Below are 56,198 nucleotides of genomic sequence, written 5' to 3'. Positions count from 1 at the left end.
GCCGCGAATTGTTCGCGCCGCTCGGCATGCGACACGTCACGCTCCAGCTCGACGGCGCCGGCACGATCAAGGGGTCGAGCGAGATGCTCGCATCCGCGCGCGACTGGGCGCGCTTCGGCCAGCTCTATCTCAACGATGGCGTCGCCGGCGGCCGGCGCATCCTGCCCGAGGGTTGGGTGAATTACTCGGCGTCGGCGACGCCCAATGCATGGGTCGGCATCGGCGCCGGCTTCTGGACCAACCACGGCGACAGCTTTGGCGCGACCTTTCGCGTCGAGCACGGCTGGCCGCGCGATGCCTTCTTCGCCAAGGGCACGATCGGGCAATACACGATCGTGGTTCCGTCGGAGCGTCTGGTGATCGTGCGGTTAGGACGTTCGCCGAACTGGCCGCCGGAAGCGGACGGTGTGTTCGATCTGGTGCGGGATGTGATTGCAGCAACGCGCGAGAAGGGAAAGGTGGCGGGGGTAAATTGAGGTGCTCTCTTCCCTTCTCCCCTTGTGGGAGAAGGTGGCGCGAAGCGCCGGATGAGGGGTATGCTTCTGCGAATGCAATTGTGAGAGGTGTGCTCGCGGAGAGAACCCCTCACCCGTCTCGCCGCTGCGCGGCGAGCCACCCTCTCCCACAAGGGGCGAGGGTGCAGCATTCGTGTGGCGAGAGCTACTACCTCCCCAGCTCCGTCGCCTTCGCCACGCGGTCGAACCGCTCCAGCGTCATGATCGCGTCCGCGAATTTCTCCGCGCGCGCATTCAACACCGGGCGGGCGAGCGTCAAGAACTTCTGCTGCATCGCCTGCGCATCCGGGAACGAGGTCGGCTCTCCCGATGGATCGGCATAGAGCCGCTCATGCACGCCGTCGTCCGTCGTGATGCTCACGCGCGCGCCGAACGGATGGGTGCGGCCGATCTCGAGGCGATCGTCCTGCACCACGTCGAACTTGTCGGCGAGCGCGTCGATGGCGGCGTCCCCAAGGCGGGTGTAGTCGTCCCAGCCAAATGAGCCCTGGTCGAGCGCGAGCGCGCCGGTGAAGAACATCGAGAACTGGCCGCCGACGATCGAGGTCGGGTGGCGCTTGGTCGCGGCGTCGCCGGTGAGCGTGATGCCGTTGCGATGCAGGCCGATCTCGACGCGCTTGACCTGGTCGGGCGTCAGATTGTGCTCGCGCCGCATCGCGATCAGGGCGTCGATCGCGGCGTGGGTATAGCGGCAGCTCGGATACGGTTTGACGCCGATCTTCATGGTCTCGTAGGTCTTGCCGAGCTCGGCGACCGCCTTGTCGGGATGCGCATCGTCGGTGTAGCCGGCGAGCAGGCCGTGCTTGCCCTCGACCGATTCCGTCGCGCCGACGAAGTCGTTGCGCGCCAGCGTCGCGGCGATCACCCCGTTCATCGCGGCGGCGCCGACCTGGTAGCGCTTGTTCCAGGCGCCGTTGACCAGGAATTGCAGCGAGCCCGCGGCCTGGCTGCCGGCGACGCCGAAGGCGGCGATGAGCTGTTGCTCGGAGAGGCCGAACAGTTTGCCAGCGGCCGCGGCTGCGCCATAGGTGCCGGCGGTGGCGGTCGGATGAAAGCCGCGGGCATAATGCGAGGTCGGGTCGAGTGCGTTGCCAAGCCGGCAGCAGACCTCATAGCCCGCAACGATCGCGGTCAGCACGTCGCGCCCGGAGGCGCCGACCATCTCGCCGATGGCGAAGGCGGCCGGAACCACCGGCGCGCTCGGGTGCAGCGAGGAGTCCGCATGGGTGTCGTCGAAGTCGAGGGAATGGCCGAGCGCGCCGTTGAGCAGTGCCGCGACCGCCGGGGTCCAGGTCTTGGTGTCGCCGAACACGGTGGATTCGCCCTTGGTGTCGAGCGCAAGGGCCTCCAGCATCTTCAGGATCGAGGGGGTCGATTCCGCTTCGCTGCGGGCCCGGATGGCGCTGCCGAGGAAGTCCAGCGTCAGCACTTTGGCCCGATCCAGCACTTCCGCCGGAATATCCTGGAATTTCAGGTTGGCGACATAGGCGGCGAGCGTTGCGGTTTCGTGAGCCATCGTGTTTCCTCGTTTTGGCGCGCAAGTTAGGCGGGCTGATTTGGCCTTTCAAGCGGCCTCGGGGCCGCGGGCATCAGCTATGCTTTTGGCTGGCTTTGCGAGGATCGGACCGGGATACGCGACCATGGCATTCGCAGGAAAGCTGTTCGACCGGGTCTGGTCGCGAAAGACCCAATTGGGGTTGGCGATCCGGGTCACGGTGGCGGCCACCGGCGCCTACGCGCTCGCCACTGCGCTGCATCTGTTGTTGCCGCTCTGGGCCGTCCTCACCTCCATCATCGTGACCCAGATGAGCGTCGGGCGCTCGCTGAAGGCGACACGCGACTACATGCTCGGCACCATCGGCGGCGCGGTCTATGGCGGCGCCATCGCGATCCTGATCCCCTATTCCGGCGAACTGGGGCTGCTGGGTCTGCTGGTGCTGGCCGTGGCGCCGCTTGCCTTTGTCGCATCGATCTATCCGAATCTGAGCTCTGCAACGGTGACGGCCGTGATCGTGCTCGTGCTTCCGTCGATGCATCATGCCGATCCCATGGCCTCGGCGATCGATCGCGTCAGCGAAGTCGCGGTCGGCGCGGTGACGGGGCTGCTGGTCTCGTTCCTGGTGCTGCCATCGCGCGCTGTGCGGCAAATCCGCGCCAGCGCGGCAAAACTGCTCGAACTGATCGCGGAGGCCTTCACCGAATTGCTCGCGGGCCTGACGCGCGGCCGGGACAACGACGCGCTGCATCGGATTCAGGACGGTATCGGCACCGCAATGGTCGGCATGAATACCATTGGCGCCGAAGCCGAGCGCGAGCGCTCTGCGCGATTGTCGAGCGGGCCGGACACCGGCCCGTTGTTGCGCACGATCTTGCGGCTGCGCCATGACGTCGTGATGATCGGCCGCTCGACCGTGGTGCCGCTGCCGGCTGAGGTGCAGACGCGGCTTGCCGCGCCGCTGACGGAAGTCTCGACCGTGATCGCGCGCTTCCTGCGTTCGGCGGCCGCGGCGTTGCGCGAAGGCGCCGGCGCGCCGCCGATCCACCCCGTGCATGTCGCGCTCCAGCATTATGCCGAGGCGGTCGCGGCTGTGCGCCAGGACGGCCTGATCCGTGGCCAGCCCAGCGACACCGCGGAGCGCTTCTTCGCACTCGGCTTTTCGCTGGAGCAGATGCACCAGAATCTCTGCGACCTCGATCGCGTCGTCGGCGAATGGTCGGAGGCCGCGACCGACAAGCCCGCGCGCTTGGCGGAGTGAGCTAGCGCCGCGTCAGGCCCTTGCCTTGCATGCGCCAGACCAGCAAATCGATGCGGTCCTGGCCGAAGAACGGCTCGTTCTCGAACACGAAGGTCGGCACGCCCCAATGGCCGGAGGCGGCGTGGTCCTTCTCGTTCTCGGTGATCACCTGCTCGTAGCGATCCGGGTCGGCTTTGATTGCGGCATCCATTGCGGCGAGATCGAAGCCGGCCTTGTCGGCCGCGCGCGCGAGATGATCGCCTTCGTTCCAGCCCGCCACCGAGCCGTCCCACAGCACGCGGGCGATCGCGTCGGTGAATGCGAGCGAGCGTCCCTCGAGCTGCGCCATGGCACCCAGCCGGGTCAGGCGGTGGATGTAGGGCTGCTCGGCCGCGACGTCGAATGTCGTCTTGTCCTGCACGATCGGGTCGGGCCTCGGAAAGCGGAACGGAATGCCCTCGTGCTGCGCCACGCGCGTGCTGTCGAGCACCACATAGCGAATGAAGTTCGGGCTCGCCTTCTTGAAAAATCCGGGCACACGGACGGCAAGCGGATAGACCGGCCGCAAATTCACCGCCAGATCGTAGATTTCGACGAGCTTCAGCGTCTTGGGTAGCGCCAAATAGCTGAACGGGCTGCGAAAGGAATAGAAGAGGTCGACGGAAAGCGTCATCCCGCCAGTCTGCGCGTCAGCATCCGGAAGCGCAAGATCAGAAGTCCGGCATAGACGAACGATCCGATCGACAATCCGATCCAGACACCGACCGCGCCGAGATCGGCGTGAAAAGCGAGCCACCAGGCGATCGGAAAGCCCACGCACCAATAGCCGATCGCGGCGAATGCCAATGTCATCCTGGTGTCGTTGATGCCGCGCAGCGCGCCGCCCATGATGGTCTGGATGGCATCGGCGATGAAGAAGGTCGCGCCGACCAGCAGCAGCGTTGCGGTCAGCTGGACGGTCGCCATGCTCGCCTCGCCGCTGCCGAAGAACAGCCGTCCGAGCTGATAGCGGCCGAGAATGATCGCAACGGTCAGCGCCGAGACGAACGCGATCCCGATCACGGCTGCGACGAGACCCGCGCGCTTCACCGCGAGCGGCTCACCGCGGCCGAAGGCGTGGCCGACCCGCACGGTGGCCGCCATGCCGATGCCGAGCGGGACCATGAACAGCACGGCGGTGACCTGGAGCGCGATCTGATGCGCCGCGAGCGCCGTGGTCGAGATCAACCCCATCAGCAGCGCCGCCGAAGAGAACAGGCCGTATTCCAGCAGCAGCGAGAATGAGATCGGGGCGCCGATCGCGATGAGCTTGCGCATCAGGGGCCAGTCGATCCGCCAGAGATGGGCAAGCGGATGATAGTCCGCGAACGGTTGGCGCAGCCCGGCAATGGCGAGCGTGGCGACGAACGTGCCGAGATTGACGATGGTGGTCGCAAGCCCCGCGCCGAACAGGCCGAGCTCCGGCAGGCCGAACAGACCGTGGATCAGGACGTAGACCAGCGCGGCATTGACGGGGATCGCCGCGAGCGTGATCCACAGCGGGGCCTGCGGCCGGTTCACCGCGCTCATCATGCTGCGTAGCGCGATGAAGCCGAGCGCCGGCGCGATGCCCCAGGCGAGGCCATTCAGATAGCGCTGGGCGAGCGCGGCCGAGTGCGGCGCCTGACCGAGTGCAACCAGGATGTGCTCGCCATAGAGCGGCGAGGCCATCATCGGCAGCGAGATCAGCAACGCGACCCACAAGCCGACCCGCAACGAGCGGCGGATGCGCCTGATATCGCTAGCTCCAAAGGCCTGCGCGACCAGCGGCGACACCGCCGCCATCAATCCGAGCCCGAACGTGAAGCTGACGAAATAGACCGTATGCGCCAGCGCTGCCGCTGCGACCGCGCTCTCGCCGAGCCGGCCGATCAGCGCGAGATCGGTCGTGATCATCGCGATCTGCCCGAGCTGCGTCAGCATCATCGGCACGGCCAGCCGCAGCGTCTCGACGAATTCGTCGGCGAGAAGATTTGGCGGCGCGCCGGCTTGCGGCTGCGAACGAGGCTGGACGGTGTCGAGCATGGCCGGGTCAATAGCACAGCCGGGCGACGAAAACATGGCCTCGGCTTCTTCCCCTCTCCCCTTGTGGGAGAGGGTGGCTCGCCGCGAAGCGGCGAGACGGGTGAGGGGTTCTCTCGGCGAATCCAGCTCTCATTTGGATTCGCGGAGAGAACCCCTCATCCGGCGCTTCGCGCCACCTTCTCCCACAAGGGGAGAAGGGAAGAAAACTCTCACCCCTTCCGTTCCGGCACGCGCCTGATCTTCGCGCCGAGCGCATTCAGCCGTTCGTCGATGCGCTCGTAGCCGCGCTCGATCTGGTCGGCGTTGTTGATCGTGGAGGTGCCCTCGGCGCAGACGGCCGCGAGCAACATGGCCATTCCGGCGCGAATGTCGGGTGAGGTCATCGTCGCGCCGTGCAGCCGGCTTGGACCGGCGATGATGGCGCGATGCGGGTCGCACAGCACGATGCGCGCGCCCATCGCGATCAGCTTGTCGACGAAGAACATCCGCGATTCGAACATCTTCTCGAACATCAGGATCACGCCCTCGCATTGCGTGGCGGTGACGATCGCGATCGACATCAGATCGGCCGGGAAGGCCGGCCAGGGCTGGTCTTCCAGCTTCGGCACGTGGCCGCCAAAATCGTCCTGGATCTTCAGCGTCTGGTTCGAGGGCACGATGAGATCGTCGCCCTCGATGCGGCAGACGATGCCGAGCCGCTCGAATCCCATGCGGATCGAGCGCAGGTGCTCGACGCCGGCGCGCACGATGCGAAGCGGCGAACGCGTGACGGCAGCAAGTCCGATCAGCGAGCCGACCTCGATATGGTCGGGCTGGATCCGGTAGGTCGCCCCGCCCAGCGTCGCCGGACCGTGCACGATCATGGTGTTGGTGCCGATGCCCTCGATGCCTGCGCCGAGCGCGACCAGGAAGTTGGCGAGGTCCTGCACATGCGGCTCGGACGCGGCGTTGCGCAAATAGGTGGTGCCTTCGGCGGCGACGGCTGCGACCAGCGCGTTCTCGGTCGCGGTCACGCTGGGCTCGTCCAGGAACACGTCGGCGCCGGTCAGTTTCGAAGCGCGGAATTCGAGCCGGTCGGTCGCCGTGACCTTGGCTCCCAATTGCTCGAGCGCAAGCACATGCGTGTCGAGCCTGCGGCGGCCGATGACGTCGCCGCCGGGCGGCGGCAGCATCACTTCGCCGCAGCGGGCGAGCAGGGGGCCCGCGAGCAGGATCGAGGCGCGGATGCGCACGCATAGCTCAGGATCGAGATCGGCGGCGCGGATGCTCTTGGCGTGAATATGAAGCGTGTTGCGGGCGGTCCATTCGGCCGCAGCACCAACCGAGCGGATCAGCTCGACCAGCGTCTCGGTGTCGCGGATCCGCGGCACGTTTTCCAGCGTCACCGGATGCTCGGTGAGCAGGGCTGCCGCGATGATCGGCAGGGCCGCATTCTTGTTGCCGGACGGCTCGATCGAGCCCGAGAGCCGGTGACCGCCCTCGACGATGTACTGGATGGGCGCCACGGGGTCTCTCGCTGTCGTGTTGGGTGAGGGGCGGGTTTTCGAGGCGGAAGCTACCGAGAATTGAGCGCGGGAGCAATTCTGCACTTGTTGCGAGGACGGGAGGGGGAGGTTCAGCCGAGGTGTCTCCACGTCATGGCCGGGCCTGTCCCGGCCATCCACGCCTTGCCTCGTCGCACGAAGAACGTGGATGCCCGGGCCTTCGCCTCGCCGAAGCGGCTTCGGTCGCGCAGGCGGGACAAGCCCGGGCATGACGACCGTACAAGCCGCTCGATCTCAGATATCGATCGTCGCGCTCAGCGAATGTTCCTGGATGAAGTCGCGGCGCGGCTCGACCACGTCGCCCATCAGCTTGGTGAAGATGTCGTCGGCCTCGTCGACCTCCTTGACCTTCACCTGGAGCAGTGATCGCGCATTGATATCCAGCGTCGTCTGCCAGAGCTGCTCCGGATTCATCTCGCCCAGCCCTTTGTAGCGCTGCAGCGAGACGCCCTTGCGGCCGGCGTCGGTGACCGCCTCGAACAGATCGACCGGGCCATAGACCATGTGCTCGGTGTCCTTGCGCCGCAGCTTGCCGGGGCGGGCATAAACGTCCTGGAGCTTGAGTGTGTACTCGTCGAGCTTGCGGGCTTCGACCGAGCCCAGGAACGCGGCATCGATGAGGGCGACGTCCTTGACGCCGCGCACGGTGCGCTCGAACTGGAAACCATGGCCTTCGACGTATTGACCGATCCAGCCGCGCTCGACCTCGTCGGCGAGCGTGTCGAGGCGGGCGGCGATGTATTGCGCGGCCGCGGCGGCCTTCTCCGGATCGCCGTAGATCGCCTTGTTGAGCACGCCGGTGATGGCGGCCTGCTCGATCACCTTACGATTGTAGCGGGTGTGCAGGCTGCGCAGGATGCCGCGGACGGCGCGGGCGTCGTCGACCAGCGAGCGCAGGTCGCGGCCGGTGCGATCGCCGCCGGTGCCGGGGATATAGACGCAATCGTCCAGCCCGGTGTCGATCAGATAATCTTCCAGCGCCCGCTCGTCCTTCAGATATTGCTCGGACTTGCCGCGGTTGACCTTATAGAGCGGCGGCTGGGCGATGTAGAGATAGCCGCCGTCGATGATCTCGCGCATCTGCCGGTAGAAGAACGTGAGCAGCAGCGTGCGGATGTGGGCGCCGTCGACATCGGCGTCCGTCATCACGATGATCTTGTGATAGCGCAGCTTCTCGATCGAGAATTCGTCGCCGATGCTCGTTCCGAGCGCGGTGATCAGCGTGCCGATCTGCTCGCTGCCCAGCATCTTGTCGGGACGCACGCGTTCGACATTGAGGATCTTGCCGCGCAGCGGCAGCACGGCCTGGAATTCGCGGTTGCGGCCCTGCTTGGCACTGCCGCCTGCCGAGTCACCCTCGACGATGAAGAGCTCGGATTTCGCCGGGTCCTTTTCCTGGCAGTCGGCGAGCTTGCCGGGCAGCGAGGAGACCGAGAGCGGGCTCTTGCGCGTCAGCTCGCGCGCCTTTCGCGCGGCTTCGCGGGCCGCTGCCGCCTGGATCACCTTGCCGACGATCATCTTGGCTTCGGAGGGATGCTCCTCGAACCAGGCTTGCAGCGCCTCGTTGAGCACGTTCTCGACCACGGGACGCACTTCCGAGGACACCAGCTTGTCCTTGGTCTGCGACGAGAATTTTGGGTCCGGCACCTTCACCGACAGCACGGCGGTGAGGCCTTCGCGGCAATCGTCGCCGGTGAGCGCGATCTTTTCCTTTTTCGCATTGGCCTCGGCATAGCCGTTGACCTGGCGCGTCAGCGCGCCGCGGAAACCGGCGAGATGGGTGCCGCCGTCGCGCTGCGGGATGTTGTTGGTGAAGCACAGCACGTTCTCGTGGTAGCTGTCGTTCCACCACAATGCGGCCTCGACACCGATGCCGTTGGCTTCCGCGCGCACCATGATCGGCGCCGGCACGATCGCCTTCTTGTTGCGGTCGAGATATTTGACGAATTCCTCGACGCCGCCGGAATAGTGCATCTCCTCGCGCTTCTCGACGGCGTGACGCATGTCGGAGAGAGCGATGTTGACGCCGGAGTTGAGGAAGGCGAGCTCGCGCAGTCGGTGCTCCAGCGTGGCGAAGTCATACTCGATGTTCTTGAAGGTCTCTGTCGAGGCCTGGAACGTCACCTCGGTGCCGCGCCTGCCGGGCGCGTCGCCGACCACCTTGAGCGGCGCGACCGCATCGCCATGGGCGAATTCGATGTAGTGTTCCTTGTTGTCGCGCCAGATGCGCAAGCCGAGCTTGCTCGACAGCGCGTTGACGACGGAGACGCCGACGCCGTGCAGGCCGCCGGAAACCTTGTAGGAATTCTGGTCGAACTTACCGCCGGCGTGGAGCTGGGTCATGATGACCTCGGCTGCCGAGATGCCTTCGCCCTTGTGGATGTCGACGGGAATGCCGCGGCCGTCGTCGCGCACGGTGACGGAATTGTCGGCGTTGAGGATCACGTCCACGCGCGTGGCGTGGCCCGCGAGCGCCTCGTCGATCGCGTTGTCGACGACCTCGTAGACCATGTGATGCAGGCCCGAGCCGTCATCGGTGTCGCCGATATACATGCCGGGGCGCTTGCGGACGGCGTCGAGACCCTTGAGCACGCGGATCGATTCCGCCCCGTAATCGCTCGGATTTGAGGGTTCGTTTTCGGCAGGCGTCTGCCGAGCAGGTTCTGTCATGAGAGGCCTTCGAGATGTCGCCCGAATCAGCGGCGCAAAAGGCGCTGATATGCGGGCTATTTGTGCCACGAAAGACGGATTGCGCCTAGCGCAAAGTATCTCCCGGCAAGTCTTTGATTAAATGGGATTTTTCGGCCGATTTTCAAGGCCTTCGAAGGCCGATTCGGCGGCTTGGAAAAAGCGCGATTCGAGACGCCGTTTCGGGCTCTGGAAGACGTGGATTTTTCGCGGAGGAGGGGCGTTCCGAGGCGCGTGGAACGCCCCGGAACGGCCTTGCAGCTCAATACATCTGAAGCGGCAGCACATCTCCGCTTGGTCCCACCAGGAGGCCCCAGGCATCGCCGGCGGCCACGGTGAGGGTCTCGGTGCGAGCAGGGCGTCCCGGCAGACGCAGCGCGTACTGGTACTTGCCGGGCGGCAGATCGAGCATCGGACCTTTCGGCGATTGCGGACCGCCGGCGCCGGCCGCGATCTTCACGGTTTGATTGTTGATCGTCAGCGATGCTTCCTTCGGCCCCATATTGCCGAGCATCAGCCTCGCCTGTCCCGCCTTCGGCATGATGTCGGCCTTGGCCGCGGCCTGCGGATTCCGCTGCATCAGGCTGACCGTGGTCTCGTCCCTGGCGCGGCCGAGCTTCAGCACGGCCGGTCCCTCCGGCGAGGTGAACGCGAGCTCCGCCCGCTCGGCGGTCACGGTTGCGCCGTCGGCCTTCTCCTGCCAGCCGCGCTTGGTCAGCTCCGCGCGATAGAAGGCGAGGACCTCGCCAAGCTCGGCGGGGATGCTGGCTTCGAGCTCGGCCCGGAACGACTGGTCGCTGCCGGGAAACTTCGTGGAGCTGATGCCGGTCGAGCTGTGCTGCGTCGGCACCGGCAGGGCCGAATCGGGATCGGGCGTGAGCGGCTCCTTCGATTTGGTCTGGGGCGCCTTGGCTTGATTCGATTTGGCCTCGACGGGCTTCGCCGCGGCGATAATAAGACCGGAGCCGTTGGCGCTAACGTTCACCTTCGGCCCCATCTGCAGCACTGTCATCGAGATCGACTTGCCGCTCTTGGAGAATTCCATCACCGCCATGTTGGGCTGGTTGATGACGGAAGGTTGCTCCTTCCAGCCCGCCGGCTTAAGCGATGCGCGATAGAACGCGGTGAGCGCCTTCACGCTCGATGTCGAGGAGAATTCGAGCTGGCCGTCGTCGCCCTCGAACTTCACGCCTTCGGCGGTTTCGGGCAGCGGCACCGGAGTCTTGCTGTCGGCCAGCGCATTCAGCGGCGCGTCGGACAATGCAGCCGCCTGCACCTTGCGCCTGGCTTCGTCGGCGGTGATGAGCTGCTTGGCCGCACCTAACGCATCCCCAAGGAACTTCTCGTCGGCCTCCTTCTTCGCCTTGGCGCGGGCGGCAAGCGCGGAGTCCTTCACCTGCGCGGCCAGGCTGACCATGGTGAAATCATATTTGCGGCCAAGCCGCAGCACGCCGGTTTCCTCCGCTGAAGAGATCTTGATCGCGACCTCGTCGCCGGGTGCGAGCGGCGCGCTGCCGTCCTCCTGCCAGCCGCGCGCGGCGAGCTCGCGGTGATAGAAGGCGAGCACGGCCGGCAGCTCGGCCATCGCGGCGGCCGACATTTCGCGCTTGTTGTCGCTCGCGCTGCCGAGGCCCCTGGCCGTCTTGGTCGGACTCGGCCGCGGTAGGCCGGCCAGATCGCTATCGGCCTTGAGCTCGCGGGGCAGCGCGAAGGGCGCGACCCGGATATCGATATTGGTGCGGCCATCGTCACGGCGCGTCAGCGTCAGCATCACAGGCTTCTGCTGATAGAATCCGGTCTCCTTGCTATCGGCATGCGCGTAGAACGCGCGCAGGCCGTTGGGAGCAGTCTCATCCAGGCTGGTCGTCCAGCGCGCAGCGGTTTCCGGCGTGAGCTTCTGCCAGCCGATCGCAGCCATCTGGCTGCTGTAGAAATCCGACGTCGCATCGAGCGGCGTCGGCGCGATGCAGCCGAGATAGGGCCGGGTCCCGTCAAACACGATCTCGCTTGCGCCTGCCGGAAACGGCACGTTCCCGTAAATCCGCTCGGTGGTGTAATAAACCACGGACTGGTCAGGCCGGCCGGGCGCCTGCGTGAAATGAACGGAAAGGCCGTGTCGTCCCTTCCTGAACTTCAGCAGGCTGCTTTTCTCCTCAAGCGGCATCACATAGGGCACCCAGCCGTTGTCGCTCAGGAGCTTTTGGACCGCGGGCAGTGTCACGGCCTGCCGCGTCGGCACGCGATATTCGACGCTATAGGGATCGGGGCGCGAAATGTCTTCCACCGCACCTTCGAGCTGCGGTAGCGCGTGGACGTCGACGATGCCCTCGTCGGCGCCGGCCGCGATTGAGCAGCTCGCCATCAGGAAGAGACCGCATGCAAGCAGCCGCCATCGTGCCGGGATTTGCATCCCGCGCGGGATCATCGCCATCGTTACGTCTCCAGGATGCTGCGCGGCGCTTTGGCGCGCGCGATTGCAACGGCTGCGACACCGTCGGCGGGGCCTCAGACCAGAAGTCGCGGCAGGAACCGGGCAGGTTCAAAGCTCCCGAACTGGTCAATACAGCTGGAGCGGCGACCATGTCTCGCCGTCGCGCCCGACGGTGAGCTCCCAGGCGTCGCCGGCCGCGAGATTGAGGATGTCGGTGTGGGCCGGACGGCCGGGCACGCCCAGTTCGTAGACATACTGGCCGGGCGCCAGATCCAGCGAGACGGCGTTAGCGCCGGCGGCGCGCTTGATGATCCGCGCGTCGATCCCGAGCACGGCTTCCGTCTCGCCGATGTTGCTGAACACCAGCTTCGCCTGGCCCGGTTCGGGCATGACGTTCGCCCGGGTTGCAGTATCCGAGTTCTTCTGCACGAGATGGACCGAGGTGCTGCTGTCGTTGCGGCCGAGCTCCAGCATGGCCGGCCCGAGCGGAGATGCGAACGCGAGCTGGACGTGCTCGGCGGAGACGACGGCGCCATCATGCTGCTCCTGCCACCCGAGCTTCCCGAGCTCCCTGCGGTAGAAGGCAAGAACGTCGCTGAGCTCGGCGGGCACGGTGGCTTCGAGCTTGACGCGAAGCGGCGCTTCGACGCCCCGCATCAGTGTGGTGTGGATTCCTCGAAAGCTGTAGCGGGTCGGTGCGGGTAGCCTGGCATCGGGGTCCGGCGTGAGTTCGGCCGAAAACAGCGGCTGCGGCATCCAGGCGCCGGCGCCTGCCGCGAGCATGCACGTCACGAGCAAGACGAGGCCGCACGCAAACGCCCGCCATCGTGCCGGAGCTTGCGCCCCGGACCTCGCCGTCCGCATCTCACTCTCCAGGGGTTCGCGCGTGATGTCATTGCGCGATTGCAAAAACGGCTGCGACGCCGTCGGCGCCGCCTCCGGCAACTAGTCGCGGCGGAAATGGGGCGGGTTCAACGGCTGCGACTAGCGCCGGGCCGATACCTGTCCGCTTTGGACGTCAAAGATCTCGCCCCCGGCGCCGATCTCGGTGAAGGCGGCGGGGTCTGCGCCGGTCAGCCACACCTGCGCGCCGAGCTTGCGCAACTCGTCGAACAGCGCCGCGCGCCTATTGGGATCAAGATGCGCGACGACCTCGTCGAGCAGCAGCAGCGGCACGATGCCAGTCATCTCGGCGACCAGGCTCGCATGCGCCAGCACCAGCCCGATCAGCAACGCCTTCTGCTCGCCGGTCGAGGCATCGCGCGCCGGCATGCTTTTCGGCGCGTAGATCACCTGCAGATCGGTGAGATGCGGACCATCCGTGGTGCGGCCGGCAATGGCGTCACGCGGACGGTTGTCGCGCAGGATCTGGCGGTAGCGGTCCTCGACCGACGTCGCGGTCTCGTTGAGCAGCGCGTTCTCCATCCAGCCGTCGAGCGCGATCTGTGCCGAGGGGAAGGCGGAGGCTTGCGCGCGTGCATTCAGCATGCCGGTGAGACGCGCCGCGGTCTGGCCCCGGGTTGCGGCGACCGCGACCGCAAGCTCCGCGGTCTCGCGCTCGATCGCGTCACACCAATGGTCGTCGTAATTGCGGGTCTCGAGCAGGCGGTTGCGCGAACGCAGGGAGCGTTCGAGCGCGGAGATGCGGCTGGAATGGTCGCTGTCGATGGCAAGCACCAGGCGGTCGAAGAAGCGCCGGCGCTCGGACGCAGCTCCCATGAACAGCCCGTCCATCGCCGGCGTCAGCCACACCATGCGGATGTGGTCGCCGAACGACGCCGCCGAATTGACCGGTTCGCGGTCGATGCGGCAGCGCCGGCTGACCGGGCTATCTGCGCGCGGCGGATCGATGCCGGTGCCGAGCGTGGCAAGGCCCAGCGCGCCCTCGACCTGTGCCGACACCGCCCAGGAGCCGTCGCCCTGGTTGTCGGCGACGTCGTCCAGCGTCGCGCGCCGCAGCCCGCGTCCCGGCGACAGGAACGAGATCGCCTCGATGCAATTGGTCTTGCCCGCCCCGTTCGGCCCGACCAGCGCCACCATGTCAGCCTTCACCTCGAGCCCCGCCGCCCGGTAATTACGAAAATGCGTCAGCGTCAGGCGATGAATGCGGGAGGGGGTCATTGTGCTCGTCGTGCCGGGCGGTGCGTCCCCTCTCCCCTTGTGGGAGAGGGTGGCGCCTCACGAAGTGAGGCGACGGGTGAGGGGTATGTTACCGCAGGGCGAGCTTTGCAAGGATGTCCTCCAATACAGAAGCGGGCTGCTGCAACACGTCATTGTTCCAGTAGCGCGCGATGACAAAGCCTTCAGCGGAGAGTGTTGCGTCACGAGCTGCGTCGCGTTGCGATTCCACATGCTGACCGCCGTCGATCTCGATCACGAGGCGCTTTTCGAAGCAGACGAAATCGAGAATGTAGCTTCTGAACGGAACTTGTCGGCGAAGCTTGTAGGCGGATAATCGACGATCCCTGAGCAGGCGCCACATTGCGGCTTCCGCATCCGTCGGCTCATGCCGCATATTTTTCGCGAATTGGCGGAGACGTTTGGGGACTGGTCGGTGGGATGGTTCCTGCGGCACGAACCCCTCACCCGACTGAGTATGTATCCGCCCGCGGAGATGCCCTCTCCCACAAGGGGAGAGGGCGCAGCAACGTGCATTGCGCTTGTTTCGTCGGGCGAAGCTGTAGCTTCACCCTCTCCCCCTGTGGGAGAGGGTGGCTTCGCGCAGCGAAGCCGGGTGAGGGGTTGTCTCCGCATAAAAGGTGTCGCGAGAGGAGGACCACGTCCCTCACACCCGCATCGGCATCAGCACGTAGAGCGCGCTCTTGTCGTCGCGGTCTTGCACCAGGGTCGGTGAGCCGGGGTCGGCGAGGCGGAGGGTTGCGACGTCGCCTTCGATCTGGGCGGCGATGTCGAGCAGATAGCGGGAGTTGAAGCCGATATCGAGGGCGTCGGAGGCGTATTCGACTTCGAGCTCTTCGGTCGCGCTGCCGGAATCCGGATTGGTCACCGACAGCACCAGCTTGCCCGGCGACAGCGAGAGTTTCACGGCGCGCCCGCGCTCGCTGGAAATCGTCGAGACGCGGTCGACCGCGTTCTCGAAATCCTTCTTGTCGACGACGAGCTCCTTGTCGTTGCCCTGCGGGATCACACGGCCGTAATCGGGGAAGGTGCCGTCGATCAGCTTCGAGGTCAGCACCACATTGCCGATGGTGAAACGGATCTTGGCCTGCGACAGCTCGATCGTGACCTCGGCCTCGTTGTCCTCGATCAGGCGCTGCACCTCGCCGACCGTCTTGCGCGGCACGATCACGCCGGGCATGCCCTCGGCGCCCTTGGGCTGGACCAGGTCGAGCTGGGCGAGGCGGTGGCCATCGGTGGCGACGCCGCGCAAGGTGGCAGCTTTGGCGGAGCCCGCGGCGTGCAGATAGATGCCGTTGAGATAATAGCGGGTCTCCTCCGTGGAGATCGCGAACTGGGTGCGGTCGATCAGCCGCTTGACGTCCTTGGCGGCGAGATGGAACGAATGCGACATGTCGCCGGCGGCGAGATCCGGGAAATCGTTCTCCGGCAAGGTCTGCAGCGTGAAGCGGGAGCGGCCGGCGCGGATCGCCAGCACGGCGCGGTCGCCGTCGGCCTCGAGCACGATCTGCGAACCGTCCGGCAGCTTGCGCACGATGTCGTAGAACATGTGGGCCGGCACGGTGGTGGAGCCCGCGGTCGCGGTTTCCGCCGCGAGCGTTTCGGTGACCTCGAGATCGAGGTCGGTCGCCTTCAGCGACAATTTCGCGTTCTCGGCCCTAACAAGCACGTTGCCGAGGATCGGAATCGTGTTGCGGCGCTCGACCACGCGGTGGACGTGGCCCAGCGACTTCAGGAGTTGCGCGCGTTCGACCGTAACCTTCATTGCACTACTCGCCCGATCCCCAAGGAAACACAAATCTGGAAAAGCCGGGCGGCGGGACGCGCGCCACGGCACCGAAGACCCCGGAAAGCCGGAACATCCAGCCGATATGACCAAAGCCGTCAGGGTCGCGCAAGGTGGCGCGTAAAGTCATCCGTTTCAAGGGATTGCGCGACGGTTCCCCACGATTTACCGGCAAAGACGGGGCCGGCGCCCGGAAGCAGGTGCGCTCCCTCGCCCCGTTCTTACGGGGAGAGGGTTGGGGTGAGGGGCCTCTTTCCGCGGGCGAGCCTGCCGATGGACCTGTACCCCCTCACCCGGATCGCAAGAGCGATCCGACCTCTCCCCGCAAGCGGGGAGAGGTGAAGGAAATAGGCGTTTATTCCTGAAGCTGGCGCTTGAGCGATTCGACCTCGTCCGACAGCGCCGTGTCCTTGGAAACCAGGGCCTCGATCTTGCGAACGGCGTGCAGCACCGTGGTGTGGTCGCGCCCGCCGAAGCGGCGGCCGATCTCGGGGAGCGATCGCAGGGTCAGCGTCTTGGCGAGATACATCGCCACCTGGCGCGGACGGACCACGTTGGCGGTCCGGCGCGAGGACAGGAGGTCGGAGCGGCTGACATTATACTGCCGCGCCACCACGCGCTGGATGTCCTCGATCTTGATCCGCTTCGGTTCCTGCGGCCGGATCAGGTCGCGCACCTCGTGCTCCGCCATCTCCAGCGTCACCGGCCGATTGTTGAGCTTCGAATGCGCGAGCAGGCGGTTAATCGCGCCTTCGAGATCCCGGCCGTTGTGGGTGATGGCGCGAGCCAGATAGGTCAGCACCTCCTCCGGCACCTCGAAGGTCGCATGATGGGCGCGGGCGGCTGCGACGCGCGACCTGAGAATACCGTGCCGCAGCTCCTCGCCGAGCGAGGCCATCTCGACCACGAGGCCGCCGGCCAGCCGCGAGCGCACGCGGTCGTCGAGGCTTTCGAGATCGGACGGCGGACGGTCGGCCGCGATCACGACCTGGCGGCCGGCATCGATCAGCGCGTTCAGCGTGTGACAGAACTCGGCCTGGGTCGACTTGCCCTGCAGGAACTGGAGATCGTCGATCACGAGCACGTCGATGCCGCGCAACGCTTCCTTGAAGGCGAGCGCCGTCTGCGTCTTCAGCGCGGCGACGAAGCCGTACATGAATTTCTCGGCGGTGAGATAAAGCACCTTGCGCTCGTTGCCGGAATTGCCGGCCCAGGTCACCGCCTGCAAGAGATGCGTCTTGCCGAGGCCGACACCCGCATGAATGTAGAGCGGATTGAACATGACGGGATCGCCGCGACGACCCTCGGCGACCTGACGCGCAGCCGCATGCGCCAGCGTGTTGGAACGGCCGACGACGAAGCTTGCGAAGGTCAGGCGCGGATCGAGCGGCGAACCGCCGAGCGCATCATGATTGGCCGAGACCGGCGCCGTCGCGGTCGAGCGCAGCTCCGGCGCAGGCGAGCGGCGCGTTTCGACCGGCGCGGGCGCTTCCTTCTGCTGAACCACGGGCCGCACCGCCGTGCGCACGGTGAGATCGATCCGATGCACTTCGGGCATCTCGGCCTGCCAGCACGACAGCACGCGCTCGGCATAATGGGCCTGGATCCAGCTCTTCAGGAAGCGGGTCGGCACCGACAGACGCACGCTCTCGTCCTGGACGCCTTCCAGATCCATGCGCGCAAACCAGCTCGTATAGACGTCTTCGCCGACGTTCGAGCGCAGCCGACTCTTCACGCGTGACCAGCGATCCTGTTCCGGGGTTGTCATCATTTGAGAACTTTTCTTGAGAGATAAGGTTGCGTGGTGAGCGCCATGCAGAGTTCCTGCCAGCAATACCTGCCCAGGATTATTTGCAATGGCGGGACCTCAAGCGATTTCACCTGCAGGCATAGCTCGACCGTTCGGCGGAAACGCCGCGTCCGATCAGCAATGTCTAGAGATGGAGGGGTCGCGAGGTCAGCGCGTACTCGGCGCTCCGTGACACGCGGGAGGCTTGGTGTCCGACGAATCTAAAACGGCATCGCTGGAAGTCGAAATGCTGGAAGTCGAAATGTGTTTCAATACCGCGTTGAGTTCGTAAGACATGATACCTCCCCGTCCTGCCGTGATTGCTCACGACAAGGTCCTGCGTGTCCAAACGACACCCGCGTCGTCATCGGATGCCTGCCCGTGTACTCGTCCGCTCGGCCTCGCCATCATGCCTGTCGGGGCAGCTTTCAAGATGTCTCTTAAGCGCGACAGAAAGATCCCGCTTGGAGACATTCAGACAAAGAGCTACCGTTCCCACATTGCTGTGGGTTTTGATCCGACAATCGCTTGTTGAAGCGCCGCCTACGTGCACATCGCCGCCGATTTGCACGCTCGCCCCGTTTCCGATACCGCGCTGGTCTCAAGATCGTGGGCGCCGCTGACCTCTTAAGGAATACACTATGCGGGAAGACTCGCAACGGAATTGATTCACACTTGAGGCATCAAAAATCTTGATCTGCGTTAACGCCACGCGGACTTGTGCACAGGCTTCAGAGCAAGTTTTTGGATTCGTGCACAGAATCGAAGACGCCACGTTTCATGTGACAATTCTCCGCCACCGCCAAAAATTTTTTACAAAAGCGTCACGCGCACGACGCGCTGGCGATTTTTCCAAATGCTTGGCCTCACTATGTCGATAAGTGATTAGCGAGACATCGTTTTTTGAGTCTCGTTTGACAGGGTAACTCCATCGCGTAACGCGATCCGGGGAAACTACGGTGTGCAGAACTCGCAGGTGCCGCGAATTCAACTTGAGCCCGCCTCGCAAGGACTTTTTGCACCGCGGTGGAAGTTTCCGCTGTTGCAAAACCATTCGCAGGTAAAACTACGGGACGCATCATGGTGCAAACGTCGCAATCCTCCGATCGAAGGTCGCTCGACGCGTGACTGCTTGCGTGAATATGACGGGCAACAAAAAAGCCCGGCGCGATGCCGGGCTGTTTGACGTATGCGATGTGCGACCGGATCCTCCGATCGAACGAATGCTGCTAGATCACTCGCGAGGTTACTGAGCGAGATTACTTGGCGAGCTTGGCGATCTGCGCGGTGAGCCGCGAGACTTTGCGGCTGGCATTGTTCTTATGAATGATGTTTCGCTGCGCGGCGCGCATCAAGGCGGGCTCGGCGTTCGCCAGCGCCGTGACGGCTGCGGCGCGGTCGCCGGTCTTGATCGCTTCTTCGACGTTGCGTACGGCACCGCGCATCTGGGTGCGGCGCGACTTGTTGACGGCGGTGCGGCGGGCGATCTTGCGCGTCGCTTTCTTGGCGGAAGTGGTATTGGCCATGGTCTCAATGTCCTTTGCGGGTACCGGTCGCGTCTTGGTCGGGTAGCGCCGGCTTGCTTGACCGCGTAATCGACGCTCGGAATTAGGGTGTTCGGTTGCTAGGCTGTTCCCGGAACACGAGCGACAGCCTTGCGGGCCGTCTCTGAGGCCCAGGGAGCCTCTCAGCCCAAGGAGCCTGCATCTGCTCAAAGAACAGCGGCGGCAGGATTGCGCCCGCCGCCAGTTGGCGCCCTTATAGAGAGGGTCTTTGGCACCGTCAACGCTTTCCGGGGCTGCAAAAGCAACCCCTCAGGGCGCGGATGAATGCTGTAACGCCCTGAAGAGGTTGAATTTCTGCCGTCTCCCTTGTATTGGCTGGCGGCGTTCCGAGGGTCGTCCGATCGGACGACTATAGAGGGTGAGGCATGATCCGCGGCTTTTTCCGACTGATTGGGCTGTTGCTGCTCGCCGGCGGGTTCATCTTCATGGTCTACGACGGCGCCCGCTGGGTCGCCGACCAGACCCTTCGGTTCACCCGTTTCGGCCAGTTCTGGAACGACATCAATCAGGCCAGCCAGACGGCATTCCGGACCTGGGTCGAGGCCAAGGCGCCCTGGCTCTGGACCTCGGTGATCCGCCTGGTGCTGGATCAGCCGGTTTTCGCCGTCCTCGGCATTCTCGGCATCCTCCTGATGATCCTGTTCCGCCCGCGCAAGCCGTTGATCGGCTATTCCCGGGATTGAGCTTTCAATTCGCGCGACTCGAACCGGCGCGCGGACGGCGTAACAGGGCTGCCCCTTTGCGCGTAAAGACCTATATTCCCAACTGATCGCGAGCACGCCGTCTGAGCGCTTGGCTCATCGCCTTGGCTCAGGCGAGGCACAGCTCGTTCCCGGAGATCCGTCCATGCTGTTCATGCGCAAGACCACCGCATTGCCGAGCGCCACGGAAGCGCTGCCCGGCCGTGCGCAAGCCATTCCGACCGCGACCACCCATTTCGTCAACGGCACGAAGTTGCAGCCGCCTTATCCCGCCGGCCTCGAGCAGGCGGTGTTCGGGCTCGGCTGCTTCTGGGGCGCCGAGCGCAAGTTCTGGGAGCTCGGCGAGGGCGTTTACACAACTGCTGTCGGCTATGCCGGCGGCCACACGCCGAACCCGACCTATGAAGAGACCTGCTCGGGCCGCACCGGTCACACCGAAGTGGTGCTGGTCGTGTTCGATCCGAACAAGGTGTCGTACGAGAAGCTGTTGAAGACGTTCTGGGAGAGCCACAACCCGACGCAGGGCATGCGCCAGGGCAACGACGTCGGCACGCAATATCGAAGCGCGATCTACACCACTTCAGACGCGCAGAAGACAGCGGCCGATCAATCGAAGGCGCTCTATCAGAAGGCGCTTGCCGCAAAAGGTCTCGGCACCATCACCACCGAGATCGCGCCCGCCGGCGAATTCTACTTTGCCGAGGACTATCATCAGCAATATCTGGCCAAGAATCCCGCCGGCTATTGCGGCCTGGGCGGCACCGGCGTGTCCTGCCCGATCGGCGTCGGTGTAAGCGCATAAAGTTGGCTCCGGGCTCGCTGCACCTCTCCCGCTTGCGGGAGAGGTCGCGCATTTGAGAGCAGTTTTCTGCGGCCCATCCTTCGAGACGCCCGCTTTAGGCGGGCTCCTCAGGATGAGGATGGCGTGTGCGGCGACAGTTCCAACAGGCACCGATGCCGATTAGCCTCATCCTGAGGAGACCGCAGAGCGGTCGTCTCGAAGGACGAGGCGCTTGTTCAGCTTGGTCCAAAAGGCCATATGCGATAGCCGCGCCCGCAAGCGGGAGAGGGAGCGCACTGCGCCCGTAGCCGCATCGTCGCGCCAACCACCCCCCTCAACGCTTTATTAACCATAACCGGTGCATCACTGAAGCTGTCTCGTTTCGAGGGATAAGTCCGGTGCCGGTTGCACGCGCGTTTCGATGGTCGATCTCGGCAGCGTCCCTGGCAGCGTCCGCCGCGCTGACCCTTGGCGGCTGCATGCAAACCGCTGGTCCCGTCGCCTATGTGCAGCCGCGCGCCGATCTCGATTCGATGGCCTATGGCCAGCCCTACAACGCGCCGCAGCCGGTCGTCGTCGGCAGCGGCGGCGGTGCCATCGCAGCACTCAGCAATTCCTTTGCCTCTTCGCCTGCGCCCATGCCGGTCGGTTATGCCGCACCGATGGCGGCGCCGGTCCGCTACGATTCCTCCTACCATCTCGACGCCGGCGACAGGCTGCGCGTCGTGGTCTATGGCCAGGAAGGTCTCACCAACAGCTACGCGATCGACGCCGGCGGCTCCATCACCATGCCGCTGATCGGCGGCGTGCCGGCACGCGGCCGCACTCCGGCGGGCCTTGCCGGCGAGATCGCCGCGCGGCTGCGCAACGGCTACATCCGCGAGCCTTCGGTTGCCGTCGAGATCGAAGCCTATCGCCCGTTCTTCATTCTCGGCGAAGTCTCCGCGCCCGGCCAGTATCCGTATGTGCCGAACATGACGGTCGAAAGCGCCGTCGCGATTGCCGGCGGCTTCTCGCCCCGCGCCAAGCGCGACGTGGTCACCGTCACACACACCGAAGCCGGCGGCGCCATGCGCGCCGTGGTGCCGCTCGGCACGCCCTTGAGTCCCGGCGACACCGTGTTCGTCGGCGAGCGCTGGTTCTAGAGCGCTTTTCGAGCGAAGCTCTAGCTCACCGCCTGAAATCCAGCCGGCCGTTCGGAAAACATCCGTCGATCCTGGTGGCATCGACCACCAGCCCAACCCATGGCCGTGTGATCGCCGGATTGGTCAGGTTGATATATTTCCCGACCAAGCGATCCCCGCCGTCGCGCGCCGCATCGATCAGCCCATGCCGGCGGCCATGGTCCCAATCGAAGCGCAGGAAGATGCGCTCGCCTGTGACCCGCACCTCAGCGCGTCCTTCTTTCCAGGCCTGCGGCGTATCGCCGGCAATGGTCGGATCTGCGCCGCCGTTCCAGCGGCTGGCCCAGATGCCGTCGAGCGGGTCTGACGGCGCCGCCACGGTTGCCCATGCCGCCGCGTTGACATCGGCGGCGTCGCCGGCAAGCGCGGCGGTTGCGGCATAATCCATGACGTCGCGATCATCAGGCGCGGGCACGTCCATGGTGCCGAACGGATTGCGGATGACGATATTCGTGTTGGCCTGCTGCATCACGATCTCCCGGCGTGCGGTGGCATGATCAGCCAGCTCTATCGCCGCGCGGCAGGATGCAGCCACCCGATTCCTGCTCTCCTCGACGCATCCCGGAATGACGGTAGCAAGTGCGGCCCTATTTCAAATGCTTGGCGAAAAATTCCATGCTGCGCGGCCAGGCGATGTCGGCGCTGGCCTTGTCGTAGCTCGCCCGCTCGTCGCAATGGAAGCCGTGCTGCGCGCCCGGATAGACGAAGACCTCGACGTCCGGCCGCTTCGTCTTGATGGTCTCGACGTCGGTCAGGGGAATGCCGGCATCCTTCTCGCCAAAATGCAGCTGCGTCGGCGCTTTGGGTGTCTCGTCGGCAAAGCGCACGACGGCGCCGCCGTAATAGCCGATCGCGGCCTTCAGGCCCGACAGCCGCGTCGCCGCGACGAAGGCGATGCTGCCGCCCAGGCAAAAGCCGATGATGCCGACCGGGCCGACGCTCTTCACCGCATCGATCGCCGCCTGCGTGTCGCGCAGCATCGCGTCCCAATCCGGACTGGCGACGAACTTGCGCGCTTCCGCGATCTCGTCAGGCGTGTAGCCGGACTGGAAGCCCGGCGAGGTCCGGTCGAAGATCGACGGGGCGATCGCGACATAGCCTTGCCCGGCGAGGCGATCGCAGACCGAGCGGATGTGATGGTTGACCCCGAAAATTTCCTGGATCACCACCACCGCGCCCTTCGCCGTGCTCGCGGGGTCAGCGCGATAGGCACCGAGCTGGAAATTGTCGGAGGCCGTCAGCTTGATGTCTTGTCCCACGCGGGTTGTCCTTGTTGGTTGTCACGAATTCACTCATTCTCCTCATCCTGAGGAGCGCGCTCTTGCGCGCGTCTCGAAGGATGAAAGGCCGAGCTACGAGAGGCGGGCCTGCATGGTTCGAGACGGCGCTTTGCGCCTCCTCACCATGAGGAGGGGCAATCACTCCCACATCCAGTTCTCGCCATAGTCCTCCTTCCATCCCGCCAGCCGGCCATGACGGAATTGCAGGAACAGGCGGTGACGGTACGGGATCAGTCCGCTGCCGCCGATGTTGCGAAGCGCGAGATAGATCTCGTTGCCGGGACGCCCGCGCACATATTGCAGCGGTTGCCCCAGCGCCCGCGCGGTCTGCCCGGCATCCATGCCGAAGGCGAGCGGCGTGTTGTTCGACAAGGTCGCGACGAAGGGCAGGCGGGGTGGTGTCCCGCCGAACTGCTCGGCTTGCGCGGATACTGACAGCAACACCGCGCCCGCAGCCAACATCGCTCGCTTCATTGCCTGTGTTCCCGTCCGATCGTCCTATTCCGGCAAGTTCTTCAGGAAAGGCAGCACCGCGTCAACAAAAGCCTGCGGCTGGTCGATGTTGACGGCATGTCCGGCGGCGGCGATCACGGCCTTTTGCGCGCCGGGAATTTTCGCGGCCATGTAGTCCGACGCGGCGAGGAACGGCGCGTCGTCGGCACCGACCACGATCAGGCTGGGCACCTTGATCTCCGGCAGCAGCTCGATCACCTGCGCGTCGCGCTGGGTCAGCATGCCGCGTGCGGCGAGCGCCAATCCCCTGGCATTGCGATGGTTCGCGGTGGCGCGCTCGCGCGTCGCCGCCTTCAGCACGTCGAGCCCTTCGCGATCGAGCTTGTCGGCAGTGGCGAGCGCCCGCGCATTCCAGGCCTCGCGTGCGTCGTCCTTCTTGAAGCCCGGGCCGGTGTCGATGATCAGCAGCGCGCGGACGCGCTTTGGATGCGCGCGAGCGAAGGCAAGCGACATGTAGCCGCCGAGCGACAGCCCGCCGATGATGGCGCGCTCAGTGCCGACGGCATCGAGGATCGCCGCGATGTCGCCGACCGTGAGTGCTTCGCTGTAGGCGGCGGGATCGTCGGGATAATCGGACTGGCCGTGACCGCGCATGTCCCACAAGATCAGCTTGTGATCCCTGGCAAGCGCCTCGACCTGCCCATGCCACATCGCCGACGTCGATGAGTAGCCGTGGGTCAGCAGCAGCGGCGGACCTTCGCCGTGAACCTCGTAGTAGATTCTGACGCCGTCCCGATCGATCCCAGGCATTCTGCCCACCCTTGTTTTTGTTTTCCTCTCCCCTTGTGGGAGAGGGTGGCTTGCCGCGGTAGCGGCGAGACGGGTGAGGGGTTCTATCCGCGTACGATCCAGTGGGTTCGCGGAGAGAACCCCTCATCCGGCGCTTCGCGCCACCTTCTCCCACAAGGGGAGAAGGGACGACCAACGTGGCGCTCGTACTCTAGCCCGCCAAGTTACCTCGAAGAAACCGCCTCGAGGCGATAGCACGCATGTCTGACACGCTTTCTGTTTGCGTTCAGTCGCTGCATCACCGCCGTTCTCGCGACGCACAACGAGCAGGCGCCGCGTTTGTTCGATCGATTCCAAATTGCATTTGCCTCCGCGCCTGAACGCGATCATTCTTGCGATCAAGGCTGGCGCCGGCCCGGTGGGCGTCCGTCAACACAAGTTGCCGCCGTAAGCGGCTTCATGCACCGGCAGGGGAAGACGCCTATGCCAACTCTCACCATCAACGGGCGGAGTCTGTCCGTGGATGCGGCGAACGACACGCCGCTCCTTTGGGCGATCCGCGAGCAATTGCAGATGACCGGCACCAAGTTCGGCTGCGGTGCCGGGCTTTGCGGCGCCTGCACCGTGCACGTCAACGGCGAAGCCGTGCGGTCGTGCCAGACCATGGTCGGCGATGTCGCCGGCAAGAAGATCACCACGATCGAAGGCCTCGCCGCCAAGGGCGACCATCCCCTGCAGAAGGCGTGGATCGCCGAGCAGGTGCCGCAATGCGGCTACTGCCAGTCCGGGCAGATCATGCAGGCGGCGTCGCTGCTGGCGAAGAATCCCAACCCGACCAAGGAAGAGGTCGTGGCGCATATGGACGGCAATCTCTGCCGTTGCATGACCTATTCGCGGATCCAGAAGGCAATCATGCGCGCCGCAACCGAGATGCGCACCGCGTCCGCCACCGGCAACGAGCGGAGGCCCACATGAATAAGCACATCAAGACCGTCACCGCCGAAACGGCTGATCTCAGCCGCCGCTCCTTCCTGGTCGGCACCGCGGCAACCGGCCTCGTGCTCGGTTATGCCGGCGTGCCCGGCATAGGTGAGGCGCTCGCGGCACCCCAGAACTTCGAGCCCAGCGTCTGGTACGCGATCGCGCCCGATGGTCTCGTCACCGTCACCTGCGGCAAGGCCGACATGGGCCAGCACATCGCCTCCACCATGGCGCAGATCGTGGCCGAAGAGTTAGGGGCCAAATGGAGCGACATGCGCGTTGCCCTCGCCTCCAATGATCCGAAATTCAACGATCCCGTGCTGGGCGCACAGATCACCGGCGGCAGCTGGTCGACCATGATGAACTTCGACGCCATGAGCCGGGCCGGCGCTGCCGGACGGATGGCGTTGACGGAAGGCGCGGCCGCCGCGATGGGCGTGCCGGCGTCGGAACTGGTGGTGCGCGATTCCATGATCTCGCATCCGAAGTCAAAGAAGACGATGTCGTTCGCCGATGTCGTCAAGAGCGGCAAGGCGACAAAAACCTTCACGCCGGACGAGCTCAAGGCGATCGTGCTGAAGACGCCGGATCAATACACCATGATCGGCGTGTCGGTGCCGCAGCTCGACATCCCCTCCAAGACCAACGGCACAGCCAAATACGGCATCGACGTGATGCTGCCGGGCATGGCCTATGGCGCGGTGGTGACGCCTCCGGTGCGCTTCGGCGCCACCGTCAAGTCGGTCGACGACAGTGCCGCCAAGAAAGTGCCGGGCTTCATCAAGGCCGTCACCCTCGACGACAAGACCGGAACGACGTCGGGCTGGGTCGTCGCAGTCGCCGGCACCTATGCCAATGCCAAGAAGGCGGCGCAGGCGCTCAAGATTGCCTATGACGGCGGTCCGAACGCGAAAGTGTCGAGCCAATCGCTGCTCGACGAGGCCAAGCGGCTTCAGAAGCAGGAGGATTCCGGCCAGTTCTTCGTCAAGGACGGCGATCCCGCGGCGGCGTTCGGCACGGCGGCCAAGGTGCTGGAGGCGGAGTACACCACCAGCATCAACATCCACGCGCCGATGGAGCCGATGAACGCCACTGCGGAGTTCAAGGGCGACATCCTGCACATCTATTCCGGCAACCAGTTCGCCACGCGCTCCGGCGCGATCGCGGCGGGTGCGGCCGGGATCGATCCGAAATTCGTCGTCATGCATCAGATGTGGCTCGGCGGCGGCTTTGGCCGCAGGCTCGATGCCGACATGATGATTCCGGCGGTGCAGGCGGCCAAGGCGATCGGCAAGCCGGTGAAGGTGATCTACACGCGCGAGAACGACATGACGATGGATTTCTCGCGTCCGCTCACCTACCAAAAAGTAAAGGCGGGCGTGGACGGCGACGGCAAGCTCGTCGCGCTCAGCCACGACGTGGTTTCGGCCTGGCCGACCCAACGTTGGGGCATTCCCGATTTCCTGACGCCCTCGGTCGACAAGAAGGGTCCGCTCGACTCCTTCACGGTGAACGGGGCCGACTTCTTCTACACCGTGCCCAACCATCATGTGCGCGCGATCAAGAACGAGATGGCGCACAACGCGACGCCGTCCGGCCAGCTCCGCTCGGTCGCGCCGGGTTGGACCTTCTGGGCGGTCGAGAGCATGATCGACGAGATCGCGGCGGCGGCGGGCAAGGACCCCGCGCAGTTCCGCATCTCGCTGCTCGACGGCGCCGGCAAGAACGACGGCGGCGCGCAGCGGCTGCGCAATACGCTGCTCGCCGCGATGGGCCTTGCCGGCTACGGCAGCAGGAAGCTGCCGAAGGGTGAAGGCATGGGCGTGGCCTGCGTCTCCTCGCAGGAACGCGCGACCGCAAGCTGGACGGCCTGCGTCGCCCACGTCGCCGTCGCGCCCTCGGGCGAGGTCACCGTGAAGAAGCTCACGGTCGCCACCGACGTCGGCACGCAGGTGCATCCCGACAACATCCGCGCCCAGGTCGAAGGCGCGGCGCTGTGGGGCCTGTCGCTGGCGATGTACGAGAAGGCAACGCTGAAGGACGGTGGCATCGAACAGACCAATTTCGACAGCTACACGCCCTTGCGCATGAGCCAGGTGCCCGAGGTCGCGATCGCCGTGATCGCCAATGGCGAGAAGGCCACCGGCGTCGGCGAACCCGCGGTGACGGTGATCGCACCCGCGATCGGCAACGCCATCTTCAACGCCTCCGGCGCCCGCGTCCGGGCCCTGCCGATCACGGCGGAGGCCGTGAAGGGCGCGATGAAGGCGTAAGGCTGGTTGCGATTGTTGACCTGACATGATCCGCCGGGGGGCAGCCCCCGGCGGATTCGTCGTTAAAAAGCCTTGTGTTTGCAAGCACATCTCTACTGTGCATGGGGTTGTTTTCGAGGTTTTGATGGGAACCGCCCGGGGAACCGAACTCCGTAAAATTGTCCCTGATTTCGCAGGGTTCCATTGAGCACGCCTCTTAAGGGCCGGAGAACCTGATCCGGCTTAGGCTTTGGCCCGAAACACGCCCGTGCTCTTGGGGAAGCCATGAACGCCTCAGCCAAACCCGCCGCCAAACGCCGGCTCCTGCTCGCCTCCGACCGGAGCGACGAGAGCAGCGAGCTCGCCAGCATCCTCAAGGCGGTCGGCGACGTCGCGACGGTGACGACGCAGGAGCTCCCCGAGCAGCCCTCGCGCGATCTCTCCGGCCTCGTGGTCGACATCAATCTGCGTTCGCCCGAGAGCGTGCAGCGGGTGCGCAACAAGCTGCGCGGCGATGCCTATCGCGCGATGCCTCGTCTGTTCGTGCTTGCGGACGCCCTGCATCACGGCACCATGCAAGCCTGGGCCTTGGGCGCCACCGACACCATCTCGCGGCCGCTTCAGCCCGAGGACATCCTGCAGCGCATCCGTGCGGCCTTCCCCGACACCGCCGTCTATGACGCGACCGATCGCGGCAAGACGCTCAATCGCGGCGTCGAGGCCGCGCACGCGGTGCTGAAGAAGATGTTCGAGAAGCTGCCGCTTGGCGTGCCCCTGACCTTCGACGACGTCATCGCCGCCGAGAGCAAGATCCTGAAGGCGATCAAGCACTCCTCGTTGCGCGAGTGGCTCACCACGGTGGGCTGCCACCATGTCGGCAGCTACCGCCACTGCCTGTTCGTGACCGGATTTGCGGTCTCCTTCGCCCAGCACCTCGGCATGCGCGAGGACGACCAGCGCCGGCTGACCCGTGCCGCACTGCTGCACGACGTCGGCAAGGCCTTCGTTCCCTCCGCGCTGCTCGATAAGCCCGGCAAGCTCACCGACGAGGAGATGGCCGAAGTCCGCCAGCATCCGCGCCGCGGCTATGACGCGCTCGCAGCCCAAGGCGGCTTCCCGCCGGAGATGCTGGATGTCGTGCTGCATCACCACGAATTCCTCGACGGCTCTGGCTATCCCAACAATCTCTCGTCGAACCAGATCAGCGATATCGTGCGGGTCACGACGATCGTCGACATCTACGCGGCGCTCGTGGAGAAGCGCGCCTATCGCATGCCCTTCACCCACTCGCGCGCGTTTACGATGATGGAAGGCATGGGCGGCAAGCTGGACCAGCAGCTGTTGCAGGCGTTCCGCCCGGTGGCGCTGGGGTCGTTCTGATCTGGCTGCGTAGGGTGGGTTAGCGTAGCGTAACCCACCATGCTTCCGCATTTGCCGGACGAAGTTGGTGGGTTACGCCTTCGGCTAACCCACCCTACGATCTCTATGCTTCAGCCCACCATCTTCCTCAGCTCCGCCTTCGCCACCTTCTCCAGCGTCGAGCGCGGCATGTCGTCGACAAAGCGGATCTCGCGCGGCACCTTGAAGTCGGCGAGGCCGGCGCGGCAGGCGGCCATCACGGCGTCGTGCAGATCAGGCCGCGCACCGGCGACGCCACCCTGCGGGATGATGAAGACGACCGGCACCTCGTCCAGCATTGGATGCGTCTTCGCCACCACGGCGGCCTCGCGCACGCCGGGGACGAGTGCGACCACCTGCTCGATCTCGGACGCGGCGACGTTCTCGCCGCCGACCTTGAGCATGTCCTTGCTGCGGTCCGCGAAGCGGATGTAGCCGTTCTCCAGCCGCACCACGCGGTCACCGGTGAGAAAGAAGCCGTACTCGTCGAAGCTCTCGCGCGTCGCCTTTTCGTTGTGCAGATATTCGGCGAACAGCGACAGGCCGACAATGCCCTTGATCGAGAGGTTGCCGGCGTCGCCGACCTCCGTCGGCTTTCCGTCGTCGTCGGTGATGCGGATTTCATATTCCGGCGCGGCGCGGCCGATCGACATCGGGATGTTGGGCTGGTCGATCTCGCCGACGATGCCGTGGGTGATGGTCTCGGTCATGCCCCACCAGCCGATGATCTTGACGCCGAAGGCGGCGAAGGCCGGCGGCTCGTTGATCGCGGTGCCCCATAAGCGAAATTTGTGATCGCGCGGGATGTCCTGCTCGAGCAGCGCCTTCATGCAGAACGGGATGGTCGAGGTCCAGGTCGAGCCGTGCTCGCGCGCGGCGCCCCAGAACCGGCTGGCGGAAAAGCGCGGCTGGATCACGCAGGTGGCGCCGACCCATAGCGTCGCCAGCATCGAATAGGCCAGCGCGTTGGTGTGGAACAGCGGCAGATAGGCTTGATGCACGTCGCTTGCGTGCAGGTCCTCGTGCGCGGCGTTGATCTTGGCGCCCCACAGCGCGTTGGCGTGGGTCCACAGCACCGCCTTGGGGCGCGATGTCGTGCCCGAGGTGTACTGCACGCTGCACGGCGCGCGCGGATCGATCGCGCGCCTGGGACGGTCGGCGCTGTCGGCGAACAGCTCCTCAAAGCTGTCGCCGCGTGAGACCGGATTCGCGGGCGCCGCGCCCGAATCGTGCGAGGTCACCGCCATCCAGCGGATGTTGCGGCAGTTCTGCGCGACGATCTCGGCATAGGCCGGCTGCGTGATCGCGGCAACCGCGCCGCAATGATCGGCAAAATAGTCGAGCTCGGCCGGTGCCGAGCGCGTGTTGGTGGTCACCGCGACGGCGCCGAGTTCGACACAGGCGAACCAGGCCAGCAGCGCCTCGATGCAATTGTCGAGATGAATGAGCACATACTCGCCCGGCTTCACGCCGCGCTTCTTCAGTCCCGCCGCGAGCGCGCCGACCCGCTCGTGAAACTCGCCATAGCTCCAGCGCCGCGCGGGCGTGTCGAACGGCGCCCAGATCAGGAACGGATGTGAGCTGCGCACCTCAGCCCGCATCTTCAGCAGCCAGGGCACGTCGAGCCCGTCGAACGGGCCCACGATTCCGGCGGCGGCTTGCGAATTCGGCATATGTCCTCCCGTGCAGCCTGCATCTTGCCGGCGGCTGCGTTTTGATGATTGCGTCTTCCGGCTCTCTCCGCCGTCATTGCGAGCGGAGCGAAGCAATCCAGAATCCCTCCGCGGGGACATCTGGATTGGGTCGCAATCGCTCCTCGCAATGACGGCGCGTGGGGCAGGCGGCTTGGCCTTACCGGCCGCCGTCCTCGTATGACGAAATCTCGATCAGGCTGCCATCCGGATCCCTGCAATAGACCGAGCGCAGGGTGCCGCGGGCGCCCTGCTTGAGAACCGGGCCTTGTTCGATCGCGACGCCATGTGCCTTCAAATGCGCCACCACCTCGTCGGGGCTGGCGGATGTGAGGAAGCACAGATCCTCGCTGCCGGCGGTCTGGTGCTCCGCGGTGAACCACTCCACCTTGTCGGCATCGCCCGGCCGGACGTTGATCTTCTGGTTACCGAATTGCAACGAAGTCCGCGGCGCTTTGCCGCCGCCGGGCTCGAACACCTTGACTTCCATGCCGAGAATCTTGCCGTACCACTCGGCGGTCACTGCGACGTCCGCGACGTTGATCACGAGATGATCGAGAGCTTCGACCTTGACCGCCATGCCTTATCCTTTCGTCGTGATGCGCCCCGTGCACTTTCCGCCTGCGGCAAGCTTTGTTACAACCGCGCCGACGCCATTTTCAAGCTATCTGGCTTCAAGAACAACACGTTGGGAGAACCCTTGAAATGATCACTCGCCGTACCGCGCTGAGCCTGCTCGCCGCCAGTCCGCTTGCAGCCAGCCCGCTGTCGAAAGCCTTTGCCGCCGATTATCCGACCCACCCGGTGAAATGGGTGGTCGGCTATCCGCCGGGCGGAGCCACCGATATCTTGGCGCGGCTGATCGGTCAGCGGCTGTCGGAGAAGTTCGGCCAGCAATTCGTGATCGAGAACAAGCCGGGTGCCGGCAACAATATCGCTACCGAATCGGTCATCAATGCCGAACCCGACGGCTACACGCTGCAACTGGTCAATCCGGCCAACTACATCAACGCCTCGCTCTACACCAACCTGAAGTTCAACTTCGTGCGCGACATCGCGCCGGTCGCCTCGTTCCAGCGCGTGCCGAACGTGATGACTGTCAACAAGGACGTGCCGGCCAAGACCGTCGCCGAGTTCATCGAATACGTGAAGGCCAATCCCGGCAAGGTCAACATGGCCTCCTCCGGCAACGGCACCTCGGTGCATCTGTCCGGCGAGATGTTCATGGCGCTGACCGGCTGCAAGATGCAGCACGTGCCCTATCGCGGCGCCGCGCCCGCGATCACCGACATGCTCGGCGGTCAGGTGCAGGTGATCTTCGACAACATGCCCTCGATCATCCAGCACATCCGGTCCGGTTCGCTCCGCGCCATCGGCGTCACCACGGCGGAGCGCTCGCCGCAGCTGCCCGACGTGCCGGCGATCGGCGAGACCGTGAAGGGCTACGAGGCGAGCGCGTTGTTCGGCATGGGTGCGCCGAAGAACACGCCCAAGGACATCATCGCCAAGCTCAACAGCGAGATCAACACGCTGATAAAGGAGCCGGACATGGCCAAGCGCCTGGTCGAGCTCGGCGGCGAGCCGCGGGCGCAGACGCCAGAGGCGTTCGGCGAGGAGATCAAGGCGGAGACCGAGAAATGGAAGAAGGTCGTCGAGTTCGCCGGCCTGAAGGTCGAGTAGCGATCTCGTGATGTTCGTGATCGGAGCCCTGCCCGTTCGGCAGGGCTTTTTTCTTGCGCATCAAGGTTTCTTGCGTGTCAGCGCCCGTCGATCTGGAATAAAACGGCGTGGCGAAACCTGATGTTATATGGCGCGTATCTCGCGCTATGAGGATAGGAGTTGGAATCATGCGCAAGACGCAATTGGCTCTGCTGGGCCTCGGCGCGACACTCCTTGCCGGCTTCTCCGCCGTCACCCCCGCCGCGGCGCACGACTACCCCTGGTGTGCCCAGGGCGGCGGGTACGAGTATCCCGGCGATTGCACCTACAGCACCTATGGACAATGTCAGGCCAGTGTGTCGGGCCGGCTCATGGCCTGCGGGCCCAATCCGCTCGTCGCCTACGGTCAATCGTCCCTGCCGCAATCGCGGCAGCCGCGGCGCACGCGTCCCGTCGCGCCGTATTGAGGAACTCGCGGTTTGACTGATAGCCCCGATCGCGTTCGCGCCATCCGCGGCCGCGCGGACGCCGCCTGCGTTGCCGCTACCGCTTCGCCTCAGCCTGCTCCGTGCCGTTGCACGAGATCAGCATCGTATAGGGCCGCGCATTGCCGGCGATGTCGGTGGTCTTGATCTCGCCCTTCGGTTCGGCAGTTTGGTAGGGCACCACGGAGTTGTCGAGGAAGTCGCGTAGCGCGCCGGTCTTGATCGCGAAGTTGATGTTCTCGGGGATGTTGCCGGTCGCAGCGGCGACCCGTAATCCGTCCAGCTTTCCCGTAACGACGCCGACGATCTGCCCGGTGGTGTCGAACAGCGGGCCGCCGCTATTGCCGGGCTGCACCGGCGCACTGATTTGCAGGAAACGCGAATCGTTGCGCATGCCGCTGAGCGAGCTGACGATGCCAGTCGTCACCGTGAAATCCGAAGTCAGCAATCCATGGAACGGAAAGCCGATCGCGACGACGGAATCGCCGGAGCGGATCGAGCGGTCGCGGATCCGGGCGAACTCCTTGAACGTGGTCGTCGACGGCGCCTGCAGCAACGCGAGGTCGTTGTTGGCGTCGCTCGACACCACGCGCAAAACCATTCCGGCTTCGCCCGTGAGATTGCCCTTGATGTCGCCGACGCAGCCATTGATCACATGATTATTGGTGACGACGTGTCCGCTGGCGCTCACGACAAAGCCGGTACCGCTTTTGGCTTTGGCGGACTTGCTGGCCGGCGGTGATGCTTGCTTGTCGGGCGCCTGCGGCTTTGCCGCAACCTTCGTAAAGTCTCCGGCCTTGTTCAGGCCGTCGGCTTTCACCTTGGTGACGCAATTGGCCAGTGCCGCAATCACGGGCCCGGCCGAGGTCAGGTCGAAATTCAGCACGGTGCGGCCGCTCGTCGCGACCATCAGGCTTGCCTTCTGAAACGCTCGTACCACGTTGGCAGGCATGACGGAGCTGAGCATGTTCGTCTGGTTGGCCGTGGCGAACAGTCTGGCCTGCTCCTGTCCGTCAAAGATAACGTCGATCGCGGCGTTCTCGCCCTGCTTGAAGTGGTAGCTGGGACTCGCAAAGCTCAATATCCACGAGCCCCCAGTATTCTGGCCGACGACGAGAATGACGCCGTTGGCATAAGGCGCCGTCGCGGCACAATGCGAGAAGGCTCCGGTTTCGTCATTGCTGAACGCGCCGCCAACCCAGTTGCCGATTTTGACGCTGCCGAATGGCCCGGCCGCGTGCGCAACGCTGCCAACGCTCAGCTGCAATAATGACGCAACGATAAATGACTTAAGCCACATGCTTTCCCCCAGAACGCGCTCGCGCGCATCTTATCTGCGGGAGGAGGTGCCGCGCAACCGGCAGTTGTCCGGCGAGGACCAGCGTCAAGAGGCGACGTTCGGGACTTGTCTTTACTTTGCGATCCGATATACTTTGCGGTACAAAGTAACGGGATCGATAGTCCCGGCAGCATGGGCGGAACGAGGTTTTGGCGTTGCCAATGCGCGATCTCGACAAGGCACTGGCTGACATCGTGGCGATCCGCAGCCAGATTGCGGCCGGCACGGCGTTCCGCGGCTACGGCCCGGCGACGATGGCGGCGACCGGTGCCGTCGCGCTTCTCACCGCAATCCTGCAATTCTGGTTGCTCGATGATCCCACCGGCGAGCCGCTCGGTTTCTTCCTCGGTTGGTTCATTGCCGCCGCGCTCTCCGGCCTGACGATCGGTATCGAGATGCGCGCACGTTCGCGCCGCCATCATTCGGGTCTCGCCGATGCGATGATCCACCAGGCCGTCGAGCAGTTCCTGCCTGCAGGCGTTGCCGGTGTTCTGCTTGCGGTAGTGATGTGGAAGTTCGCGGGCGAAACGCTGTGGTTGCTGCCGGGTCTGTGGCAGATCCTGGTGTCGCTCGGCATTTTCGCCTCCGTCCGCTCGCTGCCGCGCACCGTGGCGCTCGCCGGCGCCTGGTATTTCATGTCCGGTTTTGCGGTGGTGGTGCTCGCGAGCCAAACCCATACGCTGTCGCCCTGGACCATGGGCCTGCCCTTCGTGATCGGGCAGTCGGTGATGGCGGGCATTCTGTATTTCGCATCCGGAGACCATGATGTCGAAGATTGACAGCGCACCCTTCTCTTATGAAGGACTGGACCGCGTGATCCATGAGAAGGCGAGGCTCGGACTTCTGACCTCGCTGATGGCGCATCCGAAGGGTCTGGCGTTCGCCGATCTCAAGCAGCTCTGCGGCCTCACCGACGGCAATCTCAGCCGGCATCTCGCCGTGCTCCAGGAAGCCGGCCTCGTCGAGGTGACCAAGGGCTATGAGGGCAATCGCCCGCACACGACCTGCCGCCTGACCAAGGCCGGCCGCCGCCGCTTCCTCGATTATCTCGCCGTGCTCGAACGGCTGGTGCGCGACGCTGCCAAGGCCGCCGGCCGCGAGGCGGCGCCGCTCGGCCGCCTCGGTATCGTCTCGACCTGATCCTCCCCCTTTTTTGACCGGAGACTTTGCAATGCAAAGTGACCTTATGTCCCGCAACGAGAAGCTTCACGTCGGCATCATCATGGACGGCAACGGCAGATGGGCGACACGGCGCGGCCTGTCGCGCGTGCGCGGGCATGAGGCCGGCGTCGAGGCGATCCGCCGCATCGTCGAAGCCGCGCCCAAGCAGGGCATCGGCACGCTGACGCTCTACGCCTTCTCCACCGACAATTGGCGCAGGCCGAAGGCCGAGGTCGCCGCGCTGATGACGCTTCTGCGCTTCTACCTCGCCAACGAGGTGCAGAGCCTGGTCAAGAACGGCGTGCGCCTCACCGTGATCGGCCGCCGCGACCGCTTGCCCGACGGCATCGCCAATGCGATTGCGCGTGCGGAAGACGCCACCGCGCACGGCAGCACGCTTCATCTGCGCATCGCCGTCGACTATTCCGCGCGCGACGCCATCCTCAACGCGGCGGCGAAGGCGGCGGCGCTGACGAGTCTCACCCGCGAGGCGTTCTCGCAGCTCGTTACCGGCGAGGCCGGTTTGCGCGACGTCGACCTCATCATCCGTACCTCGGGTGAGAAACGGCTGTCGGACTTCCTGCTCTGGGAAGGTGCCTATGCCGAGCTGCACTTCACCGAGCGGATGTGGCCCGAATTCGACGCGGGCGATCTCGCCGCGGCCCTGGTCTCCTTCCACGGCCGCGAGCGCCGCTTTGGCGGGCTCCAGGCGATCGTGCCGGAGGAGGTGCCTTCACTCTCTCGCGTGTGACGCCCGGCACTGAGGAACGAAACTGTTCGTTTTCGGCCGCAAGATTGGCAACACCGTCCAAGCGCTAAGCGCGCGGTCTCGGCTAGGTCTGCATTCGATGCAACCTGCCGAAAGCCTCGCGCATGTCACACTTATTGCTGGATGCCGTTCTCGAGTCAGCCGAAGCCAGCGCCACGGTCCGTATCAGGCCGGCCAGCGCGTCCGATGTCGAGAGCCTCTCGATCTATTTCACGAGCCTCTCCGCGACATCGCGCAACAAGCGCTTCATGGGCGCGCGGGCGGACATTGCCGTGGTCGCGGCCGAATGCGTCGCCAGGACCAGCCATCCCGATCATTTCACCCTGCTCGCCGAGATCAGGCAGGAGGGGCAAGGCACGATCGTCGGCGAAACCAGATACGCCTACGATGCGGATGCACGGCATGGTGATTTCGCTATCTCCGTTGCCGATGGGTTTCAGCGCAAGGGCGTCGGCCTCCGCATGATGACGGCGATGGAGAGGCACGCGAGCGATCTCGGTCACGAGATGATTGCAGCCGAGACCGCGCGCGTGAACGCCGAGATGCGCGGCCTTGCGAAGAAGGCGGGATTCGAGGACACCGGTCTCGGAGACTGGCAGTCGGTCCATCTCGCGAAGCGTCTCTTGCGGTCGCTGCGCTTGCCACAAATTTGAGCAAGCGCGCGACGCCGATCGTGCCCTACTATCTCCCTGCGACGGGAGCTTGGTCGGATGCGCGCAGTTCTGGATTATTGCACCGGTGGGACGGAGCGGCAGGTCGCGGCCGGCACGCTGATCGTCGCCGAGGGCGGCACCACCGGTCATCTCTATGTGCTGATGCAGGGCAAGCTCGAAGTGCTCAAGGGCGAGATGGTGGTCGCCACCGTAACCGAGCCCGGTGCGGTGCTGGGCGAAATGTCTGTGCTGCTGGGGCAGCCGCACACTGCGACCGTACGGGCCTGCTCCGATTCCGTCGTCTACGAATTCGAGGACGCCGCCTCGTTCCTCAGGCAAGAGGCGGGCGTGGCGCTTCTGATCGCCAAGATGCTGGCGCAGCGGCTCAATGTCGCCAATACCTATCTTGCCGATCTCAAGCAGCAATATGCCGGCCACGGCACGCATCTGGCGATGGTCGGCGAGGTGCTCCAGAGCATGATCAACCTGCCGCCGCTCGAGGTCTCGCCAGGCTCGGATCGGCAATCCGATCCAAGAATGTGAGCCAGTCGGGCGGCGCCTCGATCGGAGCGGCGGGTCGCTGCAGCGGCCCGTCAAGATCGATCCATTGCGCCTCGCCGGCCGCAAGCCAGAACGCCCTGTCCGCATCGAGGTCCAGCACGATATATGTCGGCGGACGGCCGGGTTGCAGGCCGGTGTTGAAGACCCAGCTCTCGCCGAGCCGGTCGAACCACGAGCCATCGGTAATGAACGGCGACTGATGCACATGGCCCGAGATCACCATCGAGGGCTGGTACTGCATGATCCATTGCACCAGCTCGACGTCGCCGAAGAAGCGCTTGCCGCCCCAGCTCGTCGGTGAATTCGCCGGCGGCGCGTGATGGATCCAGATCCAGCGCTGCGGCCGGCCGGCCGCGGCGGCGGCGGCGAGCTGCGCGACCAGGCGTTGCTTGACCAGCGGCCCATCCCACCATGGGCACACCGTGAACAGCGTGTCGCCGACGGTGAGGCCGTCACCGTCGCAGGCAATCCCCAACTCGCGCACCTCCGAGATCCAGCGCGAGATCTTTTCGCCTTCCGCATTGCGCTCGTCGAGGTCGTGATTGCCGGAGCAGAGGATTACGCGAGTCTTGCCGGCGAGCAGGGCGAGGTACTTCTTCACCACCACGATCTGCGCGCGAAAATCCACCATCGAGCCGATGTCGAGCGCATCGCCGGCGAAGATCACAAGGTCGAATTGCGGAGCGGCGCTGACGAGCCAGTCGAGCTGAGGCAGCGAATAGTGCAGGTCGGCCACGACCAGGCAGCGCATTGGAAATCCAGGAGTGAGACGTCAAAAATGCTCGGGATTGCAAAATATCTGAACGCAAGACGCAGACCAGCCGCATCTCTCGCCAATTCAATGCGGGCAGTATGCTGCGGCGCATCCGCGGGTGCAAGCATCGAAGCGTCGCCGGACTGGACCGGATCATCGAATTCTGATGTCGTGGCGTGACCTCAACAGCTCGTGCCCCAACAGCTCGTCTCCCATGACCTCCTTCAAGACCATTCGTGCGCGCGCCGAAAAACGCAAGGGCGGGCCCAAGGCGCTCGAAAAGCTGATGCCGGAAAAGCCCGACCTGAAGGGCCTCGCCAAACGCGGCGACGATCGCATCCTCGCAGAGATGACGAAGCGTGTGTTTTGCGCGGGCTTTGCCTGGAGCGTGATCGAGACGAAATGGGAGGCGTTTGAAGACGCCTTCCTGCGTTTCCAGCCGACCAAGCTCACCTTCCAGCCGGAGGATTATTGGGAGGGCCTGCTGCGCGACGCGCGCATCGTGCGCAACGGTGCCAAGATCATGTCGGTGCGCGACAACGCGGCCTTCGTCCAGGAGATCGCAAAGGAACACGGCAGCTTCGGCAGGTTTCTGGCGAAGTGGCCGCCGTCGGACCAGATCGGCCTGCTCGATCTCCTGAGCAAGCGTGGCAGCCGGTTGGGTGCCAACACCGGCCAGATGCTGCTGCGGTTCGTCGGCTGGGACGGCTTTGTGACGTCCAGGGACGTCGTGGCGTGCCTGCGCGATGCCGGTCTCGACATCGCCGAAGAGGTCAAGTCGAAGGGCGATCTGGCAAAGGTGCAGGCGCAGTTCAACGCCTGGGCCGAGGAGACCGGGCTGTCCTACACATATCTGTCACGCATCTGTGCGCTGTCCGTCGGCGAGAACAGAAGCGATCATTAGGTCACGAAAACCAGGAGAACAATCATGGCCAAAGCCTATTGGGTTGCCACTTATCGCGCGATCAAGAACCCCGACGCCATGGCGGCCTATGCCAAGGTGTCGCGCCAGGCCATCGAAGCGGCTGGGGGCCGCGTGATCGCGCGCGGGATGCCGGCTACAACATTCGAGCTCGGCTTGATGGAACGCGTCGTGCTCATCGAGTTCGACAGCGTCGCGAGCGCCAAGGCGGCATATGAAAGCCCGGCCTACAAGGCCGCCCACGATCTGCTCGGCGACGGCGCCGATCGTGACATCCGGATCGTCGAAGCCGCCGAGTAGCGCTGCATCGGCGGGATCGTGGACATCGTGTGGCGATCCCGTGCCATGAGCGGGGCGGTCGCCACGCGCGATCACGAATTACATTTTTCCGGAACATTTGTGCGCAGCACCCGTTCGGGACATTGAGCCAGGCGAACATCGGCGCAGGGAACGCCCGCTCTGGCTTACCTCAATGAAACCGACGTGACAGAAACGGAGCAGCTCATGAAGCTCACATCCGAACAGGTGAAGCAGACCGTCAACCAGCTCGGCGCTCAGGTGCTGCCCGACGAGCATCCCGCCATGCCGCAGCTCAACAGCATGTTCGGCGAGCACACTTTCTTCGTCGATGAGACCGGACTGAAGGTCGTCGAGCCTACGGCGCCCCCCGGCACCGAGCGCCAGAGCGGCGAAGTCGTCAGCCTCGCCGATTGGGGCGATTCCGAGCTGACACGCCTGATGGCGCACGAGCCCGAGCCGACCGGCGTGATCGTGGTGTTCGAGCACGTGAGGCATTGATCGGGCCCAGCGGATCGACCTTCGGTGGCGAGTCTGAAAACCCGCCATCGTAGATTCGCGTGGCGACGCGCTCCACGTGGCTGTCTGCGTCCGCCGAAATCCCGTCAGTTTGGCTCAGATGCCGAGAGTCAGCTGCGGCGGCTCCGCATCGTCCCCGGCCTGGAGGGAAGACAGCGAGACCCCCAGCAGCCTGACGCTCTTGGGCAGCGGTATCTCGGCTTCGAGCAGGCCGCAAGCCAGCCGCTCAAGATCGTCGCGGCCTGCAACCGGCGAAAGAGCGGACCTGCTGCGCGTGATGATCTCGAAGTCGGCAAACTTGATCTTCAAGGTGATGGTGCGGCCACGGCTGCCGGTCGCCTCGCAATGGCGCCACACCTTGTCGACGAGCGGCTTGAGCTCGGCGACCAGCGCGTCGAATTCGGTGAGGTCGCTCGAGAACGTGGTCTCCGCGCCGATGGACTTGCGGACCCGGTTGGCCCGGACCGGCCGTTTGTCGACGCCGCGCGAGATCCAGTAGTAATAGGCGCCCGACTTGCCGAAATTCGCATTCATGAACTCCAGCGTCTGACGACGAATATCGAGACCGGTGAACATGCCGAGCGCGTTCATCTTCGCGCCCGTGGCCGGGCCTATCCCATGGAATTTTCCGACGGGCAGGGTCTCGACGAAGGCGGGTCCCATCTCCGGTGAGATCACGAACTGACCGTTGGGCTTGCGATGATCGGAGGCGAGCTTGGCCAGAAATTTGTTGTAGGAGATGCCGGCCGAAGCGTTGAGGCCCGTTTCGGCCTTGATCCTCTCGCGGATCTTGAGTGCAATGTCGCGGGCCAGCGGGATGCCTTGCAGGTTTTCGGTCACGTCGAGATAGGCCTCGTCGAGCGACAACGGCTCGATGATCGGGGTATGCTCCGCGAAGATGTCGCGGATCTGCCTGGAGATTGCCTTGTAGACCTCGAAGCGCGGCTTGACGAAAACCAGATCGGGACATTGCCGCTTCGCCGTTACGGATGGCATGGCGGAGCGAACGCCGAACTCGCGGGCCTCATAGCTTGCGGCCGCGACGACCCCACGTTCCGCGGAGCCTCCGACTGCGACGGGCTTGCCGCGCAGGTCCGGATTGTCGCGCTGTTCCACGGACGCGTAGAAGGCATCCATGTCGATATGGATGATCTTGCGGACGGGCGAGGTCTCGCCGGCCACCGTGTCGGATTCGCTCATGGCAAGATGATACAATTGAGCGATGAGAAGTGCGAGGTGAGGTGTGATTCACAGAGCAATCTCAGGCTTGTGAGTGGCAAGCATGGGCATGCGATCTAATATGAGGTCGAGGAGGACAGCCGATGCAATACAGCTCCGAACTCATTCGAACGATGCGTCAGGCGCTGGAGGCCGTGATGGCAAGCGTGCCGCCCGACCAGTCGGTGTTCGGGCTGAAGGCGGCCGTCGCCGAATGCATCCTGAAGGCGGCCGCACACGGTCAGACGTCCTACGACGGACTGGTGACGTCGGCTTCCGACCAGGTCCAGGCGATCATCTCGATGCTGACATGAGCGCGGGCTTGCGCTGAGCAGGCGATGACTTGAGCGCGTGCGGCAACAAGGCAAATCGGGTGAGGGTGCCTCCAGCGCGGACTGGAAGAGACTGGCGCACCCGACACGATTCGAACGTGTGACCTTTGCCTTCGGAGGGCAACGCTCTATCCAGCTGAGCTACGGGTGCAACGAGGGTTCATTTAGCCGATTGGCGGGGGGCGGGCAACCGCTTCCACCGTCTCCTGCAGGCTGATTTGGGCTAGCCTGATTTACGGGCTGCGCGGCCAGGAACCGGCACGCCATCCCGCCCGAGCTTGGCGAACTCGGCGAGCAGCCGTTCGGAGCACAAGACGCGGTTGCGGCCGAGCCGTTTGGCCGCATAGAGCGCCTGGTCGGCCGCGCCCAGCAGCCGGTCGGGGCTGCCGTCGGTTTCGCTGGGAATGTGGCTGGCGACGCCGACGCTGAGGGTGACGCGGTCACCGGCCCCGACGGCGCCATGGGTGATCCGCAAGGCCATCACGGCGCAGCGGATCTCGTCGGCGATGACGCAGGCGGCATCGCAATCCATGTCCGGCAGGATCAGCGCGAATTCCTCGCCGCCATAGCGGCTGGCGAGATCGAGCGGGCGCACGGCATAGCGGCTGACGACGGACGCGACCGCGCGCAGGCATTCGTCGCCGCTCTGATGGCCGTGGCGGTCGTTGAACAGCTTGAAATGATCGACGTCGACGAACAGCAGCGCCATCGGCTTCTGCGTCCGCTGGGCGCGGGCCCATTCGCTCATCAGCATCTGGTCGAACGCGCGACGGTTCGACAGGCCGGTCAGCCCGTCCTTGGTGGCAAGCTCCTTCAGGGCCATCTCGGCGCGCTTCTGGTCGGTGAGGTCGCGCAGCGTCTCCACCACCGCAATCAGATGGCCGGCTTCGTCGTGGATCGGGCCGGCGTCGATGGCGAGATAGAGCTGGCTGCCGAGCTTCGGCATCACGCACCAATTCTCGGCGCTGAAGCCGAGCCCGTTATGGCCGCGCGCGGCATATTCGGAATAGAACTCCGGCAGCTGTTCCGGGCGGTCGAGCGCGACAAGATCGGCGAGGCAAGGGCGCCTGGTCTCGTAGAAGGCCTGCCAGTGCTTATTGGTACCGATCACCTCGGAGGCGGCGACGCCGGTCAGCCGCTCGCAGGCTCTGTTCCAGATCACGACGCGGCGCTTGGGGTCGATCACGAAGGTCGGCACCACCAGATGCTGCATCAGCCGCACGGCATAGGAATCCGCAACGTCGACCGTCTTGGCTGACGTTTTCCCCGGCTTCGCCATGTCAGGCCACCGCCGCCACCGGCAAGGCATGGCTTGGGCCGAACAGCTGTCGCACTTCGCTGGCCGGCTTCGGTCTGCTGAAAAGATAGCCCTGCATCTCCGTGCAACCGAGCGCGCGCAGCATCTCGCGCTGCGCCTCGGTCTCGACGCCCTCCGCGACCGTGGTCATGTTGCTGGCGGCGGCGATGTTCACCACCGCCTGCACGATCACGGGCGCGCCGCTCGCCTCGGCGATATCAGCGACGAAGCAGCGGTCGATCTTGATCTTGTCGAACGGGAAGCGCTTCAGATAGCTGAGCGAGGAGTAGCCGGTGCCGAAATCGTCGAGCGCGATGCGCACGCCGATGGCGCGGAGCTGGTGGAGGATCGAGAGCGCCGCCTCGTCGTCGCGGATCAGCACGGCCTCGGTGATCTCGAGCTCGAGCCGGCACGGGGCAAGTCCGGAATCCGCGAGCGCGCCGGCGATTCGCAGCGCCAGCGTTTCGCATTTGAGCTGCACCGGCGAGACGTTGACCGCGACGCGCACATGCGCCGGCCAGGTCGCGGCCTCGTTGCAGGCCATGCGCAGCACCCAGTCGCCGAGCTCGTTGATCAGGCCGGTGTCCTCGGCAATCGGGATGAACTCGGCCGGCGACACCATGCCGCGCTGCGGATGCCGCCAGCGCAGCAGCGCCTCGCAGCCCGTGACCTCGTTGGTGCGCAGGTCGACCAACGGCTGATAGTGGATCTCGAAACCGCCGTTCACCAGGGCCTGGCGCAAATCCTGCTCCAGGCTGAGGCGCGCCTTGGCGCTCGCATCCATCTCCGGCTCGAAGAAGCGGTGGGTGCGGCGGCCCTCGGCCTTGGCGCCGTACATTGCGAGATCGGCATTCTTGATGAGCTGGTCGAGATCGGTGCCGTCCTGCGGCGCCATCGCGATGCCGATGCTGGCGTCGGTGGAGAGCTGATGACCGAAGCAATGATAGGGCCGGCGGATTTCCTCGAAGATCCGCATCACGAATGACACTACGTCGGCGGATGACTCGATCCCGGTCTGGATCACCGCGAATTCGTCGCCGCCGAGCCGCGCGATCAGGTCGCCCTGCCCGAGGCAGCCGCGGATGCGGGCCGCGATTCCCTTCAAAAGTTCGTCGCCGACGTGATGACCGAGCGAATCGTTGATGCCCTTGAACTCGTCGACGTCGATGTAGAGTAGCGCGAACTGATTGCCGCTGCCGACCTTCTCGAGTTCGCGCTCGATCTGCTCGCGGAACAGCGCCCGGTTCGGCAGGTCGGTGAGCGCATCGTAATGCGCCATATGCGCGATCTTCTCGTCGGCGCGCCGTCGTTCGGTGACATCCTCGACGACGTTGATGAGGTAACGCGGCTCGCCGGATTCGTCGCGGATTCCGATCCGGGTCGAGGTGATGTAGCGCATCCCCTTGGCCTGGCTCTGCCAGGCATGCTCGTCCTTGAACAATCCCCCGCCCGCCTTCAGCGCCTTGCTGTCGTCGTCGGTGACGATCCTGGCGGATGCATCCGGGTAGATATCGAAGGGAGTCTTGCCGACGATGTCTTCACTCAACTGACCAAATTGCTCTTCGGCGGTCCGATTGACCAGCAGATATCGCCGCGTTTGGGCATCCTTCACCGTGATCTGCGACGGGATGTGGTCGATGATCTCGCGCAGGAACATGTAGTTGCGGTCGCGTTCCTGCTCCAGCTTGCGACGTTCGGTGATGTCTTCGATCGTGGCCACCCATCCGCCCTGCGCGAGCGGGGTGTTGATGACCTGGAAAGCGCGGCCGCTCGGCAAGTGATGGCTTCTGGTGGAGACGGTGCCCTCCGCGACGACCCTCATGACGTCGGCGCAAAATGCCTCGACATCGCCTTCGAACGCGCCGCGCTCCTTGCGGTGATACATCGCCTCGCGGATGTGACAGCCGGGCTTGATGACGTCGTGAGAGAGGCCGAACATGTCGGCGTAGCGGCGGTTGCAGGTGACGATGTAGCCCGCGGCATCGTACAGGATCAGCCCTTGCGACATGTTGTTCAAGGCGGTGTCGAGCCGCCCTCGCTCCGCTTCCAGCCGCTGCTGCGCCTCGCGGTTCTGCCGGTTGATCTGGCGAACGATCAGGAACAGGATCAGCGCAATCACCGTGGCCGAAAGCGCGGCGGTGGTGACCATGAAACCGGTCTGCTGCCGCCAGTCGGCCAGCGCGGCTTTCGTGGTGTTGGTCGCGACGATGACCAGCGGGAAGTGCGAAAGCGAGGCCCCGGAGCCGAGGCGCTCGTCGCCGTCGATCGGGCCCTTGACGCGCAGGGTGTGCCGGCCACCTTCGGCCAGCATCTTGCGCATCAGCGGCGCGTCCTTGAAGTCCCTGCCGATCAGCTCTTCGACATGCGGGTAGCGCGACAGCATCCTGCCATTGCGGTCGAACAGCGAGATCGCGGTGCCCTCAGCAAGCGCAACGGACGCGAAATAGTTCTGGTAGCTGTCCGGATCGATCCGGCGGACCATCGTGCCGAGGAAGCTGCCGTCTGCGCCGCTCAGCCGACGCGCGACGACCGTGGTCCATTTTCCGATGATGAAGCTGCGGACCGATTCCAGCGCCACCGGTTCGGCCCTCGGATTCGATTTGAAGGCCTGAAAGTAGGCGCGCGAGGAGATGTTGATCTTGGGCAGCGGTTGGGCCCGCGACCAGTTGATCAGTTCGCCGTCGGCATCGTAGATCGCGATGTCGCCGAGGTAGGACACCGGGCCGATCTTGCTCCGCAGCATCTGGTTCGTCGCGGGTCCGGACATGCGCTCGCGGAACATCGCGGCCGAACTGATCTCCGGCAGGTTCATCTGCCCGATCACATCGGCGGCGACGACGTCGGAATCTTCGAATTGCTGGTCGAAGTGCCGCGCGATCAGCTGTACCGTATTTTCCAGCTCGCGCTCGCGGTTGGCCAGGGTACGTTCGCGAAATTCGCCGACCGCCATCGCGGTCACGGCGAAGATCCCGGCGACCAGCAACACGCCGCACAAAGTGAGCCACAGCACCGGTCCGCGCCGAATGGCTGCCTCCCAGCCGTGCTTCGCGGCTAGGAACATTCCGGCTGCAATTCCTGCAAAGACCTGGCGCATTCCCCCTCCCTGAAGGGACAGGGATACACCACACAAATGGCGTAAAGCTTAGGAAAGCCAGTTACCTGAGCGTTAATCTCGTTGCGCGATCACGGTCGTGTCCGGCGAGCCGCTGCGCTGCATCATGAATCACGCGTTAATGCGAGCCGCCTGCGCTCTTGTCGCTGCTGAGATTGCGCAGCCGTCCGACCACGCCGGTCGGAAAGAAGTAGACGCTGGCGATGAAGAGCAGCCCGAGCCACAGCAGCCAGCGATCGGGATGCAACAGCCCCGGCAGCAGCGGCAGGCCGGCTTCCGACGCCGCCTTGGAGGCGACGCCCATCAGCGCCTGCAGATAGTTCTGGGCGAGGATGAAGATGGTGGCGCCGATGATCGCGCCGTAGATCGTGCCCATGCCGCCGATCACGACCATCAGCAGAATGTCCAGCATGATCGAGAAGCTGAGCGAGGTATCGGGGCCGGCATAGCGCAGCCACAATGCATTGAGAATGCCGGCGCCGGCGGCGACCAGTGCGGCGATGCAGTTGGCGTAGCTCAGGTGGAAGACGGTGCGGAATCCGAGCGCCTCGGCGCGGAAGCGGTTCTCGCGGATCGCCTGCAGCACGCGCCCGAACGGCGAGTTCACCACCCGCAGCAAAGCGAGGATCATCAGGGCCGAGACGGTGAACACCAGATAGTAGGTCAGGATGCGGCCGTTGACCTCGAATCCCAGCACGTTCCTGGAGATCAGCACCGTGCCGGGCCTGAGCAGCTCGGGCAGCTGAAAGCTGCGGCCATCTTCGCCGCCGGTCAGCCAGGACAGCTGCGAGGCCAGCACCTGGAAGGCGGATGCAACCGCGAGCGTGATCATGGCAAAGAAGATCGCGGCAACCCGCAGCGAGAACAGTCCGATCGCAAGCGCAAGCAGCGCGGCAAGCGGCAGGCCGACCACGATGCCGGTTGCAACCGCACCCCAATTCGGGCCCATCCCGTACAGCGCGATCGCGATCGCGTAGCTGCCGATCCCGTAGAACATGGTGTGTGCGAACGACACCGAGCCGGTATAGCCGAGCAGGAGGTCGTACGAGGCGACCAGTGCGGCGAAGACGCAGATCTTGGCCGCGACGTTCAGCGCTTTCGCCCCGGGAAACAGGAACGGCGTCGCCAGCAGCGCCAGGATGATGAGGACGAGAACGAGCGTGAGCACGCGGCTGCGCGGCGGATCGCCTGACAGGATCATCATCGGCTGGTCACCGCATAGAGGCCGCGCGGCCGCCACATCAGAATGGCGACCATCAGCAGGATATTGGAGACGAGGGCGAGCTTCGGAACCAGGAAGCCGCCGTAATTGGCAATCATCGCGACCAGGATCGCGCCGATGAAGCAGCCGCCGATCGAGCCGAGGCCGCCGATGATGACGACGATGAAGATCAGGACGGTGAGGTCGTCGCTCATGGAGGCGTGAACCTGCTCGCGATACAGCGCCCACATCACGCCGCCGAGGCCGGCCAGCGCTGATCCCGTCATGAACACGCCGAGGAACAGGCGGCGGATGCGATAGCCGAGTGCCTCGACCATCTCGCGGTTCTCGACGCCGGCACGGATCAGAAGCCCGAGCTTGGTGCGGTTGAGCACGAGCTGGATCGCGATGAAGACGGCAAGGCCGATCAGCGTCGCCAGCACGCGGTATTTCGCGATCGCGACGTCGCCGAGGATGAAGGAGCCGCGCAGCGACGTCGGCAGCGGCGTCGGGATGATCTGCGGCCCCCACACCGCATACAGCGTCTGCTCGGCGACGATCAGGCCGCCCGTCGTCATCAGGATCTGCTTCAGATGCTGGCCGTAGACGGGCAGGATCAGCACCCGCTCGACAATCAGGCCGAGCGCGCCGGACACCGCCATCGACAGCAATGCCGCCGGCGCCAGGACCGCGAGGTTGATCCACAGCGAATCCGCCTGGAGGGAAGCGGCGAACGGCGCCAGCACCAGGGTCGCGACATAGGCCCCGACCGCGATGAAGGCGCCATGGCCGAAATTGAGCACGTCCATCAGGCCGAACACGAGCGTGAGTCCGGAGGCCATGATGAAGATCATCATGCCCATCGCGAGGCTCGCGGCCGTCAGCGTCAGCCAGGTGCTGGGCGAGCCGATCAGCGGGATCATCACGAGCGCGACCGCGATCGGCAGCAGGATCGGCGCGATGTCGCGCTTCGGCTTCGGCAGCGGATCGGTTGCGGCGAGCTCGGTCATTGATGCGTCTCCAGGCTCAGGCCGAGCAGCCGCTCCTGCAGCGGCACGTCGGAGGCCAAGGCCGCCATCTCGCCGCGATGAACGATGGTGCCGTTGTCCATCACCAGCACGTTGTCGCCGAGCTCGCGGGCCGCAAAGAAATTCTGTTCGACCATCAGGATCGTGGCGCCCTTGCGCTTGATCTCCTTCAGGCACTCGATCAGCGCCATCACGATCGCAGGCGCCAGCCCCTTGGTCGGTTCGTCAATCAGCAGGAGCTTGCGCGGTTCGACGATGGCGCGGGCAATCGACAACATCTGCTTCTGTCCGCCCGAGAGACTTCCCGCGCGCGACAGCCAGAACCGGCGCAGCGCCGGGAAGAAGCCAAAAATCCAGTCGAGCTGGACGTCGTCGAGCGGTCCGTCGCGCGCCGCCAGCACCAGGTTCTCCTTCACTGTGAGGTCGGAAAACACCGCCATGCTCTCCGGCACGTAGCCGACGCCGAGCCGCGCGATATCGGGCGTCGCACGGCTCTCGATGCGCTCGCCGGCGAGGCTGATCTCGCCGGAGGAGGCCTGCCAGAGGCCCATGATGGTGCGCAATGTCGTGGTCTTGCCGGCGCCATTGCGGCCGAGCAGCATCGTGGTCTGCCCCTGCGCGACAGCGAGATCGATGCCCTGGAGGATGTGATAGCGGCCGATATGGGTGTGCACCCCGGAGAGCTTCAACAGATCGGTCATGCTGCGCTCCCTGCAACTTTATTCGGCGCGACGCCGAGATAGGCTTCCTGCACGATCGGTGACGCAATCACCTCGGCCGGCGGACCGTCCGCAACAAGCTGCCCGTTATGCAGCACGATGATGCGATCGGCGAGCGATCGCACCACGTCCATCTTGTGCTCGACCAGGAGAATGATCCTGCTCTTGTCCTGCTTGAGCTGGGCGATCAGGTTCAGCACGACCGGGACTTCGTCGATGCTCATGCCCGCGGTCGGCTCGTCGAACATGAAGACATCAGGTTCGAGCGCCATCATCAGCGCGACCTCGAGCTTGCGCTGATCGCCATGGGACAGTGCGGTCGCGGCGACGCCACGGCGGCCGCCGAGCGCGACCTGATCCAGGATCGCATCGGCGCGGGCGATCAGATCGCGGCGGACCATCCAGGGCCGCAGCATGTCGTAGTGACTGCCGTCGGCGGCCTGCACGGCGAGCCGGACGTTTTCCTCCACTGAGAGATTCGGAAAGAGGTTGGTGAGCTGGAAGGCGCGTCCCAGGCCCGCGCGCGTCCGCATCGGCGCGGAATGCTGGGTGATGTCGATGCCGTCGAACAGGATGCTGCCGCTCGATGCGCGGAGCTGGCCGGAGATCAGATTGAAATAAGTGGTCTTGCCGGCGCCGTTCGGGCCGACGATGGCCGTGAGTTCGCCCGGGCGGAAACTGCAGGTGACGCTGTTGACCGCGACATGACCGCCGAAGCGCATGGTGAGGTCGCGGGTTTCGAGGGTCAGCGTCATGAGGATCTGGCAAATGATGAGAGGAGAATTTGTCCGCGATCACGCTGCGCTCCCGCTCCCGCCTGCGGGAGAGGCTGGGGAGAGGGTGCCTCCGCAATCGAGAACCCCCAGGAGGATAGAGCCCTCTCCCGGCCTCTCCCGCGAGCGGGAGAGGTGAAGTCAAAAAAACTCAGCGCTTGTTCTTGATCGGAACGTCCATGTCCTCGATCTTCAGCTCGCGCACCGGCTCGAGCACGGCCCAGGCGACGTTCGGATCGACCTTGACCTTGAAGTGATACATGCTCTGGAGCGCCTGATGGTCTTCCTTGCGGAACATCATCTTGCCCTTCGGCGTGTCGAACTCCAGGCCTTCCATGGCCGTGATCAGCTTCTCGGTGTCGGTCGACTTTGCCTTGGTGACGGCGGCGACGACGGACATCGCGGCGGCGAATCCGCCCGCGGTGAAGAAGTCCGGCGGCGCGTTGAAGCGCTTCTGGTGCTCGGCGACGAACCAGTCATTCACAGGGTTCTTCGGGATCGCGTAGAAATAATAGGTCGCGCCTTCCATGCCAGGCAGGCCCTTATAGGCGGCGAGCGCCGGCAGGATGTTGCCACCGGTGGACAGTTCGATGCCGTAGCGCTTCGGATCCATGTCCTGGAGTTTCGCCAGCGGATTGCCGGCGCCGGCCCAGATCACCCAGATCACCTTGCGGCCCGGCTTGTCCTTCAGCGCGTCGAACAGGCGCTGGCCGACCGCGGTGAAGTCGGTGGTCGAAGTCGGGGCATATTCTTCGGCGGCGAGCGTCGCGCCGGTCTTGCCGAGCGCCTCCTTGAAGGCGGCGACGCCGTCGCGGCCGAAGGCGTAGTCCTGCGCCAGCGTCGCGACGGTGACGCCCTGCTTGCCGATCGCGACCGCGTTCGAGATCGCGTCCTGCGACGAGTTGCGCGCGGTGCGGAAGATGTAGCGATTCCACTTCTCGCCGGTAATCTGGTCCGCGACCGCGGGCTCGACGATCAGGATCTTCTTGTTCTCCTCGGCGACGGGCAGGATCGCGAGTGCCGCGGCCGACGAGGTCGTGCCGATCGCGATGTCGGCCTTGTCGTCCTGATAGGCTTCCGCGAGCGCCGCCTTGGAGAGATCGGGCTTGCCCTGGTCGTCCTTGGGGATGACGACGATCTTGCGCCCGTCGAGTGTCATGGTGCCCTTGGTGGCGTATTCAAAACCCATTTGCAGGCCGGTCTCGGTCTGCTTGGCATAGGCCTCGAGCGGGCCGGTCTTGCCATAGATCAGCGCGACCTTGAGATCGTCGGCCTGTGCGGAGGTGCCCGCGGCGAGGGCGAGGATGGTGGTTGCCATGACGAGTGATTGACGCACGGTGGTCCCTCCTGATGAAATGCTTTGGCTATAGCGATTTGCACAACCGTGCAGACATTGCAATTCCACCTTCCGGCGGACCACGCGACGGGTATGTGTGACATTGTCCCGGCCCGGCCGCGCCGGATCGCTTCTGCCGAGGAAATCGGCAGATGCGATTGTTGACCTCACCCGTGGAGCGGGTTGCTCAGGCTTTGCAAAGTAACGATCAGGCCCGGGTTATCGCCGGTATCCGTTCGCGCGGGAATAGCCCTGCCGGTTCTGTTGCGTCGAGCGGTTTGTGACGCTGGCGCGTGCCTCGCTGGAGATGGGCGTTGCGAGCTTCAGCTCCTCCAGGAAGATCGGCCGGGAGAAATAATAGCCCTGCGCGTAGCGGATCTTGGTCGCAGCCTGGAGGTAGGCGAGCTCCTCGTAGGATTCGATGCCTTCGGCGATCACGGTCATGCCGAGCGCTTCGCTCAGGGATTCGATCGCGCGCAGAATGCCCTGGTTGCGTGGACGCTTATGAATATCGGTGATGAAGGAGCGGTCGATCTTGATCTCGTCCGCGGTAATGTCGGCCAGCGCCGAGAGCGAGGAATAGCCGGTGCCGAAATCGTCGATCGAGATGGCGACGCCAAGCTTGCGGAACATCGGCAGGATCTCGGCCTGGAAATGATTCTTGGCGACGAAGGCGTCTTCCGTCACCTCGATCATGAAGCGCTGCGGAAAGCCGGTGTCGTCGAGCGCCTGGGCGAAGCTGCGCATGAATTCGGGGTTGCCGGCCTGCTTGGCCGCGACGTTGATGCTGATGGTCGCTTCCGCACCGAACGTCTCGTTGATGAGGTCGATCGACTTGACGATCTCGGCGAGCACGAGATGCGTCAGCTCGTCGATCAGCCCGAGTTCGGTGGCAAGATTGATGAACGAGCCGGGCGCCTGGATCACGCCCTCGTCGTCGCGCAGCCGCACCAGGGCCTCGATGCCCTTCACGTCCTGCGTGCGGATGTCGACCTTGGACTGGAAGGCGCAGCAGAAGCGCTTCTCCAGGATGGCCTGCCGCAGCGACTGCTCGATCTTCATCCGCGCCAGCGCTTCGCGCTCCATGCTGGAATCGAAGAAGGCCGCCGATCCCTTGCCGTCGTTCTTGATGCGGTACATCGCGATGTCGGCGTTCTGACGCAGTGTTTCGAAGCTGCTTCCGTGATCGGGATAGAGGCTGATGCCGACGGAAGTCGAGGCGAAGACTTCCGAATTGTCGATGAAGAACGGCGCGGTCAGCCGCTCCAACGTCGATTGCATGAATTCGGCGACTTCCTCCTGGCTCTGGATCGGCGACAGCAGCAGCAGGAATTCGTCGCCGGAGATGCGCGACAGCATGTCCGAGTCGCGCAAGCCGCGTCCAAGCCGCTTCGACAGCTCGACCAGCAGGGCATCGCCCACCGCGTGGCCGTAATAGTCGTTGATGTGCTTGAAATTGTCGACGTCGAGAAAAGCAAGCGCAAAGCGCTCGCCGGCGCGACCCTGCGCCAGCAGGCTGGTGGCGCGATGTTCGATCACGCGCCGCGAGGGCAGGCCGGTCAGCTCGTCGAAATAGGCCGAGCGGAACAGCTGGTCCTCGAAATTCTTCTGCTCGGTGATGTCGGACGAGGCCGAGATCAGCAGCTCGCGTCCGTCGAAGCGGACCGGGCGATGGGTGGTCAGCAGCACCTGGCGTGCGGCTCCGTCGTGGAGCGCTTCCTCGGCGACGACCGCGCGGCCGGAGCTCAGAGCCCGCCGGCAGGCTTCCTGGCGGGGCGCGAGATCGCGCGAGGGGCGGCTGCCGTCCATGCCGAGCTGGGCGGCCGCGACATCGTTGACCAGGAGAAGTTCGCCTTGCGCGTCCTGCACGGTCAGGCCGGCAGGCAGCATTCTAACGATTTCCTTGAGAAATCCGAGTTCGGCTTCGCCCGCGCCGGAATATCTGTTGTCGTTCATAGAAGTCATGAATCTTGTTGTTTCAGCGCGCTTTTGCAATGGCCGTGATCTTGCGCGGTTCCCTCTTAAGTTTGGTTAAGGGGTCCGGAGAATTACGGTGGTGTTTTGCGGCGATGCGACGCGCGCAGCCCATCGTCATTAACAGGGCGTCAACGCGTCCGGCGAAACCGCGAACGAAGCGCGCGAACGGCTTTCGATTGCGCCGCGTCTAACCGTCCTTGGGGATACGGCATTGCATGGTGCAATGGAGTCCGGTCCTGAGATAGGAGACCTCCGTCTTGCCGTCGAAGGCCGACAGCGCGGACTTCAACAGCTTGGTGCCGAAACCCGGCTCGGAGACCTTGTCGACGCTCGGGCCCTCGGTTTCATCCCAGGTCACGGCCAGACGGTCGTCGCTGACGGTCCATGACACCTGCAACAACCCGCGTGGCGCGGAAAACGCGCCATACTTGCCTGCGTTGGTGGCGAGCTCGTGAAACATCAGGGACAGCGTGACCGCAAGCTTCGGCGGCAGGAACAGCCGGTCGCCGTTGAGCGTGAAGCGGACATGGCCATACGGGCCGAGCTCGGAGATCAGGAGGTCGCGAATGTCGCAGCCGGCCTTGTCGATCCGCGAGATCAAATCGTCGGTCGCGGCAAGCGACCGCAGCCGCGGATCGATCCGGGCCCAGATTTGCGGCTGATCGTGCAACACTTGATGCAGCACCGCATGCACCGTCGACAGCTTGTTCTTCAGCCGGTGCTGGAGCTCGTCGACCAGCAGCTTGCGATAGTCTTCCTCCTCGATCAGGCGCCTGGAAATCCGGCGCTGCTCGACGAGGAGCGTGCGATAGTGCTCGACGCCCCAGATGGTGAGCGCGCAGACCGCCCAATAGAGTGCCAGCAGCGCGAATCGCGCGTTATCGGCAAGGGCATCGCCAAAATTCACGACGACGCCGAGCACGCCGCCCACCAGCGCCGTGATGATGCCGATGCGGAAGCCGCCGAACGCGGCCGCAAAGAACACGGCCGGGAAATACGGCGTGAAATAGACGTCGGGCCGCACATGGGCGAGAGCCCAGCGCGCCAGCGTCGCAACCAGCAGGCAGGCGACCGCAAACGCAAGGCTCAGGCCGAGCGATGGCGGTGCCACGCCCTGCCAGCCCTTGCGGAATTCGTCGATCAGCTTCCCCATGCGCGATCCGGTGGCGATACGCGTTCGACAATCGAGCGGTCGCCAGGAATGTTACGCATGTCGCCGGCCCCAAGCAAAGCTTGCCTTGTCGGAAGCCGGCAGGAATAGTGCCTGCCGCGGCGCCAACTGTCGCGGCGCCGTCGTCGATCGGTGTCCGCCATTTGGCGTCAAGGGGTTCGGAAACAGGGACATTCCATGGGCAGGTTGGATGGCAAGGTCGCGGTGATCACGGGCGCGACGAGCGGGATCGGGTTGCGGACTGCAGAAGTCTTCGTTGCCGAAGGTGCCAAAATTGTGATCGCGGGCCGGCGCATACCGGAAGGCGAGGCGCTGGCGAAGCAGCTCGGGGCGAATTGCGTCTTCCGCCAGACGGATGTGACGGTCGAAGCGCAGATGCAGGCGCTGATCGCGCTTGCGGTGGACAAATTCGGCCGCATCGACTGCCTGTTTAACAATGCCGGCGGCCCGGCGCAGACCGGCGGCATCGAAGGCCTCGAGGTCGAGCGCTTCGACGCGGCGATGGCGACCTTGGTGCGCAGCGTCATGCTCGGCATGAAGCACGCCGCTCCCCACATGAAGAAGCAGGGCTTTGGCAGCATCATCAACAATGGCAGCATCGCCGGCCGTCTCGCCGGCTTCTCGTCGTCGATGGTCTATGGTGCGGCCAAGGCGGCGGTGATCCACCTCACCAAATGCGTAGCGATGGAGCTCGGCGAATCCAACGTCCGCGTCAACTCGATCTCGCCCGGCGCCATCGCGACTGGCATTTTCGGCAAGGCGCTCGGGCTTTCGACCGACGCGGCGGAGAAGACGCCGGCGGTGATGCGCGAGGTCTACAAGACCGCGCAGCCGATTCCGCGCGCCGGCCTGCCCGATGACATCGCCCATGCAGCGGTGTTCCTGGCCAGCGACGAATCCAGCTTCATCAACGGCCATGACCTCGTCATCGACGGCGCGATGACCGGCGGCCGCAACTGGAGCCAGCAGCAGCAGGGCTACGTGGCCCTGCGCAAGGCGTTCGATCAGGGGGCGTAGGCGCCACGGGCGACGAAGCCGTAGGGTGGGTTAGCGAAGCGTAACCCACCACTTCTGTCACTGCTGACACCAAAGGTGGGTTACGCCTTCGGCTAACCCACCCTACGAGAGCGATGCTCACACCGCCTTCACCCGCACCCGCAATCCGTCGCGCGGTTTCGGGATCGGCCACATCTGCCAGTCGGGCTTGTAGCCGGGCTCGAGCGATACCTCGATATTCTGCAAGAAGTGCCGCGCGAAGCATTTGGCCTGCATGTAGGCGAAGTGCAGGCCGAGGCACATATGCGCGCCGCCGCCGAACGGGACCCAGGCGAAGCGGTGGCGGTTGCGCTGGGCCTCCTCGGTGAAACGCAGCGGATCGAAGCGCTCCGGCTCCGGCCAGATGTCCTTCATGTGGTGCGTATAGAGCGGATTGACGCCGATCGCGGTGCCGGCCGGAATCGAAAAACCCTTGAAGGTGAAATCGCGCATGGCGCGGCGCGGCATCGAGGGCACCGGCGGCTTGATCCGTAGCGCTTCCTTGAACGCCATCTCCGACAGCGGCATCCTTTCGAGATCGTCGAAGCTGCTCGGCGCATCGGGGGCGAGCCCCAGCGCCATGACTTCCGCGCGAAGCTTGTCCTGCCAGTCGGGATTTGCCGCGAGCTCGCCGATGAACGATGTCAGCGACGAGGTCAGCGTGTCGTGCGCCGCCATCATCAGAAAGCTCATGTGGTCGATGATGTCCTGTTCCGAGAGCAGCGCGCCGTCCTCGTGGGTGGCGCGGCAGAGCTGCGAGAACAAATCATCACCGCCGTGATTGCCGCGTCGCAGCGGAATCTGCTCGCGGAAATAAGCGACGATGCGCTTGCGTCCCCTGACGCCGGCCGCCATCTGCGTGCCGGGCAGCGGTCGGCGGATCGGGGCGACGGCGGCGGCGACCATGTCGACGAAGGCGCGGTTGATCTCGTCGACCTCCGGCCCGATATCGGCGCCGAGAAAGGACGCGGCGGCGAGATCGAGCGTGAGCTGCTTCATCGCCGGATAAAGCTGCATCTCGCCGGGCTTTGCCTTCCACTGCGCGACGCGGGCGGCGATGCCGCGGTCGAGATCGCTCAGATACGATTTCATCGGTCCGGACTTGAATGCGACC

The 56,198-nt window shown here is 64.7% G+C and carries 51 protein-coding genes and 1 tRNA gene (2 of these 52 running past the window's edge); 20 read left to right on the top strand and 32 right to left on the bottom strand.

Annotated features, from left to right (window positions below; genetic code table 11):
* Positions 1-476, top strand: partial view of a serine hydrolase domain-containing protein gene (locus AC0L3J_RS02665; RefSeq protein ID WP_473345825.1) — the end only. It extends 949 nt beyond the left edge of the window; 476 of the gene's 1,425 nt are visible here — the last part of the coding sequence; its start codon lies off the left edge, out of view; it ends in the stop codon at positions 474-476.
* A 187-nt stretch (positions 477-663) separates the two neighbouring features.
* Here the strand turns inward: AC0L3J_RS02665 and AC0L3J_RS02660 are convergent, their stop codons facing one another.
* On the bottom strand, positions 664-2,031 hold the full coding sequence (locus AC0L3J_RS02660) for an MmgE/PrpD family protein (RefSeq protein ID WP_473345823.1): 1,368 nt from the start codon (positions 2,029-2,031) through the stop codon (positions 664-666).
* A 124-nt stretch (positions 2,032-2,155) separates the two neighbouring features.
* On the opposite strand from AC0L3J_RS02660, the gene AC0L3J_RS02655 reads away from it, so the two are divergent.
* Entirely contained in the window at positions 2,156-3,271 is a 1,116-nt protein-coding gene (locus AC0L3J_RS02655) for an FUSC family protein (RefSeq protein WP_473345822.1), read from the top strand.
* A 1-nt stretch (position 3,272) separates the two neighbouring features.
* Here the strand turns inward: AC0L3J_RS02655 and AC0L3J_RS02650 are convergent, their stop codons facing one another.
* The 11 genes from AC0L3J_RS02650 to rpsT form a co-directional block, all read right to left on the bottom strand.
* The gene (locus AC0L3J_RS02650) at positions 3,273-3,923 is read right to left on the bottom strand and encodes a 2-hydroxychromene-2-carboxylate isomerase (protein WP_473345820.1); all 651 of its coding nucleotides are present in this window, start codon (positions 3,921-3,923) and stop codon (positions 3,273-3,275) included.
* A complete protein-coding gene (locus AC0L3J_RS02645; protein ID WP_473345818.1) occupies positions 3,920-5,314 on the bottom strand; it encodes an MATE family efflux transporter in 1,395 nt (464 codons plus the stop codon). The genes AC0L3J_RS02650 and AC0L3J_RS02645 overlap by 4 nt, the downstream gene beginning before the upstream one ends.
* 209 nt (positions 5,315-5,523) lie before the next feature.
* Positions 5,524-6,819, bottom strand: a complete 1,296-nt coding sequence (gene murA, locus AC0L3J_RS02640; RefSeq protein WP_247426415.1) for a UDP-N-acetylglucosamine 1-carboxyvinyltransferase — start codon at positions 6,817-6,819, stop codon at positions 5,524-5,526.
* Between the two features lie 273 nt (positions 6,820-7,092).
* A complete protein-coding gene (gene gyrB / locus AC0L3J_RS02635) occupies positions 7,093-9,528 on the bottom strand; it encodes a DNA topoisomerase (ATP-hydrolyzing) subunit B (RefSeq protein ID WP_473345816.1) in 2,436 nt (811 codons plus the stop codon).
* Positions 9,529-9,808: 280 nt separating this feature from the next.
* Complete coding sequence (locus AC0L3J_RS02630) at positions 9,809-11,977, bottom strand: hypothetical protein (RefSeq protein WP_473345815.1); 2,169 nt, start codon at positions 11,975-11,977, stop codon at positions 9,809-9,811.
* Between the two features lie 126 nt (positions 11,978-12,103).
* Positions 12,104-12,841, bottom strand: coding sequence for a hypothetical protein (locus AC0L3J_RS02625; RefSeq protein ID WP_473345814.1), 738 nt, complete (start codon positions 12,839-12,841; stop codon positions 12,104-12,106).
* 120 nt (positions 12,842-12,961) lie between these two features.
* Positions 12,962-14,098, bottom strand: coding sequence for a DNA replication/repair protein RecF (recF, locus tag AC0L3J_RS02620; RefSeq protein WP_473345813.1), 1,137 nt, complete (start codon positions 14,096-14,098; stop codon positions 12,962-12,964).
* 88 nt (positions 14,099-14,186) lie between these two features.
* On the bottom strand, positions 14,187-14,552 hold the full coding sequence (locus AC0L3J_RS02615) for an endonuclease domain-containing protein (RefSeq protein WP_473345812.1): 366 nt from the start codon (positions 14,550-14,552) through the stop codon (positions 14,187-14,189).
* A gap of 210 nt (positions 14,553-14,762) precedes the next feature.
* Positions 14,763-15,881, bottom strand: coding sequence for a DNA polymerase III subunit beta (gene dnaN / locus AC0L3J_RS02610; protein ID WP_473345811.1), 1,119 nt, complete (start codon positions 15,879-15,881; stop codon positions 14,763-14,765).
* 376 nt (positions 15,882-16,257) lie between these two features.
* Positions 16,258-17,670 (bottom strand): chromosomal replication initiator protein DnaA, encoded by a 1,413-nt coding sequence (gene dnaA / locus AC0L3J_RS02605; RefSeq protein WP_473346064.1) that lies wholly within the window; start codon positions 17,668-17,670, stop codon positions 16,258-16,260.
* 1,280 nt (positions 17,671-18,950) lie between these two features.
* Positions 18,951-19,217: a 30S ribosomal protein S20 gene (gene rpsT / locus AC0L3J_RS02600; RefSeq protein WP_007598259.1), complete on the bottom strand. Its 267-nt coding sequence runs from the start codon at positions 19,215-19,217 to the stop codon at positions 18,951-18,953.
* A 404-nt stretch (positions 19,218-19,621) separates the two neighbouring features.
* Here rpsT and AC0L3J_RS02595 point away from each other — a divergent pair, with 404 nt between their 5' ends.
* From AC0L3J_RS02595 to AC0L3J_RS02585, 3 genes are all read left to right on the top strand, one after another.
* Positions 19,622-19,939, top strand: coding sequence for a hypothetical protein (locus AC0L3J_RS02595; protein ID WP_007616084.1), 318 nt, complete (start codon positions 19,622-19,624; stop codon positions 19,937-19,939).
* Positions 19,940-20,102: 163 nt separating this feature from the next.
* Positions 20,103-20,759 carry a peptide-methionine (S)-S-oxide reductase MsrA gene (msrA, locus tag AC0L3J_RS02590; RefSeq protein ID WP_473288345.1) on the top strand — a complete coding sequence of 219 codons (657 nt, stop codon included), beginning with the start codon at positions 20,103-20,105 and terminating at the stop codon, positions 20,757-20,759.
* Between the two features lie 377 nt (positions 20,760-21,136).
* On the top strand, positions 21,137-21,883 hold the full coding sequence (locus AC0L3J_RS02585; protein WP_446480418.1) for a polysaccharide biosynthesis/export family protein: 747 nt from the start codon (positions 21,137-21,139) through the stop codon (positions 21,881-21,883).
* Positions 21,884-21,908: 25 nt separating this feature from the next.
* Here the strand turns inward: AC0L3J_RS02585 and AC0L3J_RS02580 are convergent, their stop codons facing one another.
* The 4 genes from AC0L3J_RS02580 to AC0L3J_RS02565 form a co-directional block, all read right to left on the bottom strand.
* Positions 21,909-22,391 (bottom strand): hypothetical protein, encoded by a 483-nt coding sequence (locus AC0L3J_RS02580; protein WP_473345810.1) that lies wholly within the window; start codon positions 22,389-22,391, stop codon positions 21,909-21,911.
* A gap of 118 nt (positions 22,392-22,509) precedes the next feature.
* Positions 22,510-23,181: a dienelactone hydrolase family protein gene (locus tag AC0L3J_RS02575; RefSeq protein WP_473345809.1), complete on the bottom strand. Its 672-nt coding sequence runs from the start codon at positions 23,179-23,181 to the stop codon at positions 22,510-22,512.
* Positions 23,182-23,340: 159 nt separating this feature from the next.
* Positions 23,341-23,676 carry a hypothetical protein gene (locus AC0L3J_RS02570; protein WP_247285157.1) on the bottom strand — a complete coding sequence of 112 codons (336 nt, stop codon included), beginning with the start codon at positions 23,674-23,676 and terminating at the stop codon, positions 23,341-23,343.
* Positions 23,677-23,700: 24 nt separating this feature from the next.
* A complete protein-coding gene (locus tag AC0L3J_RS02565) occupies positions 23,701-24,465 on the bottom strand; it encodes an alpha/beta fold hydrolase (RefSeq protein WP_473345808.1) in 765 nt (254 codons plus the stop codon).
* A 462-nt stretch (positions 24,466-24,927) separates the two neighbouring features.
* Between AC0L3J_RS02565 and AC0L3J_RS02560 the strand changes: the two genes are divergently transcribed.
* The 3 genes from AC0L3J_RS02560 to AC0L3J_RS02550 all read left to right on the top strand — a co-directional run bounded on the left by AC0L3J_RS02560 (position 24,928) and on the right by AC0L3J_RS02550 (position 29,057).
* Entirely contained in the window at positions 24,928-25,419 is a 492-nt protein-coding gene (locus AC0L3J_RS02560) for a (2Fe-2S)-binding protein (RefSeq protein ID WP_211395185.1), read from the top strand.
* A complete protein-coding gene (locus AC0L3J_RS02555; protein WP_473345807.1) occupies positions 25,416-27,698 on the top strand; it encodes a xanthine dehydrogenase family protein molybdopterin-binding subunit in 2,283 nt (760 codons plus the stop codon). Before AC0L3J_RS02560 ends, AC0L3J_RS02555 begins: the two co-directional genes overlap by 4 nt.
* A gap of 264 nt (positions 27,699-27,962) precedes the next feature.
* On the top strand, positions 27,963-29,057 hold the full coding sequence (locus tag AC0L3J_RS02550) for an HD-GYP domain-containing protein (protein WP_473288351.1): 1,095 nt from the start codon (positions 27,963-27,965) through the stop codon (positions 29,055-29,057).
* A 110-nt stretch (positions 29,058-29,167) separates the two neighbouring features.
* Here the strand turns inward: AC0L3J_RS02550 and AC0L3J_RS02545 are convergent, their stop codons facing one another.
* Positions 29,168-30,748: an AMP-binding protein gene (locus AC0L3J_RS02545; RefSeq protein ID WP_473345806.1), complete on the bottom strand. Its 1,581-nt coding sequence runs from the start codon at positions 30,746-30,748 to the stop codon at positions 29,168-29,170.
* Between the two features lie 178 nt (positions 30,749-30,926).
* Positions 30,927-31,346, bottom strand: coding sequence for a VOC family protein (locus tag AC0L3J_RS02540; protein ID WP_473345805.1), 420 nt, complete (start codon positions 31,344-31,346; stop codon positions 30,927-30,929).
* Positions 31,347-31,471: 125 nt separating this feature from the next.
* Here AC0L3J_RS02540 and AC0L3J_RS02535 point away from each other — a divergent pair, with 125 nt between their 5' ends.
* Together AC0L3J_RS02535 and AC0L3J_RS02530 are read left to right on the top strand one after the other, a co-directional pair.
* Entirely contained in the window at positions 31,472-32,446 is a 975-nt protein-coding gene (locus AC0L3J_RS02535) for a Bug family tripartite tricarboxylate transporter substrate binding protein (protein WP_473345804.1), read from the top strand.
* A gap of 167 nt (positions 32,447-32,613) precedes the next feature.
* Complete coding sequence (locus AC0L3J_RS02530) at positions 32,614-32,892, top strand: DUF3551 domain-containing protein (RefSeq protein ID WP_473345803.1); 279 nt, start codon at positions 32,614-32,616, stop codon at positions 32,890-32,892.
* 76 nt (positions 32,893-32,968) lie between these two features.
* Here AC0L3J_RS02530 and AC0L3J_RS02525 read toward each other — a convergent pair whose 3' ends face one another.
* Positions 32,969-34,210, bottom strand: coding sequence for a S1C family serine protease (locus AC0L3J_RS02525; RefSeq protein ID WP_473345802.1), 1,242 nt, complete (start codon positions 34,208-34,210; stop codon positions 32,969-32,971).
* A 200-nt stretch (positions 34,211-34,410) separates the two neighbouring features.
* Here AC0L3J_RS02525 and AC0L3J_RS02520 point away from each other — a divergent pair, with 200 nt between their 5' ends.
* The 5 genes from AC0L3J_RS02520 to AC0L3J_RS02500 all read left to right on the top strand — a co-directional run bounded on the left by AC0L3J_RS02520 (position 34,411) and on the right by AC0L3J_RS02500 (position 37,375).
* A complete protein-coding gene (locus tag AC0L3J_RS02520) occupies positions 34,411-35,028 on the top strand; it encodes a hypothetical protein (protein WP_473345801.1) in 618 nt (205 codons plus the stop codon).
* A complete protein-coding gene (locus AC0L3J_RS02515; protein ID WP_007616058.1) occupies positions 35,015-35,389 on the top strand; it encodes a winged helix-turn-helix domain-containing protein in 375 nt (124 codons plus the stop codon). The genes AC0L3J_RS02520 and AC0L3J_RS02515 overlap by 14 nt, the downstream gene beginning before the upstream one ends.
* 31 nt (positions 35,390-35,420) lie before the next feature.
* On the top strand, positions 35,421-36,161 hold the full coding sequence (locus tag AC0L3J_RS02510; RefSeq protein ID WP_473345800.1) for a di-trans,poly-cis-decaprenylcistransferase: 741 nt from the start codon (positions 35,421-35,423) through the stop codon (positions 36,159-36,161).
* Positions 36,162-36,283: 122 nt separating this feature from the next.
* Positions 36,284-36,832: a GNAT family N-acetyltransferase gene (locus AC0L3J_RS02505; protein ID WP_473345799.1), complete on the top strand. Its 549-nt coding sequence runs from the start codon at positions 36,284-36,286 to the stop codon at positions 36,830-36,832.
* Positions 36,833-36,889: 57 nt separating this feature from the next.
* Positions 36,890-37,375 (top strand): Crp/Fnr family transcriptional regulator, encoded by a 486-nt coding sequence (locus AC0L3J_RS02500; protein ID WP_027566081.1) that lies wholly within the window; start codon positions 36,890-36,892, stop codon positions 37,373-37,375.
* Here the strand turns inward: AC0L3J_RS02500 and AC0L3J_RS02495 are convergent.
* On the bottom strand, positions 37,314-38,144 hold the full coding sequence (locus AC0L3J_RS02495; protein ID WP_473345798.1) for a metallophosphoesterase family protein: 831 nt from the start codon (positions 38,142-38,144) through the stop codon (positions 37,314-37,316). The two genes, AC0L3J_RS02500 and AC0L3J_RS02495, sit on opposite strands and share 62 nt — an antisense overlap.
* Positions 38,145-38,361: 217 nt before the next feature.
* On the opposite strand from AC0L3J_RS02495, the gene AC0L3J_RS02490 reads away from it, so the two are divergent.
* The 3 genes from AC0L3J_RS02490 to AC0L3J_RS02480 all read left to right on the top strand — a co-directional run bounded on the left by AC0L3J_RS02490 (position 38,362) and on the right by AC0L3J_RS02480 (position 39,867).
* Positions 38,362-39,051 carry a DNA-3-methyladenine glycosylase I gene (locus AC0L3J_RS02490; protein WP_473345797.1) on the top strand — a complete coding sequence of 230 codons (690 nt, stop codon included), beginning with the start codon at positions 38,362-38,364 and terminating at the stop codon, positions 39,049-39,051.
* A 24-nt stretch (positions 39,052-39,075) separates the two neighbouring features.
* Positions 39,076-39,369 carry a DUF1330 domain-containing protein gene (locus AC0L3J_RS02485; RefSeq protein ID WP_473345796.1) on the top strand — a complete coding sequence of 98 codons (294 nt, stop codon included), beginning with the start codon at positions 39,076-39,078 and terminating at the stop codon, positions 39,367-39,369.
* 204 nt (positions 39,370-39,573) lie between these two features.
* Positions 39,574-39,867, top strand: coding sequence for a hypothetical protein (locus tag AC0L3J_RS02480; protein WP_007598221.1), 294 nt, complete (start codon positions 39,574-39,576; stop codon positions 39,865-39,867).
* 114 nt (positions 39,868-39,981) lie between these two features.
* Here AC0L3J_RS02480 and dinB read toward each other — a convergent pair whose 3' ends face one another.
* Positions 39,982-41,085 carry a DNA polymerase IV gene (gene dinB / locus AC0L3J_RS02475; RefSeq protein ID WP_473345794.1) on the bottom strand — a complete coding sequence of 368 codons (1,104 nt, stop codon included), beginning with the start codon at positions 41,083-41,085 and terminating at the stop codon, positions 39,982-39,984.
* Positions 41,086-41,207: 122 nt separating this feature from the next.
* On the opposite strand from dinB, the gene AC0L3J_RS02470 reads away from it, so the two are divergent.
* Positions 41,208-41,417 carry a hypothetical protein gene (locus AC0L3J_RS02470; RefSeq protein ID WP_007616043.1) on the top strand — a complete coding sequence of 70 codons (210 nt, stop codon included), beginning with the start codon at positions 41,208-41,210 and terminating at the stop codon, positions 41,415-41,417.
* 92 nt (positions 41,418-41,509) lie between these two features.
* On the opposite strand, the gene AC0L3J_RS02465 is transcribed toward AC0L3J_RS02470, so the two are convergent.
* The 10 genes from AC0L3J_RS02465 to AC0L3J_RS02420 form a co-directional block, all read right to left on the bottom strand.
* A tRNA-Arg gene (locus AC0L3J_RS02465) sits at positions 41,510-41,586 on the bottom strand.
* 72 nt (positions 41,587-41,658) lie between these two features.
* Entirely contained in the window at positions 41,659-42,714 is a 1,056-nt protein-coding gene (locus tag AC0L3J_RS02460; RefSeq protein WP_473345793.1) for a sensor domain-containing diguanylate cyclase, read from the bottom strand.
* A gap of 1 nt (position 42,715) precedes the next feature.
* Positions 42,716-45,826, bottom strand: a complete 3,111-nt coding sequence (locus AC0L3J_RS02455) for a bifunctional diguanylate cyclase/phosphodiesterase (RefSeq protein ID WP_473345792.1) — start codon at positions 45,824-45,826, stop codon at positions 42,716-42,718.
* Positions 45,827-45,962: 136 nt separating this feature from the next.
* Positions 45,963-47,048 (bottom strand): branched-chain amino acid ABC transporter permease, encoded by a 1,086-nt coding sequence (locus tag AC0L3J_RS02450; protein ID WP_473345791.1) that lies wholly within the window; start codon positions 47,046-47,048, stop codon positions 45,963-45,965.
* Positions 47,045-48,055, bottom strand: coding sequence for a branched-chain amino acid ABC transporter permease (locus AC0L3J_RS02445; protein WP_027566072.1), 1,011 nt, complete (start codon positions 48,053-48,055; stop codon positions 47,045-47,047). The genes AC0L3J_RS02450 and AC0L3J_RS02445 overlap by 4 nt, the downstream gene beginning before the upstream one ends.
* Positions 48,052-48,774: a branched-chain amino acid ABC transporter ATP-binding protein gene (locus AC0L3J_RS02440; RefSeq protein WP_473345789.1), complete on the bottom strand. Its 723-nt coding sequence runs from the start codon at positions 48,772-48,774 to the stop codon at positions 48,052-48,054. Before AC0L3J_RS02440 ends, AC0L3J_RS02445 begins: the two co-directional genes overlap by 4 nt.
* Positions 48,771-49,547: an ABC transporter ATP-binding protein gene (locus tag AC0L3J_RS02435; RefSeq protein WP_473345788.1), complete on the bottom strand. Its 777-nt coding sequence runs from the start codon at positions 49,545-49,547 to the stop codon at positions 48,771-48,773. The genes AC0L3J_RS02440 and AC0L3J_RS02435 overlap by 4 nt, the downstream gene beginning before the upstream one ends.
* Positions 49,548-49,716: 169 nt before the next feature.
* On the bottom strand, positions 49,717-50,883 hold the full coding sequence (locus tag AC0L3J_RS02430) for a substrate-binding domain-containing protein (protein WP_473346063.1): 1,167 nt from the start codon (positions 50,881-50,883) through the stop codon (positions 49,717-49,719).
* A 237-nt stretch (positions 50,884-51,120) separates the two neighbouring features.
* Positions 51,121-52,857: a putative bifunctional diguanylate cyclase/phosphodiesterase gene (locus AC0L3J_RS02425; RefSeq protein ID WP_473345787.1), complete on the bottom strand. Its 1,737-nt coding sequence runs from the start codon at positions 52,855-52,857 to the stop codon at positions 51,121-51,123.
* Between the two features lie 208 nt (positions 52,858-53,065).
* Positions 53,066-54,031, bottom strand: coding sequence for a sensor histidine kinase (locus tag AC0L3J_RS02420; protein WP_473345786.1), 966 nt, complete (start codon positions 54,029-54,031; stop codon positions 53,066-53,068).
* A 195-nt stretch (positions 54,032-54,226) separates the two neighbouring features.
* Here AC0L3J_RS02420 and AC0L3J_RS02415 point away from each other — a divergent pair, with 195 nt between their 5' ends.
* Positions 54,227-55,066 carry an SDR family NAD(P)-dependent oxidoreductase gene (locus AC0L3J_RS02415; protein ID WP_473345785.1) on the top strand — a complete coding sequence of 280 codons (840 nt, stop codon included), beginning with the start codon at positions 54,227-54,229 and terminating at the stop codon, positions 55,064-55,066.
* Positions 55,067-55,183: 117 nt separating this feature from the next.
* Here AC0L3J_RS02415 and AC0L3J_RS02410 read toward each other — a convergent pair whose 3' ends face one another.
* Positions 55,184-56,198: the 3' portion of a cytochrome P450 gene (locus AC0L3J_RS02410; protein WP_473345784.1), read on the bottom strand. It continues 362 nt past the right edge of the window; only the last 1,015 of its 1,377 coding nucleotides appear in the window; its start codon lies off the right edge, out of view; its stop codon occupies positions 55,184-55,186.

This window comes from Bradyrhizobium sp. Kon37 (assembly GCF_055807535.1).
Note: the sequence above shows the minus strand (reverse complement) of the source record. Positions and strands in the feature narration are given on the sequence as shown.

Bases quoted from the DNA above. Each gene is read 5' to 3' on its own strand.
- AC0L3J_RS02660 (WP_473345823.1), bottom strand. From the start codon at position 2,031: ATGGCTCACGAAACCGCAACGCTCGCCGCCTATGTCGCCAACCTGAAA.
- AC0L3J_RS02655 (WP_473345822.1), top strand. From the start codon at position 2,156: ATGGCATTCGCAGGAAAGCTGTTCGACCGGGTCTGGTCGCGAAAGACC.
- AC0L3J_RS02650 (WP_473345820.1), bottom strand. From the start codon at position 3,923: ATGACGCTTTCCGTCGACCTCTTCTATTCCTTTCGCAGCCCGTTCAGC.
- AC0L3J_RS02645 (WP_473345818.1), bottom strand. From the start codon at position 5,314: ATGCTCGACACCGTCCAGCCTCGTTCGCAGCCGCAAGCCGGCGCGCCG.
- gyrB (WP_473345816.1), bottom strand. From the start codon at position 9,528: ATGACAGAACCTGCTCGGCAGACGCCTGCCGAAAACGAACCCTCAAAT.
- AC0L3J_RS02630 (WP_473345815.1), bottom strand. From the start codon at position 11,977: ATGGCGATGATCCCGCGCGGGATGCAAATCCCGGCACGATGGCGGCTG.
- AC0L3J_RS02625 (WP_473345814.1), bottom strand. From the start codon at position 12,841: ATGCGGACGGCGAGGTCCGGGGCGCAAGCTCCGGCACGATGGCGGGCG.
- recF (WP_473345813.1), bottom strand. From the start codon at position 14,098: ATGACCCCCTCCCGCATTCATCGCCTGACGCTGACGCATTTTCGTAAT.
- dnaN (WP_473345811.1), bottom strand. From the start codon at position 15,881: ATGAAGGTTACGGTCGAACGCGCGCAACTCCTGAAGTCGCTGGGCCAC.
- dnaA (WP_473346064.1), bottom strand. From the start codon at position 17,670: ATGACAACCCCGGAACAGGATCGCTGGTCACGCGTGAAGAGTCGGCTG.
- rpsT (WP_007598259.1), bottom strand. From the start codon at position 19,217: ATGGCCAATACCACTTCCGCCAAGAAAGCGACGCGCAAGATCGCCCGC.
- AC0L3J_RS02595 (WP_007616084.1), top strand. From the start codon at position 19,622: ATGATCCGCGGCTTTTTCCGACTGATTGGGCTGTTGCTGCTCGCCGGC.
- msrA (WP_473288345.1), top strand. From the start codon at position 20,103: ATGCTGTTCATGCGCAAGACCACCGCATTGCCGAGCGCCACGGAAGCG.
- AC0L3J_RS02580 (WP_473345810.1), bottom strand. From the start codon at position 22,391: ATGCAGCAGGCCAACACGAATATCGTCATCCGCAATCCGTTCGGCACC.
- AC0L3J_RS02570 (WP_247285157.1), bottom strand. From the start codon at position 23,676: ATGAAGCGAGCGATGTTGGCTGCGGGCGCGGTGTTGCTGTCAGTATCC.
- AC0L3J_RS02565 (WP_473345808.1), bottom strand. From the start codon at position 24,465: ATGCCTGGGATCGATCGGGACGGCGTCAGAATCTACTACGAGGTTCAC.
- AC0L3J_RS02560 (WP_211395185.1), top strand. From the start codon at position 24,928: ATGCCAACTCTCACCATCAACGGGCGGAGTCTGTCCGTGGATGCGGCG.
- AC0L3J_RS02555 (WP_473345807.1), top strand. From the start codon at position 25,416: ATGAATAAGCACATCAAGACCGTCACCGCCGAAACGGCTGATCTCAGC.
- AC0L3J_RS02550 (WP_473288351.1), top strand. From the start codon at position 27,963: ATGAACGCCTCAGCCAAACCCGCCGCCAAACGCCGGCTCCTGCTCGCC.
- AC0L3J_RS02545 (WP_473345806.1), bottom strand. From the start codon at position 30,748: ATGCCGAATTCGCAAGCCGCCGCCGGAATCGTGGGCCCGTTCGACGGG.
- AC0L3J_RS02540 (WP_473345805.1), bottom strand. From the start codon at position 31,346: ATGGCGGTCAAGGTCGAAGCTCTCGATCATCTCGTGATCAACGTCGCG.
- AC0L3J_RS02535 (WP_473345804.1), top strand. From the start codon at position 31,472: ATGATCACTCGCCGTACCGCGCTGAGCCTGCTCGCCGCCAGTCCGCTT.
- AC0L3J_RS02530 (WP_473345803.1), top strand. From the start codon at position 32,614: ATGCGCAAGACGCAATTGGCTCTGCTGGGCCTCGGCGCGACACTCCTT.
- AC0L3J_RS02525 (WP_473345802.1), bottom strand. From the start codon at position 34,210: ATGTGGCTTAAGTCATTTATCGTTGCGTCATTATTGCAGCTGAGCGTT.
- AC0L3J_RS02520 (WP_473345801.1), top strand. From the start codon at position 34,411: ATGCGCGATCTCGACAAGGCACTGGCTGACATCGTGGCGATCCGCAGC.
- AC0L3J_RS02515 (WP_007616058.1), top strand. From the start codon at position 35,015: ATGTCGAAGATTGACAGCGCACCCTTCTCTTATGAAGGACTGGACCGC.
- AC0L3J_RS02510 (WP_473345800.1), top strand. From the start codon at position 35,421: ATGCAAAGTGACCTTATGTCCCGCAACGAGAAGCTTCACGTCGGCATC.
- AC0L3J_RS02505 (WP_473345799.1), top strand. From the start codon at position 36,284: ATGTCACACTTATTGCTGGATGCCGTTCTCGAGTCAGCCGAAGCCAGC.
- AC0L3J_RS02500 (WP_027566081.1), top strand. From the start codon at position 36,890: ATGCGCGCAGTTCTGGATTATTGCACCGGTGGGACGGAGCGGCAGGTC.
- AC0L3J_RS02495 (WP_473345798.1), bottom strand. From the start codon at position 38,144: ATGCGCTGCCTGGTCGTGGCCGACCTGCACTATTCGCTGCCTCAGCTC.
- AC0L3J_RS02490 (WP_473345797.1), top strand. From the start codon at position 38,362: ATGACCTCCTTCAAGACCATTCGTGCGCGCGCCGAAAAACGCAAGGGC.
- AC0L3J_RS02485 (WP_473345796.1), top strand. From the start codon at position 39,076: ATGGCCAAAGCCTATTGGGTTGCCACTTATCGCGCGATCAAGAACCCC.
- AC0L3J_RS02480 (WP_007598221.1), top strand. From the start codon at position 39,574: ATGAAGCTCACATCCGAACAGGTGAAGCAGACCGTCAACCAGCTCGGC.
- dinB (WP_473345794.1), bottom strand. From the start codon at position 41,085: ATGAGCGAATCCGACACGGTGGCCGGCGAGACCTCGCCCGTCCGCAAG.
- AC0L3J_RS02470 (WP_007616043.1), top strand. From the start codon at position 41,208: ATGCAATACAGCTCCGAACTCATTCGAACGATGCGTCAGGCGCTGGAG.
- AC0L3J_RS02460 (WP_473345793.1), bottom strand. From the start codon at position 42,714: ATGGCGAAGCCGGGGAAAACGTCAGCCAAGACGGTCGACGTTGCGGAT.
- AC0L3J_RS02455 (WP_473345792.1), bottom strand. From the start codon at position 45,826: ATGCGCCAGGTCTTTGCAGGAATTGCAGCCGGAATGTTCCTAGCCGCG.
- AC0L3J_RS02450 (WP_473345791.1), bottom strand. From the start codon at position 47,048: ATGATGATCCTGTCAGGCGATCCGCCGCGCAGCCGCGTGCTCACGCTC.
- AC0L3J_RS02445 (WP_027566072.1), bottom strand. From the start codon at position 48,055: ATGACCGAGCTCGCCGCAACCGATCCGCTGCCGAAGCCGAAGCGCGAC.
- AC0L3J_RS02440 (WP_473345789.1), bottom strand. From the start codon at position 48,774: ATGACCGATCTGTTGAAGCTCTCCGGGGTGCACACCCATATCGGCCGC.
- AC0L3J_RS02435 (WP_473345788.1), bottom strand. From the start codon at position 49,547: ATGACGCTGACCCTCGAAACCCGCGACCTCACCATGCGCTTCGGCGGT.
- AC0L3J_RS02430 (WP_473346063.1), bottom strand. From the start codon at position 50,883: ATGGCAACCACCATCCTCGCCCTCGCCGCGGGCACCTCCGCACAGGCC.
- AC0L3J_RS02425 (WP_473345787.1), bottom strand. From the start codon at position 52,857: ATGAACGACAACAGATATTCCGGCGCGGGCGAAGCCGAACTCGGATTT.
- AC0L3J_RS02420 (WP_473345786.1), bottom strand. From the start codon at position 54,031: ATGGGGAAGCTGATCGACGAATTCCGCAAGGGCTGGCAGGGCGTGGCA.
- AC0L3J_RS02415 (WP_473345785.1), top strand. From the start codon at position 54,227: ATGGGCAGGTTGGATGGCAAGGTCGCGGTGATCACGGGCGCGACGAGC.